This is a genomic window from Paraburkholderia sp. SIMBA_027 (assembly GCF_046535315.1).
GTDB classification, from domain to species: domain Bacteria; phylum Pseudomonadota; class Gammaproteobacteria; order Burkholderiales; family Burkholderiaceae; genus Paraburkholderia; species Paraburkholderia tropica.
The window spans coordinates 1-57344 of record NZ_JAWRWY010000029.1 but is presented as its reverse complement, the minus strand read 5'-3'; the positions used below and the strand labels follow the sequence as shown (position 1 = coordinate 57344).

General features: G+C 66.8%; 49 protein-coding genes and 2 pseudogenes (1 of these 51 running past the window's edge). 17 read left to right on the top strand and 34 right to left on the bottom strand.

The features are described from left to right. The 12 genes from SB764_RS35710 to SB764_RS35655 all read right to left on the bottom strand — a co-directional run. Positions 1 to 355: the start of a monovalent cation/H+ antiporter subunit D gene (locus tag SB764_RS35710; RefSeq protein WP_410866209.1), read on the bottom strand. The gene continues 1448 nt to the left of window position 1, outside the view; 355 of the gene's 1803 nt are visible here — the first part of the coding sequence; its start codon is at positions 353 to 355; the stop codon falls past the left edge of the window. Continuing rightward, positions 352 to 708: a Na+/H+ antiporter subunit C gene (locus tag SB764_RS35705; protein WP_410866208.1), complete on the bottom strand. Its 357-nt coding sequence runs from the start codon at positions 706 to 708 to the stop codon at positions 352 to 354. Before SB764_RS35705 ends, SB764_RS35710 begins: the two co-directional genes overlap by 4 nt. Then, positions 708 to 3509 (bottom strand): monovalent cation/H+ antiporter subunit A, encoded by a 2802-nt coding sequence (locus tag SB764_RS35700; RefSeq protein ID WP_321903539.1) that lies wholly within the window; start codon positions 3507 to 3509, stop codon positions 708 to 710. The genes SB764_RS35705 and SB764_RS35700 overlap by 1 nt, the downstream gene beginning before the upstream one ends. Before the next feature lie 137 nt (positions 3510 to 3646). Further along, complete coding sequence (locus SB764_RS35695; protein WP_410866207.1) at positions 3647 to 4774, bottom strand: ABC transporter permease; 1128 nt, start codon at positions 4772 to 4774, stop codon at positions 3647 to 3649. 1 nt (position 4775) lies between these two features. Further along, complete coding sequence (rbbA, locus tag SB764_RS35690) at positions 4776 to 7511, bottom strand: ribosome-associated ATPase/putative transporter RbbA (RefSeq protein WP_410866206.1); 2736 nt, start codon at positions 7509 to 7511, stop codon at positions 4776 to 4778. Then, positions 7511 to 8578: an HlyD family secretion protein gene (locus tag SB764_RS35685; RefSeq protein ID WP_065063371.1), complete on the bottom strand. Its 1068-nt coding sequence runs from the start codon at positions 8576 to 8578 to the stop codon at positions 7511 to 7513. The genes rbbA and SB764_RS35685 overlap by 1 nt, the downstream gene beginning before the upstream one ends. 16 nt (positions 8579 to 8594) lie before the next feature. Beyond that, positions 8595 to 10259: an efflux transporter outer membrane subunit gene (locus SB764_RS35680; RefSeq protein WP_080180675.1), complete on the bottom strand. Its 1665-nt coding sequence runs from the start codon at positions 10257 to 10259 to the stop codon at positions 8595 to 8597. A gap of 572 nt (positions 10260 to 10831) precedes the next feature. Then, positions 10832 to 11341 (bottom strand): carboxypeptidase regulatory-like domain-containing protein, encoded by a 510-nt coding sequence (locus SB764_RS35675; RefSeq protein WP_183717481.1) that lies wholly within the window; start codon positions 11339 to 11341, stop codon positions 10832 to 10834. Positions 11342 to 11557: 216 nt separating this feature from the next. Further along, positions 11558 to 13285, bottom strand: coding sequence for a lactate permease LctP family transporter (locus SB764_RS35670; protein WP_065063367.1), 1728 nt, complete (start codon positions 13283 to 13285; stop codon positions 11558 to 11560). A gap of 107 nt (positions 13286 to 13392) precedes the next feature. Continuing rightward, positions 13393 to 14853: a LutB/LldF family L-lactate oxidation iron-sulfur protein gene (locus tag SB764_RS35665; RefSeq protein ID WP_065063365.1), complete on the bottom strand. Its 1461-nt coding sequence runs from the start codon at positions 14851 to 14853 to the stop codon at positions 13393 to 13395. Then, the gene (locus tag SB764_RS35660) at positions 14850 to 15617 is read right to left on the bottom strand and encodes a LutC/YkgG family protein (RefSeq protein ID WP_410866205.1); all 768 of its coding nucleotides are present in this window, start codon (positions 15615 to 15617) and stop codon (positions 14850 to 14852) included. The genes SB764_RS35665 and SB764_RS35660 overlap by 4 nt, the downstream gene beginning before the upstream one ends. Next, complete coding sequence (locus SB764_RS35655; RefSeq protein ID WP_321858625.1) at positions 15614 to 16414, bottom strand: (Fe-S)-binding protein; 801 nt, start codon at positions 16412 to 16414, stop codon at positions 15614 to 15616. Before SB764_RS35655 ends, SB764_RS35660 begins: the two co-directional genes overlap by 4 nt. A gap of 164 nt (positions 16415 to 16578) precedes the next feature. Between SB764_RS35655 and SB764_RS35650 the strand changes: the two genes are divergently transcribed. The 3 genes from SB764_RS35650 to ppk2 all read left to right on the top strand — a co-directional run bounded on the left by SB764_RS35650 (position 16579) and on the right by ppk2 (position 19005). Continuing rightward, a complete protein-coding gene (locus SB764_RS35650) occupies positions 16579 to 17406 on the top strand; it encodes a FadR/GntR family transcriptional regulator (protein WP_110329664.1) in 828 nt (275 codons plus the stop codon). Positions 17407 to 17489: 83 nt separating this feature from the next. Continuing rightward, on the top strand, positions 17490 to 17891 hold the full coding sequence (locus SB764_RS35645) for a VOC family protein (RefSeq protein ID WP_065063359.1): 402 nt from the start codon (positions 17490 to 17492) through the stop codon (positions 17889 to 17891). A gap of 175 nt (positions 17892 to 18066) precedes the next feature. After that, complete coding sequence (ppk2, locus tag SB764_RS35640; RefSeq protein WP_065063357.1) at positions 18067 to 19005, top strand: polyphosphate kinase 2; 939 nt, start codon at positions 18067 to 18069, stop codon at positions 19003 to 19005. Positions 19006 to 19128: 123 nt separating this feature from the next. Here the strand turns inward: ppk2 and SB764_RS35635 are convergent, their stop codons facing one another. Further along, complete coding sequence (locus SB764_RS35635) at positions 19129 to 20727, bottom strand: inorganic phosphate transporter (protein ID WP_074987515.1); 1599 nt, start codon at positions 20725 to 20727, stop codon at positions 19129 to 19131. A gap of 177 nt (positions 20728 to 20904) precedes the next feature. On the opposite strand from SB764_RS35635, the gene SB764_RS35630 reads away from it, so the two are divergent. Next, positions 20905 to 22596, top strand: a complete 1692-nt coding sequence (locus SB764_RS35630) for a diguanylate cyclase (protein WP_410866204.1) — start codon at positions 20905 to 20907, stop codon at positions 22594 to 22596. 240 nt (positions 22597 to 22836) lie between these two features. Here the strand turns inward: SB764_RS35630 and SB764_RS35625 are convergent, their stop codons facing one another. Next, positions 22837 to 23241 (bottom strand): helix-turn-helix domain-containing protein, encoded by a 405-nt coding sequence (locus SB764_RS35625; RefSeq protein WP_065063351.1) that lies wholly within the window; start codon positions 23239 to 23241, stop codon positions 22837 to 22839. A gap of 638 nt (positions 23242 to 23879) precedes the next feature. On the opposite strand from SB764_RS35625, the gene SB764_RS35620 reads away from it, so the two are divergent. After that, positions 23880 to 24278 carry a hypothetical protein gene (locus SB764_RS35620; RefSeq protein WP_065063350.1) on the top strand — a complete coding sequence of 133 codons (399 nt, stop codon included), beginning with the start codon at positions 23880 to 23882 and terminating at the stop codon, positions 24276 to 24278. A 162-nt stretch (positions 24279 to 24440) separates the two neighbouring features. On the opposite strand, the gene SB764_RS35615 is transcribed toward SB764_RS35620, so the two are convergent. Next, positions 24441 to 24677 carry a DUF2964 family protein gene (locus SB764_RS35615; protein WP_065063348.1) on the bottom strand — a complete coding sequence of 79 codons (237 nt, stop codon included), beginning with the start codon at positions 24675 to 24677 and terminating at the stop codon, positions 24441 to 24443. Positions 24678 to 24874: 197 nt separating this feature from the next. Then, positions 24875 to 25108, bottom strand: coding sequence for a hypothetical protein (locus SB764_RS35610; protein ID WP_183717473.1), 234 nt, complete (start codon positions 25106 to 25108; stop codon positions 24875 to 24877). Positions 25109 to 25368: 260 nt separating this feature from the next. On the opposite strand from SB764_RS35610, the gene SB764_RS35605 reads away from it, so the two are divergent. Beyond that, entirely contained in the window at positions 25369 to 26406 is a 1038-nt protein-coding gene (locus SB764_RS35605) for a zinc-dependent alcohol dehydrogenase family protein (protein ID WP_065063346.1), read from the top strand. Between the two features lie 40 nt (positions 26407 to 26446). Here SB764_RS35605 and SB764_RS35600 read toward each other — a convergent pair whose 3' ends face one another. The 3 genes from SB764_RS35600 to SB764_RS35590 form a co-directional block, all read right to left on the bottom strand. Next, positions 26447 to 27040: an IMPACT family protein gene (locus tag SB764_RS35600; protein WP_065063345.1), complete on the bottom strand. Its 594-nt coding sequence runs from the start codon at positions 27038 to 27040 to the stop codon at positions 26447 to 26449. 979 nt (positions 27041 to 28019) lie between these two features. Then, a complete protein-coding gene (locus SB764_RS35595) occupies positions 28020 to 28331 on the bottom strand; it encodes a hypothetical protein (protein WP_183717471.1) in 312 nt (103 codons plus the stop codon). 318 nt (positions 28332 to 28649) lie between these two features. Continuing rightward, positions 28650 to 30311: an acyl-CoA synthetase gene (locus tag SB764_RS35590; RefSeq protein WP_080180673.1), complete on the bottom strand. Its 1662-nt coding sequence runs from the start codon at positions 30309 to 30311 to the stop codon at positions 28650 to 28652. A 166-nt stretch (positions 30312 to 30477) separates the two neighbouring features. Here SB764_RS35590 and SB764_RS35585 point away from each other — a divergent pair, with 166 nt between their 5' ends. Next, positions 30478 to 31254 carry a Crp/Fnr family transcriptional regulator gene (locus SB764_RS35585; RefSeq protein ID WP_110329661.1) on the top strand — a complete coding sequence of 259 codons (777 nt, stop codon included), beginning with the start codon at positions 30478 to 30480 and terminating at the stop codon, positions 31252 to 31254. A gap of 147 nt (positions 31255 to 31401) precedes the next feature. Further along, positions 31402 to 31782 (top strand): DUF4148 domain-containing protein, encoded by a 381-nt coding sequence (locus tag SB764_RS35580; protein ID WP_244144336.1) that lies wholly within the window; start codon positions 31402 to 31404, stop codon positions 31780 to 31782. Here SB764_RS35580 and SB764_RS35575 read toward each other — a convergent pair. Further along, positions 31779 to 33470, bottom strand: a complete 1692-nt coding sequence (locus SB764_RS35575) for a peptidoglycan D,D-transpeptidase FtsI family protein (RefSeq protein WP_373681716.1) — start codon at positions 33468 to 33470, stop codon at positions 31779 to 31781. The genes SB764_RS35580 and SB764_RS35575 overlap by 4 nt on opposite strands. 286 nt (positions 33471 to 33756) lie before the next feature. Continuing rightward, the gene (locus SB764_RS35570; protein WP_074987519.1) at positions 33757 to 35304 is read right to left on the bottom strand and encodes a methyl-accepting chemotaxis protein; all 1548 of its coding nucleotides are present in this window, start codon (positions 35302 to 35304) and stop codon (positions 33757 to 33759) included. A gap of 794 nt (positions 35305 to 36098) precedes the next feature. Here SB764_RS35570 and aepX point away from each other — a divergent pair. From aepX to SB764_RS35555, 3 genes are read left to right on the top strand one after another with little or no spacing between them, the layout of a single operon-like run. After that, a complete protein-coding gene (gene aepX, locus SB764_RS35565; protein ID WP_065063333.1) occupies positions 36099 to 37793 on the top strand; it encodes a phosphoenolpyruvate mutase in 1695 nt (564 codons plus the stop codon). Then, the gene (aepY, locus tag SB764_RS35560; protein ID WP_321867581.1) at positions 37790 to 38998 is read left to right on the top strand and encodes a phosphonopyruvate decarboxylase; all 1209 of its coding nucleotides are present in this window, start codon (positions 37790 to 37792) and stop codon (positions 38996 to 38998) included. Before aepX ends, aepY begins: the two co-directional genes overlap by 4 nt. A gap of 10 nt (positions 38999 to 39008) precedes the next feature. Continuing rightward, on the top strand, positions 39009 to 40076 hold the full coding sequence (locus SB764_RS35555; protein WP_065063329.1) for a 2-aminoethylphosphonate aminotransferase: 1068 nt from the start codon (positions 39009 to 39011) through the stop codon (positions 40074 to 40076). A gap of 128 nt (positions 40077 to 40204) precedes the next feature. Here SB764_RS35555 and SB764_RS35550 read toward each other — a convergent pair whose 3' ends face one another. Both SB764_RS35550 and SB764_RS35545 read right to left on the bottom strand, forming a co-directional pair. Then, the gene (locus SB764_RS35550; protein WP_065063327.1) at positions 40205 to 41425 is read right to left on the bottom strand and encodes a PepSY-associated TM helix domain-containing protein; all 1221 of its coding nucleotides are present in this window, start codon (positions 41423 to 41425) and stop codon (positions 40205 to 40207) included. A 296-nt stretch (positions 41426 to 41721) separates the two neighbouring features. Beyond that, a complete protein-coding gene (locus SB764_RS35545; RefSeq protein WP_176082002.1) occupies positions 41722 to 41871 on the bottom strand; it encodes a hypothetical protein in 150 nt (49 codons plus the stop codon). A gap of 357 nt (positions 41872 to 42228) precedes the next feature. On the opposite strand from SB764_RS35545, the gene SB764_RS35540 reads away from it, so the two are divergent. Further along, positions 42229 to 42468, top strand: a complete 240-nt coding sequence (locus SB764_RS35540; protein ID WP_410866203.1) for a hypothetical protein — start codon at positions 42229 to 42231, stop codon at positions 42466 to 42468. A 64-nt stretch (positions 42469 to 42532) separates the two neighbouring features. Here the strand turns inward: SB764_RS35540 and SB764_RS35535 are convergent, their stop codons facing one another. The 5 genes and pseudogenes from SB764_RS35535 to SB764_RS35515 form a co-directional block, all read right to left on the bottom strand. Further along, entirely contained in the window at positions 42533 to 43120 is a 588-nt protein-coding gene (locus SB764_RS35535) for an NTP transferase domain-containing protein (protein WP_410866202.1), read from the bottom strand. Positions 43121 to 43271: 151 nt separating this feature from the next. Further along, positions 43272 to 45548: a xanthine dehydrogenase family protein molybdopterin-binding subunit gene (locus SB764_RS35530; protein WP_410866201.1), complete on the bottom strand. Its 2277-nt coding sequence runs from the start codon at positions 45546 to 45548 to the stop codon at positions 43272 to 43274. Then, a pseudogene (locus tag SB764_RS35525) lies at positions 45545 to 46545 on the bottom strand (FAD binding domain-containing protein). Before SB764_RS35525 ends, SB764_RS35530 begins: the two are co-directional and overlap by 4 nt. Positions 46546 to 46560: 15 nt before the next feature. Beyond that, entirely contained in the window at positions 46561 to 47259 is a 699-nt protein-coding gene (locus SB764_RS35520; RefSeq protein ID WP_410866200.1) for a (2Fe-2S)-binding protein, read from the bottom strand. A gap of 398 nt (positions 47260 to 47657) precedes the next feature. Then, entirely contained in the window at positions 47658 to 48698 is a 1041-nt protein-coding gene (locus SB764_RS35515) for an alpha/beta fold hydrolase (RefSeq protein ID WP_343666959.1), read from the bottom strand. Positions 48699 to 48802: 104 nt separating this feature from the next. On the opposite strand from SB764_RS35515, the gene SB764_RS35510 reads away from it, so the two are divergent. Then, a complete protein-coding gene (locus tag SB764_RS35510) occupies positions 48803 to 49471 on the top strand; it encodes a glutathione S-transferase family protein (protein ID WP_410866199.1) in 669 nt (222 codons plus the stop codon). 152 nt (positions 49472 to 49623) lie between these two features. On the opposite strand, the gene SB764_RS35505 is transcribed toward SB764_RS35510, so the two are convergent. Then, a complete protein-coding gene (locus SB764_RS35505) occupies positions 49624 to 50916 on the bottom strand; it encodes an aspartate carbamoyltransferase (RefSeq protein ID WP_065063311.1) in 1293 nt (430 codons plus the stop codon). A gap of 298 nt (positions 50917 to 51214) precedes the next feature. Between SB764_RS35505 and SB764_RS35500 the strand changes: the two genes are divergently transcribed. The 4 genes from SB764_RS35500 (at position 51215) to dapA (ending at position 54347) form a co-directional block, all read left to right on the top strand. Beyond that, entirely contained in the window at positions 51215 to 52264 is a 1050-nt protein-coding gene (locus tag SB764_RS35500) for a M23 family metallopeptidase (RefSeq protein ID WP_410866198.1), read from the top strand. Further along, entirely contained in the window at positions 52257 to 52676 is a 420-nt protein-coding gene (locus SB764_RS35495) for a hypothetical protein (protein ID WP_176081996.1), read from the top strand. Before SB764_RS35500 ends, SB764_RS35495 begins: the two co-directional genes overlap by 8 nt. An 83-nt stretch (positions 52677 to 52759) precedes the next feature. Then, positions 52760 to 53200: a polymer-forming cytoskeletal protein gene (locus SB764_RS35490; RefSeq protein WP_110329675.1), complete on the top strand. Its 441-nt coding sequence runs from the start codon at positions 52760 to 52762 to the stop codon at positions 53198 to 53200. Positions 53201 to 53492: 292 nt separating this feature from the next. Continuing rightward, a complete protein-coding gene (gene dapA / locus SB764_RS35485) occupies positions 53493 to 54347 on the top strand; it encodes a 4-hydroxy-tetrahydrodipicolinate synthase (protein ID WP_110329653.1) in 855 nt (284 codons plus the stop codon). A gap of 231 nt (positions 54348 to 54578) precedes the next feature. Here the strand turns inward: dapA and SB764_RS35480 are convergent. From SB764_RS35480 to SB764_RS35460, 5 genes and pseudogenes are all read right to left on the bottom strand, one after another. Next, positions 54579 to 54788: pseudogene (locus tag SB764_RS35480) on the bottom strand (DUF2866 domain-containing protein); the annotation flags it as partial. 298 nt (positions 54789 to 55086) lie between these two features. Then, on the bottom strand, positions 55087 to 55287 hold the full coding sequence (locus tag SB764_RS35475; RefSeq protein ID WP_410866197.1) for a DUF3562 domain-containing protein: 201 nt from the start codon (positions 55285 to 55287) through the stop codon (positions 55087 to 55089). A 261-nt stretch (positions 55288 to 55548) separates the two neighbouring features. After that, the gene (locus SB764_RS35470) at positions 55549 to 56610 is read right to left on the bottom strand and encodes an alkene reductase (protein ID WP_410866196.1); all 1062 of its coding nucleotides are present in this window, start codon (positions 56608 to 56610) and stop codon (positions 55549 to 55551) included. Positions 56611 to 56695: 85 nt separating this feature from the next. Beyond that, complete coding sequence (locus SB764_RS35465; RefSeq protein WP_065063295.1) at positions 56696 to 57019, bottom strand: ArsR/SmtB family transcription factor; 324 nt, start codon at positions 57017 to 57019, stop codon at positions 56696 to 56698. Between the two features lie 40 nt (positions 57020 to 57059). Beyond that, on the bottom strand, positions 57060 to 57344 hold a 285-nt coding region (locus SB764_RS35460; protein ID WP_410866195.1), incomplete at its 5' end, for a hypothetical protein.

The following is a 57344-nucleotide window of genomic DNA, read 5'->3' as shown; positions in this document are numbered from 1 at the left end:
GGCCCATCAGCTCGAACTGGAACAGCGCGCGGAAATAGCGTCCGCGCCGCGCGTCGGCGCTCGACGTGCCGATCAGGCAGCACACCGCGAGCACGGCGGTGAGCAGCAGCATCAGCGCGCCGAGCCGGTCGAGTTGCAGCACGATGCCGAACGGCGCGCGCCACGCGCCGAGCGCATACGTGACGATCTCGCCTTGCGCCGCGCGCGCCATCAGCAGGCAGGCGAGCGGCAGCAGCGCGATCGTGGCGGCCGCGTTGAGCGCGCGTTGCAGCCGCTTGGCGCGCGGCGGCAGCGCGACGATCGCCGCCGCCGCGAACAGCGGAATCAGGATGGGGAGCAGGAGGGCGTGATTCATTCGTCGCGCAGCGCCTCGCCGGAGATGCGGTTGTCGCTCAGGCCGTCGACGTGATCGTTGCCCGTGATCGAGAGCGAGCGCAGCGCGAGCACGACCGTGAAGGCCGTCATGGCGAAGCCGATCACGATCGCGGTGAGCACGAGCGCCTGCGGCACCGGATCGGCATAGGCCGCGCTCGGCGCGATCACGGGCGGCTTGCCGGTCGAGAGCCGGCCCATGCCGAGCAGAAACAGATTGATCGCATACGAGAACAGCGTGATGCCGAGAATCACGGGCAGCACGCGCGCGCACAGCAGCAGGTAGATGCCGCAGGCGCAGAGCACACCGATTGCGGCGGCGAAGGCGGCTTCCATCAGCTTTTCTCCACGGATTGCATGTCCTTGTCGCGCACGCCGAGGTGCGAAACGATCGTCAGCGTGGTGCCGACCACCGCGCCCATCACGCCCAGATCGAACAGCATCGCCGTGCTCAATTCGATCTCGCCGATCAGCGGCAGATGGAAGTGTCCGAACGCGCTCGTCAGGAACGGATAACCGAACGCGAGACTGCCGAGCCCCGTGGCCGCCGCCACGAGCAGCCCGAGCCCGGCGAGCGCGCGATAGTTGATGCGGATGCGCGATTCGGTCCACAACACGCCGCTCGCCACGTATTGCAGCAGCAGCGCGACAGAGACGATCAGCGAGGCGATGAAGCCGCCGCCCGGCAGATTGTGGCCGCGCAGGAACACGAATACGGCGACCAGCACGGTGAGCGGCAGCATCAGCCGCGCGAGGATCGCGAGCAGCAGCGGATGCGATTGCGACGACCACGGCAAGCCGCCGGGACCGGTGCCGGGCGCTTTCAGACGCAGGCCGCGCAGCAGCGCCTTGACCGCGAGCCCGGCCACCACCAGCACGCTGATTTCGACCATCGTGTCGAAGCCGCGAAAGTCGACGAGGATCACGTTCACGACGTTGTGGCCGCCGCTGCCGGGCAGCGCGTTGGCGAGGAAGTACGGCGCGATGCCGGGTTCCGGCGGGCGTGTCATCACTTCGTAGGCGACGCTGCCGAGCAGGCCGCCACCCGCGAGCGCGAGCAGACCGTTGCGCAGGCGGGCGGGAATCGGCTCGATGGCGGTCTGCAGTTGCGGCAGGAAGTAGATCGCGAGCACCAGCAGCAGGATCGTGACCACTTCCACGGAGATCTGCGTGAGCGCGAGGTCGGGCGCGGAGAAGCGCGCGAACGCGAGCGTCACGAGCAGCCCGCAGGTGCTCAGCATCACGAGTGCGTAGAGCGTGTGCGCGCGCACGAGCACCACGCCGAGCGCGAGCAGCGCCATCAGCCCGAGACCGCAGAGCGTGAGCGGATCGGGCGGCATGCTCGCGTACGTGCCGCCGAATGCGTCCAGCGCGACGAACGACGCGCCTGGCACGATCAGCATCGCGGCGATCATCCACGAGAGATAGTGCGGCAGCGAGCGCGTTTCGAACACGCGCACGACCGCGCCCGCGCCTTTTTCGAGCCGCTGCACGAAGCGGTCGAAACCCTCGCTCGCGTTCATTTCCGTGAGCAGCGAGCGATGATGGCGGAACGCGTCGCGGCGCGCGAAGAACAGCACGCCGCCCGCGACGAACGAAACCACGCTCATGACGAGCGGCGTATTGATGCCGTGCCACAGGCTCAGGCTGTATTCGGGCAGCTTGCCGCCGAGCGTGAACCACGCCGCCGATTCGAGCAGACGGCCGATCGCCTGTTGCGGAAAGAGCCCGATCAGCAGACAGATCACCACGAGGATTTCCACCGGCAGCTTCATGAAGCGCGGCGGTTCGTGCGGCGGATAGTGCGGCAGATCGCGCGGCGTTTCGCCGTCGAAGAACACGCCCCAGACGAAGCGCAGCGAGTACGCCACCGAGAGCGCGGCGGCCACGATCGCGACGACCGGAATCGTCCAGTTCAACGGGCCGAACATGCCTTGCGCGAGCGTCTCGCCGAAGAACATTTCCTTCGAGAGGAAGCCGTTGAGGAGCGGCACGCCCGCCATCGCGAGCGACGCGACGCTGGCCAGCACGGCGGTGTGCGGCATGTATCTGCGCAAGCCGCGCAGGCGGCCCAGATCGCGCGTGCCGGTTTCGTGATCGATGATGCCCGCAGCCATGAACAGCGACGCCTTGAACACCGCATGGTTGACGGTGTGAAACAGCGCGGCGACGGTGGACAGCTGCGTGTCGAGACCGAACAGCAGCACGATCAGACCGAGATGGCTGATGGTGGAATAGGCGAGCAGGCCCTTGAGATCGCGCTGAAACAGCGCCATCGACGCGCCGCCCACGAGCGTGACGAGCCCGGCGAGCGTCGCCGTATAGGCCCACCAGTGCGTGCCTTCGAACACGGGATAAAGACGAGCGAGCAGGAATACGCCGGCCTTCACCATCGTCGCCGAATGCAGGTAGGCGGAGACGGGTGTGGGCGCGGACATCGCATGCGGCAGCCAGAACTGGAACGGGAACTGCGCCGACTTCGTGAAGGCCGCGAACAGCGTGAGCAGCAGAATGGCCGGATAGAGCGGATCGTGCTGGATCTTGTCGACCTGCGCGAGCACGTCGTTCAGTTCATAGCTGCCGCAGACGTGGCCGAGCAGCAGCACGGCGGCGAGCAGCGCGAGCCCGCCCGCGCCCGTGATGGTGAGCGCCATGCGCGCGCCGCGCCGCGCGTCGGGACGCGACGGCCAGAAGCCGATCAGCAGGAAGGAGACGAGGCTCGTCAGCTCCCAGAAGATCACGAGCAGCAGCAGATTGTTCGCGAGCACGACGCCGAGCATCGCGCCCATGAAGAGCAGAAGCAGCAGGTAGAGACGCGGCAGCGCTTCGCTGCCCGCGAGGTAGTAGCGCGCGTAGATGAACACCAGCAGGCCGATGGCGAGCACCAGCAGCGCGAACATGAACGACAGGCCGTCGAGCCGCAGCGAGAGCGCGAGGCCGATGTCGGGCACCCACTCGTGACGCCATTGCAGCACGCCGTGGGGCGACATGCCGACGCGTTCGCTGAGCAGCAGGCCGAGGCCGAACAGCGCCGCCGCGAACGCGATCCAGGTGGAGAGCGCGCTGGCGCGGCGCGCCGCGAGCGCCACCAGCGCCGCAGCCACGAACGGAAGTACGACGAGCCAGCCCAATACCATTCGATACTCTCCGGGAATCCCGCTGCACGCGGTGTGAACGGTGCGGGCCCGCCGGGCCGCATCCACGATCATAGCCGCAAACGGGGACGGAGTTCATGCGATCGGCATCCACGCCCGTGCGCCCGGCAGGACGCGGATCAGGCCATCTGGCTGAGCGTCTTGCGAAAGCGCGCGAGCGAGAACGCGAACAGCACCGAGCCGATCACGGCGAGCCAGAGGAACGGCTGCCAGACGACCGAGATGCCCGCGCCGCGAAACAGGATCGCCTGTCCCAGCTCGACGAAGTGCGTGGTGGGCGCGGCGAGCATGATGTGCTGCACGAACTCGGGCATGCTTTCGCGCGGCGTGCTGCCGCCCGAGAGCATCTGCAGCGGCAGCAGCACGAGCACGAGCAGCATGCCGAATTGCGGCATGCTGCGCGCGAGCGTCGCCATGAAGATGCCCATCGAGGTCGTGGCGAACAGATGCAGCGCCGCGCCCGCGAGAAACAGCGCGACCGATCCTTCGATCGGCACATGCAGCGCGCCGCGCACGATGAACGTGAGCGAGAGCGCGGCGGCCACCAGCACCACGATCCCCATTGACCAGACCTTCGCGACCATGATCTCGGTCGGCGTGACCGGCATCACCAGCAAATGCTCGATGGTGCCGTGCTCGCGCTCGCGTATCAGCGCCGCGCCCGTGAGAATGATGGAGAGCATCGTCACGTTGTTGATGATTTCCATCAGCGAGCCGAACCACGCCTGGGTGAGATTCGGATTGAAGCGCATACGCACGGCGAGATCGACGGGCAGTTCGGTCGGCGCGCGATAGCGGTTCACGAACTCCGTGGCTTCGTCGTTGATCATCTGCTGGATGTAGCTGCTGCCGGTGAACGCCTGGCTCATGCGCGTGGCGTCGACGTTGAGCTGCACTTCGGCCGCGCGTCCGGCGAGCACGTCGCGTTGCAGATTGGGCGGAATGTTCAGCACGAACGTGTAATTGCCCGCGTCCATGCCGCGATCGGCCTGCACGGGCGTGACCATCACGGGCGCAAGAAAGTGCGGCGGGAAGAACGCCTGGATCAGGCGCTGCGAGAGCGGCGAGACGTCGTTGTCGATCACGGCGATGGGCGCCATGTGCAGCGTTTCGGGCCGCGACGTGGCCGACGAATAGATCATCGCCGTGAACGAGAAGATGATGAGGATCAGCAGCATCGGGTCGCGCGCGAGGCTCCAGAGCTCCTTCACGCCGAGGCGGTAGATGTTGGCGAGATGGCGGCGCATGTCAGCTCTCCTGCTTCTTGAGCAGCGCGACGGTCACGCCGAGCACGATGGGCGTGGCGATCGCCAGCGGCCAGAACGAGTTCCACAGATCGCTGAAATGCAGCGCCTTGTTGAACACGCCCCGGCTGATGGTGAGCATGTGGCTCGCCGGATAGATCTGCCCGATGATGCGTCCCGCGCCTTCGAGCGACGAAACCGGCGTGATGAGCCCCGCGAACTGCACCGCGGGCACCATCGTGCCGATCATCGTGAAGAACAGCGCGGCGATCTGGCTCTTCGTGAACGTGGAGGCGAGCAGGCCGATGGCGGTCGCGCACAGGCAGTAAAGCATGCCCGCCGCGAACAAGGTCGGGAAGCTGCCTTTGATCGGCACGCCGAACAACGTAATGGCGAGGAACACCATCAGCAGGAAGTTGAGCATCGCGAGCAGCACGTACGGCGCCTGCTTGCCGAGCAGGAATTCGAGCCGCGTGACCGGCGTGACGTAGAGGTTGATGATCGAGCCGAGTTCCTTTTCGCGCACCACGGCGAGCGCGGTGAGCATGGCGGGCATCATCAGCAGCAACACGGGGATCACGGCGGGCACCATCGCGGGCAGGCTGCGCACGTCGGGGTTGTAGCGAAAGCGTGTTTCGACGGCTACGGCGGCATGCGCGTCGGCGCCCAGACGCAGCTTCGCCTGTTCGAGCAGCCAGCCCTGATGCATGCCCATGATGTAGCCGCGCACGGTTTCCGCGCGCTGCGGCATCGCGCCGTCGACCCACACGCCGATCTGCACCGCCTTGCCGCGCGCCACGTCGCGTGCGAAGCCGGGTGGAATCTCGACCGCGAGCGCGAGTTCGCCGCTGCGCATGCGCTTGTCCATGTCCGCGTAGCTCGCCAGCGGCGGCCGCTCGATGAAGTAGCGCGAGCCCGCGAGATTCAGCTCGTAGTTGTGCGAGAGCGCGGTGCGGTCGTGATCGAGCACCGCGAAGCGCAAATCCTCCACGTCCATGCTGATGCCGAAGCCCATCACGAACAGCAGCAACAGCGAGCCCGCGAGCGCGAGCGTCGCGCGCACGGGGTCGCGCCGCAGTTCGAGCGCCTCGCGCCACATATAGCTCCACGCGCGCTGCAGGCTGAAGCCGCGATGCTGTTGCGGATGCGCGGCGGCGTCGGGATTTTCGGCCAGCACGGAGAGTTCGTCGCCGGTGTTTTCCTCGGTGCCCGCGCCCGCATCCACGAGCCAGGCGATGAACGCTTCTTCGAGCGTGGCCGCGCCGCGATCGCGCGTGATGTTCGCGGGCGTGTCGCTCACCAGCACGCGGCCCGCGTGCATCAGCGAAATGCGGTCGCAGCGCCCGGCCTCGTTCATGAAGTGCGTGGAGATGAAGATCGTCACCTGATCTTCGCGCGCGAGCGTGATCAGCAGGCGCCAGAAGTTGTCGCGCGCGACCGGATCGACGCCCGAGGTCGGTTCGTCGAGGATCAGCAACTCGGGCTTGTGGACCATCGCCACCGCGAGCGAGAGCCGCTGGCGCACGCCGAGCGGCAGGCTGTCGGGCAGCGTGTCGAGCGCGTCGGCGAGGTCGAAGCGCTCGACCATTTCGTCGACGCGCGCCGGAATGTCGGCTTCGGGCACATGAAACAGACGCGCGTGCAGCACCAGATTCTGGCGCACCGTGAGTTCGCCATAGAGCGAAAACGCTTGCGACATGTAGCCCACGCGGCGGCGCGTGTCGAGGTCGCGCGGATCGACTTCGTGCCCGAACAGCCAGGCTTTGCCTTCGGTCGCGGGCAGCAGGCCCGTGAGCATTTTCATCGTCGTCGACTTGCCGCAGCCGTTCGAGCCGAGAAAGCCGAAAATCTCGCCGCGCTGAATGCGAAAGCTCACGTGATCGACGGCCACGAAGTCGCCGAAACGCATCGTCAGGCCTTTGGCCTCGATGGCGATTTCGGTGTGCTCGTCGACGTTGAGCGGCACGATCTCGACCGGCTGGTGGCCGCGCTTTTTCGCCTCGGGCAGCAGCGCGATGAAGGCTTCTTCGAGCGAGTCCGTGTGCGTGCGTTCGAGCAGTTCGGCGGGCTTGCCGGTCGCGAGCACCGCCCCGTCGTCCATCGCGATCAGCCAGTCGAAGCGCTGCGCCTCGTCCATGTACGCGGTCGCGACGATCACGCTCATCGACGGGCGTTCCTTGCGGATGCCGTTGATGAGGTCCCAGAACTGCGCGCGCGCGAGCGGGTCGACGCCCGTGGTCGGTTCGTCGAGGATCAGCAGGTCGGGGTCGTGGATCAGCGCGCAGCACAGGCCGAGCTTCTGCTTCATGCCGCCCGAGAGTTTGCCCGCGGGGCGCGCGAGAAACGGATCGAGGCCGGTGCTGCGCGTGAGCGCGTCGATGCGGCGGCGGCGCTCGTGTTCGTCGTGGCCGAACAGGCGGCCGAAGAACTGCAGATTCTCTTCGACCGAGAGCGTGGGATAGAGGTTCTTGCCGAGCCCTTGCGGCATGTAGGCGATGCGCGGGCAGACGTCGTCGCGATGCTTCTTGCTCGACATGTCGCCGCCGAGCACGCGCACGATCCCTTGCTGCACCTTGCGCGCGCCCGCGATCAGCGAAAGCAGGCTCGACTTGCCCACGCCGTCCGGGCCGATCATGCCGATCATCAGCCCGGCGGGGATGTCCTGGGTGACGTCGTGAAGCGCGACGATCTTGCCGTAGTGCAGGCCGACGTGCTCGAGGCGAACGACGGGTTCGCTCATCAGGGCACCTTGATCTTGAGTTTGTCGGGCCATTCCTCGTCGGGGTCGAGCTTGACCCAGGCGACGCCGGGCAGGCCGGTCTTCACGTACTTGAGATGCGCCTGAAGCAGCACGGGATCGATCTGCGCCTTCACGCGGAACATCAGCTTTTCGCGCTCGCTTTGCGTTTCCACCGTCTTGGGCGTGAACTGCGCGGTCGAGGACACGAACGTGACCTTGGCGGGAATCACCCATTCCGGCGCGGCGTCGAGAATGATGTGCACGTCCTGGCCGAGCGAGACGCGGCCCGCCGCGTTGGTCGGCAGGAAGAAGGTGAGGTAGACGTCGGCGAGGTCGATCATGTTGAGCACCTTGCCGCCCGCGCCGAGCACTTCGCCGGGCTGCGCGACGCGGTACTGCACGCGCCCCGCGCGCGGCGCTTTCAGATCGCTGTCCTGAATGTCGGCCTGCACGCGGTCGATGGTCGCCTGCGCCGCCGCGATCGCCGAGACCGCGCCCGTCTGCTGCGCCTTGGCCGCCGAGACGGCCGCCGCCGCGGCGGTGACCTGCGCCTTGGCGGCGGCCACGGCGGCTTGCGAGCTTCGCACGCGCGCGCGGTCGTCGTCGAGTTCCTGCATCGACGATGCGCCTTCCTTCGAGAGTTTTTCCGAGCGCGCGAGACGGCGGCGCGCGGCGTCCAGTTCGCTTTCGCGTTGCGCGACGACAGCCTCGGCGGCGCGCTGGTCGCTCTCGCGCAGGGCGATCGTCGCCTTCGCGCTCGCGTCGGTATTGACGGCCTGCTGATGCTGCGCGACCGCTTCGCTGCGCTGCGCCTGGAGCGTGTCGACCTGCATGTGCGCGAGCACCTGGCCCGCCTCGACGAAATCGCCTTCCTTGACCAGCACGTCCTGCACGCGGCCCGCGAGTTTGGTGGCCACGTCGATCTCGGTGGCTTCGATGCGGCCGTTGCCGTTCACGAAACCGGCGCCCGGACCGCGATCGGCGTAATAGCGCCAGCCGAAATAACCGCCCACCGCGAGCACGATCACGACGACGGCGGGAATCACTTTGCGGGCTGAAATCTGCATGGCGGCAACCTCGGAATCAGGGAGTGTGGGGCGCGGCGGCGGGCGCGCGCGACGCCTTCGGGGCCGGCTTCGCGCTCGGCGTGCCGGTGCCGGGCGCGGCGATCTCGGGCGAAATGGCGTGCGTTGCGCCGGGCGAAACGGTCGCGCCGTTTGTGTCGCTTTCCGAACCCATCACGCCGGGCGCGCTCGTGGCAAATCCGCCGCCGCCGAGCGCCGCATAGAGCGAGACGCGGCTCGACAGATACGCGCGCCGCGTTTGCACGAGCTGCTGCTGCACCGCGAGCAGGTCGCGCTGGGCGTCGAGCACTTCGAGGAACGGCGACGCGCCGTGGTCGTAGCGCAACTGCGCGAGGCGCGCGCGTTCGGCCTGGGCGGCTTCGGTCGCGCGCAACGTCTCGACCTGTTCGGCGAGCCATTCGCGCGCGGCCAGCGCGTCGGCCACGTCGCGGAACGCCGACTGCACCGCGCGTTCGTACGAAGTCACGGCCTGATCGCGCTGCGACTTCGCGACTTCGAGATTCGATTCGCGGCGGCCCATGTCGAAGATCGGCAGCGACACGCTCGGCCCGAAATTCCACGCGCGGCTCGGGCCGGTGAAGAGGTCGGAAAGCTGGGTGCTGGCGGTGCCGAATGCGCCGGTCAGCGTGATCTTCGGGAAGAATTCCGCGCGCGCCGCGCCGATGTTCGCATTCGCGCCGCGCAACTGGAATTCGGCGGCGACGATGTCGGGCCGATTGGTCAGCAGGTCGGACGGCAGGCCCGGCGGCAGGTCGCGCATCACGGCGTGGTCGTCGAGCTTGACGTCGATATGCGGCATGTCGATGGGCTTGCCCACGAGCAGTTGCAGCGCATTCACGCGCGTCGCGCGCTCCTGCTGGAGTTGCGCGCCGAGCGCCTCGGCCTGGCGCCAGAGCGTTTCGACCTGCTTGAGATCGAGCCGCGAGATCGCGCCGACTTCGTGACGCCGCGTGAAGATGCGGTACGACTCCTTGCGGCTCGCGATCGTCTGCTGCGTGAGGGTGATGCGTTCGTCGAGTTCGCGCAGGCTCAGATAGCTGTTGGCGACCTGCTCGACGACGGTGAGCGTGACGGCCTGGCGCGCGGCGTCGGTGGCGAGATAGTTCTGTAGCGCGGCTTCCTTGAGATTGGCCACGCGGCCCCAGAAGTCGAGTTCCCAGCTCGCGAGGCCGATGCCGACCTGATACTGGCTGGCCGTCACGGGCACGCCGTAACCCGAGAGCTGCGCGGGCACCCGCGCGCGGGCGAGATCGGCTTCCACGCCGATGGTCGGAAACTGGTCGGCGCGGCGAATGCCGTACATCGCGCGCGCTTCTTCCACGCGCTGGATCGCGAGTTGCAGATCCTTGTTGTAATCGAGCGCCTCGGCGATCAGACCTTGCAGCACGGGGTCGGTGAAGTAATCCTTCCAGCCCACCTGCACGGCGCTCAGCGTGTTCGCGCCGTTCGACGGCGTGCCGCTTTCGGGGAAGGTCTGCGGGACCGGCAAGGGCGGCTGCTCATACTCGGGCGCGAGCGAGACGCAGCCGGTGAAGGCCGTGGCGACGGCGGCGAAGGCGAGCGTCAGCGGCCAATGCCGGGCGTGGCGCGACGGAGCGGGCGTGCCGAACGTTCCGGACGAGCCGGTTGCGTCAAACGCGGCAACGACAGGGCGGCGGGTCATGGGTGACTTCTCCTCTCGCGCAGGCTGCGGTTCACACAGGGCGACGCGCGCGGCGCGCGTCATGCGCGCGAGGTCAGCGTCGGGCGTGGTGCGGGCGTCGAGTGAGGGGCGCAGCGGTGCGGCGGGCATCAATGCGCGCCGCCGTGCAAAGGCCGTGACCATCCGGCGTCCGGTGCTTCGATATGGGTGACGGCGCGCCGCATAACAAGCAACGCAAGGTGCGGCGCAGCGCCGCTCCGGCGCGGTGCGCGAACGACGAGGCGAGACGCGGGCGGGTGCACACGCGTCGCAAAGCGGCGATTCGATCGTTGAGTGGTCATCATCTTGCGGCGCGTGTGGCGGACGATGGCGACTCGCGGAATGCGGTGCGCATCGCGTCCGGGACGCGCGCGGCGCACGCGCGTCCCGATTCGCGAACGATCGTGACACAAAGCAAAAAGCCGTGACGGCGAGGTGCGCAGTCGAAACGCGTCGTCCGTTTCGACGCGGCGTGCGCCAATCGAGCGGCGGCGCGTGCCGCCGCCCGACGGGCGCGACTCGCGCGATGGCGGCTTACGCGGGCTTTCTTGCGCTTACATCGGCCAGACGAAAGCCTCGTGCGTGTGCGCGCGCTGGCCGATGTCGACGGTGCGGCGCACGGTCTTGCCGTCGTGGCTCGCAGTCACGATGTAATGTCCGTCGGGCAGCGTGACAAGCATGAACGGACCGTTCGTGCGCGTGGCGAGCAGTTGCTGGCCGTGCGCGTCGGCGATCTTCACCGGCACGTTGGCGAGATATTCATTGCCGCCCGCCGTCTGGCGCGCGAATTCGAGCGAGAGCGGATAACGCGGCATCGCGGCCTTGAATGCCGCCGACTGATCGCTGCCGATGCCGCCGGAGAGATACGCAATCGAGCCTGCGCGTTGCGGCGAAGGTAGCGCGCCGAGATTCGCTGCGGATGTGTCCGCGCTGGCGTTGGCGCTGGCGTTGGCATGATTCGCAAGCGCCGCCGCGAAAGCGCCTGGTGCGCCGAATGCGCCGAAGGTGAGCGCGAGCGACGCGGTCGTCGACAGCGCCATCCGTGTGAAAGTGCGTGCCTTCATGATCGACCTCCATCGATGTGAACGAGGTGAATCGAGCCTAGGCCGCATGACTTAAAAGTCCCTTAAAACAGGGCCGATTTGCCATTTTTCGATCGACACGCAAGTGCAAGCCATTTGAAAAAAAAGCCGCCGGTCGCGAGGCGAACGGCGGCTTGTGCTGGTGCCTTTGTGTGGCGTCGCCGCACGTACTGTGCGGCGCGCGGTCGAGCCATGCGCTTACTGCGGAATCATGCCCGTGAGCACATACGCCTGAATCAGCGTGACGATGCCGACGATGCCCGCGAAGAAGAGGCTATGGCGCACCGTGAAGCGGAACAGCGACGCTTCCTTGCCGACGAGACCCGTGGCCGCGCAGGCGACCGCGATCGATTGCGGCGAGATCATCTTGCCGCTCACGCCGCCCGAGGTGTTGGCCGCCACGAGCAGCGTGTCCGAGACGCCGATCTGGTGCGCCGTGGTGTGCTGGAGCGAGCAGAACAGCGCGTTCGACGAGGTGTCCGAACCGGTCAGGAACACGCCGAGCCAGCCGAGGAACGGCGAGAAGAACGGGAACGCCGCGCCCGTGCCGGCCAGCGCGAGCGCCAGCGTCGACGACATGCCCGAGTAGTTCGCCACGAACGCGAAGGCGAGCACGAGGCCGATCGACAGCACCGGACGGCGCAGGTCGCCGAGCGTTTCGAAGAACGCGGTCACGGCGGCGCGCGGCTTCATCTTCAGCACGATCACCGAGATGATGGCCGTGATCATGATCGCGGTGCCGACCGCCGAGAGCCAGTCGAGCTTGAACACGGCTTCGTAGGGCTTGGGCGAGGCGACGATCGGTGCGGTGCGCACCACGAGCTGATCGAGGCCCGGCACATGGAAGCTCAGCACGGTGCCCGCGAGCGCGCCCTTCGCGGCGAACAGCGCCTTGAACGGCTTCACGCTCCAGACCGTGACGATGGCGGTCAGCAGAATGAACGGCGACCAGGCACGCACGGTTTGCGCGAGCGAATACGGCGACGCCTGGCGGCTCGACGCTTTCGTGCCGTTGTTGCCATTGCCGCCGAACTGGCCGCCGCCGAAGCCGCCGAGCGTGGCCGCGCCGCCGCTCATGCGCGCATTTGCGCCGGCTGCTTGCATCGCGCGGCGCGGTTGCCACACGTTGAGGAAGGCCGCGAGCGCGACGAGGCTCACGAGCGCCGAGGTGATGTCCGGCAGTTCAGGCCCGATGTGATTCGACGTGAAGTACTGCGTGATCGCGAAGCTGCCGCCTGCGACCAGCGCGGCGGGCCACGTTTCCTTGAGGCCGCGCTTGCCGTCCATGATGAAGACGAGCCAGAACGGCACGAACAGCGACAGCAGCGGCAATTGACGACCCGCCATCGCGCCGATCAGAAACGGATCGATGCCCGTCACCTGGCCCGCGACGATGATCGGAATGCCCATCGCGCCGAACGCCACCGGCGCGGTGTTGGCGATCAGGCACAGGCCCGCGGCGTAGAGCGGCTCGAAGCCGAGCCCCACGAGCAGCGCCGAGGTGATGGCGACCGGCGCGCCGAAGCCCGCCGCGCCTTCGAGGAACGCGCCGAACGAGAAGCCGATCAGCAGCAGTTGCAGGCGTTGATCGTCGGTGATCGAGAGCACGGAGGCGCGAATCACTTCGAACTGCCCCGTCTTCACGACGATCTTGTAGAGGAACACGGCCGTCACGATGATCCACGCGATCGGCCAGATGCCGTAGGCGAAGCCGAAGCCCGCCGACACCAGCGCCTGCTTCACCGGCATGCCGTATTCGAAGATCGCCACGCCGAGCGCGAGCACGAGCGTGATCGCGGCAGCGACGTGACCCTTGAGGCGCAGGCCCGCGAGCGCGACGAAGAAGAACAGGATGGGCACGGCGGCCACGAGCGCGGACAGCCACAGACTGCCGAGCGGGGTATAGATCTGATGCCAGGGTTGCACTACGGTCTCCTCCGATGATGCGGATAAAAATGGCGATGCGGATCGTCAGGCCGGTTATGCAATGTAGTTCGGATGCCTGACGAGTTTGATTCGTAGCGAGTCGAACGCTATTGCGGCTGATCGCGCTCGCTGAGCAGATCGTGCAGGCTGCGCGGCGCGGGCTTGAGCGGCGTGCGATGCTGCGTCCAGCCCATCTGCTGCGAAGGCGCGAGCGCGCGCAGGCGCGTGGCGGCCCAGCGCAGCGCGCGATACGCACGCGGATGCGCGAATGCGCCGCTCCAGAAGCGCCAGACGAATTGCTCGCTCTTGCTGTGATTCGCGCCCTGGCCGCGCAGCGGATGCGCAACCGTTTCGTCGGGCGCGCGATTCGCTTCGGTGCGCAGACGCACGAGCAGTTGCGGAATCGGAATGCGCACGGGGCAGACTTCGCCGCAGGCGCCGCACAGGCTCGACGCGGTGGGCAGGTCGGCGGTCGCGTCTAGGCCGAGCAGATGCGGCGAAATGATCTTGCCGATCGGACCCGGATAGGTCGTGCCGTAAGCATGGCCGCCGATACGCGTGTACACCGGGCAATGATTCATGCACGCGCCGCAGCGGATGCATTGCAGCGTGGCGCGCAACTGCTCGTCGGCGTAGGCCTGGCTGCGGCCGTTGTCGAGCAGCACGAGATGCACTTCGCGCGGACCGTCTTGCTCGCCCGCGCGGCGCGGACTGCTGATCAGATTGAAATACGTGGTGATCGGCTGGCCGGTCGCCGAGCGCGTGAGCAGGCTCGAAAGCGGCACGATGTGTTCGAGCTTCGCGACCACTTTTTCCATGCCCATGATCGCGATATGCACGTCGGGGACCGTGGTCGACAGGCGGCCGTTGCCTTCGTTTTCGACGAGCCAGAGCGTGCCGGTATCGGCGGCGGCGAAGTTCACGCCCGAGAGACCGATCTGCGCGTCGATGAACGCGCGGCGCAGCGCGCGACGGCCCGTTTGAATCAGCGCGTCGACGTCTTCGGTATAAGGCGTGTCGGGAATGTGTTCCTCGAACAGATGCGCGATGTCGCCCTTCGTCTTGTGGATCGCGGGCATGACGATATGCGAGGGCTTTTCGCCCGCGAGCTGCACGATGTACTCGCCCATGTCCGACTCGATGCAGTCGATGCCGCGCTCGCCGAGGTAATGGTTGAGCTCGATTTCCTCGCTCGCCATCGACTTGCCCTTGATGACGCGCGTCGCGGCATGACGTTGCGCGATCTCGTGGACGATGCGATTGGCGTCGTCGGCGGTTTCGGCCCAATGCACGTGCACACCGTTCTCGCGCAGCTTCGCTTCGAGCTGTTCGAGCAGATCGGGCAGACGCGCGAGCGCGTGCTGGCGCACCGCTTCGCCGAGGTCGCGCAGTTGTTCGAGTTCGTCGGCTTCGGGAAACTGCGCGGCGCGCTTGCCTTGCAGGAAATCCATCGCGCCGCGAAAGCTCTTGCGCAATTGCGGGTCGTCGAGCGCGGTGCGCGCGCGAGTGCGGAACTCGGCGGTGGGCATGAAATGCAGCGTGTTTTCAGCGGTGCCGGCCGTGCTCATCGTGCGTCTCCCTGCGGGGCGGCGTTGTTATCGGCGCTGTCGTCGGCGTTGTCGTCGATGACGATCACCCACAGCGCACGCGGTCCGTGCGCGCCGTATGCCGTGGTCTGCTGGATGTCCGAGGTCTTCGAGGGACCGGAGATCATCACGAGATTGGTGGGCATGCCGTCGCGCCAGCGCTCCGCTTTGGCGGCGGCGTGCAGATCCGCGTGCAAGGTGTTGGCATACACGAGCGCGACGTGCAGCGGCGGCACCAGCGAAACCGTGCGCGGCGCTTGGGCGTCGGGGACGACGATCAGCGTGCCGGTGGCCGCGAGGCCCGAGCGCGCGACCGTGAAGCCCGCATCGATCGTGTCGAATAGTTCGGACTTCCAGGTTTCGATCGGCGCGTCGTAATGCTTCGCGGCAATCTGCGCAGGCAGCGCGGCGGCGAGTGCCGTGCCTTCGGCGCTCGACGGATCGAGCAGCAGACGCTTCACGCCCGCCTGCGCGAGACGGCCCGCGAGTTCGGCGGGCCAGGCTTGCGCGGTCGTGATCGTCACGTCGGCGTGCGCGGCTTCGAGCATGCGCTGGAATTGCGCGAGGCGCTCGGAATGCGTCAGGTTCGCGAGGGCGCGGCGAGCATCGAAATGCGCGTCGATGCGGGTATCTAGTGCGTCGATCTGCGTGGGCGCGGCGGCTGCGGTGGGCATGCTCGCACGCAGGCGTCCGAGCATGCGCGCGCGGGCGCCGGATGAGTCAGGTGTCTCGACTGCGTGCGTCATGCTGCGTCTCCGCCCGTGCGCCGCCACAGGAAGCTGGCGAGGTGTTCGACTTCGAGCGGCGCGCCTTTGCGCTCTGCCGCGTGGCCGATGTTCAGCAGACAGCCGCAATCGGCGGAAACGAGCCGGTTGCAGCCGGTCGCGCAGGCCGAGGCGATCTTGTCGGCGACCATCGCGCCCGAAATGTCGGGGTGCTTGAGCGAGAAGGTGCCGCCGAAGCCGCAGCATTCCGATTCGCGTTCGTGCTCGACGCGCGTAACGCCGGGCAGCGCATCGACGGCTTCGACGCCGTGTACGCGCGTGCCCATCTCGCGGCGCGCGCCGCACGAGGTGTGCAGCACGACGCGCTCGTCGGGCTGGGTGCGTGCGGCGTCGGCGTAAGCGCCCGCTGCGCCCAGATCGACATCGAGCACGCGCACGAGGAATTCGGTCAGTTCGTAGACGCGCGACGAGAGGTCGAGCGCGCGGGCTTCGTCAGCGGCTTCATCCGCGAACAGGGCGGGCCAGTGATGGCGCATCATGCCCGCGCACGAACCCGAGGGCACGATCACGGGCCACGGCTGCTCGAACAGGCCGAGCTGCGCGCGCGCCACCTCGCGCGCCTGGCGCGGGTTGCCGCTGCTGTACGCGGGCTGGCCGCAGCAGCTCTGGCCGCGCGGAAAGTGGACCGTGAGGCCTTCGCGTTCGAGCAGCTTGACCGCGTCGAGTCCGGCCTGCGGCACGAACAGGTCGACGAGGCAGGTGGCGAACAGGTAGACGTCGGTGGGACGCGGGCCGGTGGGGTAGAGCCGTGGCTTCATGTCTCGCTTTGGTATCGGGTGGCGCGTCGTCCGGCGCGGCGGTGCGCGGCAACGGCAGGTTTGTGGCGCATAATTGCCGCTTCGGGCGGCGCACACAAACTGGTTGGACCAGTGCGCATTCGCGCGCCGCCCGGATCACACGAAACACATCTCGGGGACGATCAATGAGGGACAGGGCGGGCGCACGCGGGCGCGTGGAAACGGTGATGAGGCGCATGGAAACGTCGCTGCTCGACGGCACGTGGGGCGCGGGCGCGAAGCTGCCGTCCGAGCGCGTGCTCGCGCAGGATTACGGCGTGGCGCGCAACACGGTGCGCGAGGCGACCCAGCGGCTCGCTGCGCGCGGACTCGTGGCGAGCCGCGCGGGCGCGGGCGTGTTTGTGACCGATCAGCTGCGCACGGGCTTCGCTTCGCCGTGGGGGCAACTGGTGGCCGACCATCCGGCCTTGCGCGACGACATCCTCGAATTCCGCCGCGTGCTGGAAGGCGCGACCGCGTATTTTGCGGCGCTGCGCGCGAGCGACGATGATCTTGCCCGCATCCGCGCGCAGATGGACGCGCTGGAGCGCACCCGCGAAGCCGACGACAAGACCGCCGAGGCCGACGCCGACGCAAAGCTGCACGAAGTCATCGCGCAGGCCTCGCACAACGCGATGTTCCTGCATCTGCACACGAGCGTGCTGGGCGTGCTGCGCGAGCACATCACGATCAACGGCACGGGGCTGCGCGAGCAGACCGCCGACGCCTCCGGGCTGTTGCTCCTGCAGCATCGCACGCTCTGCGACGCCATTCTGGCGCGGCGTCCCGAAGAGGCGCGCACGGCCATGCAGACGCATATCGACTTCGTGCGCGCGCGGGTCGGCGAGGAGAGCGGATTGTTCGAAACTGGTCCGACCAGTGGCGGTGAGCCCGGCGATCAAGCCGCTGGCAAGAAGGGCCGCCGATCCGCCGCGCCGAAGCTGGCGGGCAGGTCAAAGCGCGGGCGCGCCTGACGCCCCAGGCGGCGAAAGGCTGCTAAAGTCGGCGGACAGGGGCCGTGCGCGGCCCGCGACACCCATCACAAGGAGGCCAGGCCATGACCCCGCCCGCCGCGCGCAACGAAGCGCGTATCGAATCATTGAGCGCCGTGACCCTGACCGTGAGCGATCTCGCACGCTCGCTGCGTTTTTACGAGCCGCTTGGCTTCGCGCACAAACCGGGGCCGCGAATTGCGGGCTTCGCGTCGTTCGTGCTCGGCGGCGATGGCGGCGGCGAGTGCTACCTGAATCTGCTCGAAGGGCCGCATGACGCGGTGGCGGGCTGGGGACGCGTGATCCTCTACGTCTGCGGCGTCGACGCTTTTTACCAGCAGGCCGTGGCCGCCGGTTTCTCGCCCGAATTCGCGCCGCAGGACGCGCCGTGGGGCGAGCGCTATTTTCATCTGCGCGACCCGGACGGGCACGAACTCAGTTTTGCGCAACCGTTGCCGCGCACCTGAGCGCGCGCGGAGAATCGGTAAATCAGCGAATCGGCAATTCAGGCCATCGCGCGATGCATATGAAATACGCGTGACACCCGCCGCGCCGATAGTGGCGTGTGGCCGTGTCCATCGGCGCTTCGCTTGCGGGGCGCATCCGGCGCGGGGTGCCATTGATCGAAAAAGGAGAGTCGCCATGAACGAACTGGACCGCGAAGCGGCCATCGAGCAGGATCTGGAAGCGGAGCGTCATCGCCGCCGCCGTCTCGACGAAGAACTCATCGACGCCTACGACGAAGAGCTCGAAATGGAAGTCGACGACCGCCTGCAGGAAAGCGGTCTGCAGATCAGCGACGAAGCGCGCGCGCTGCGCCGCGTCTATTTCCGCGAGCTGATCCGTCTGCAGGGCGAACTCGTGAAGATGCAGGACTGGATCATCAGCACGGGGCATCGCCTCGTCGTGATCTTCGAGGGCCGCGACGCGGCGGGCAAGGGCGGCGTCATCAAGCGCATCACGCAGCGTCTGAATCCGCGCATGTGCCGCGTGGCCGCGCTGCCCGCGCCGAACAACCGCGAGCGCACGCAGTGGTATTTCCAGCGTTACGTGCAGCATCTGCCGGCGGGCGGCGAAATGGTGCTGTTCGACCGGAGCTGGTACAACCGCGCGGGCGTCGAGCGCGTGATGAACTTCTGCACCGACGACGAATACGAAGAGTTCTTCCGCTCGGTGCCCGAGTTCGAGAAGATGCTCGTGCGCAGCGGCGTGCAGATCGTCAAGTACTGGTTCTCGATCACCGACGACGAGCAGGAAGTGCGCTTCCAGAGCCGGATCGACGACCCGCTCAAGCAGTGGAAGCTCTCGCCGATGGACCTCGAAAGCCGCCGCCGCTGGGAAGCGTACACGCACGTGAAGGAAGTGATGCTGCAGCGCTCGCATATTCCCGAAGCGCCGTGGTGGGTCGTGCAGGGCGTGGACAAGAAACGCGCGCGTCTGAACTGCATTCACCATCTGCTGAGTCAGGTGCCGTATCACGAGGTCGAGCATCCGCAGGTGACGCTGCCCGCGCGCGTGCATCATCCCGACTATATCCGCCAGCCGGTGCCGGAAAACATGTTCGTGCCCGACGTGTATTGAGCGCCGCGTCCGGTTCTCAGCCGGCTCGAATAGAAAAAGCCGCGCCCCGAAAGGAGCGCGGCTTTTTTGCTGCGGTGCTGCTTTTGCTGGTGGTCCTTGCCGATAGCGATACGAATGCGGCGCTCAGAACAGGTGGCGGAACACCCAGTACAGGCCGCCCGCGAGCACGATCGACGCGGGCAAGGTGAGCACCCACGCGAGCACGAGGCTGCGCACCGTGTTCCATTGCAGGCCCGAGCCGTTGGCGGCCATCGCGCCCGCCACGCCCGAGGACAGCACGTGCGTGGTCGAGACCGGCAGGCCGTACACGTCGGCGGCGCCGATGGTGGCCATCGCCACGAGTTCGGCGCTCGCGCCCTGGCCGTAGGTCAGATGCTGCTTGCCGATACGCTCGCCCACCGTCACCACGATGCGCTTCCAGCCGACCATCGTGCCGAGACCCAGCGCGATCGCCACCGCCACCTTCACCCACGTCGGGATGAACTTGGTCGCGTGATCGATCTGGCTGCGGAAGTTGTCGATCGCCCGGGCGTCGTCGGCGGCGAAGGCGGGTTGCTTCGCCTTGTCGATCAGGCGGATCGCTTCCGAAATCACGTACATGTTGTTGCGCACGTTATCGACCACCGATTGCGGCACGTTGGCCATCGAGCCGTAGCCGGCCACCTGCTGGCCTACTTCCGCGGAGAGCGCGGAGAGCGCCGGAATCGTCTGCGGCGAGAGCGTGCGCGAGCTGATATAGCGCTCGACTTCGCTGCGCACGGCGGCGGCGTCGGTCGGCGTGGGCACGCCGTTCGCATACTTCCCGAAGGTGCGCGAGGCCTGTTCGGCGACCGCGACGAAGGTCTGCGATTCGCCCGTCGTCACGGCCTTGTTGAGCGCGTAAGCGGTCGGCACGGTGCCGATCAGGATCAGCATGATGAGGCCCATGCCCTTCTGGCCGTCGTTCGAACCGTGCGCGAACGAGACGCCCGTGCAGGTGAGAATCAGCAGCGCGCGGATCCAGAACGGCGGCGGTTCCTTGCCCTTCGGCTCGGCGTAGAGCGCGGGCACGCGCACGAGCGCCTTGAGCACGAGCAGCAGCAGCGCCGCGAGCAGGAAGCCGACGAGCGGCGAAAACAGCAGCGACTTGCCGACGCCCATTGCCTGGCTCCAGTCCACGCCGCTCGTGCCAGTCGAACCGTGCATCATCTGGTTCATCAGGCCCACGCCGATGATCGAGCCGATCAGCGTATGCGAACTCGACGACGGCAGACCGAAGTACCAGGTGCCCAGATTCCAGATGATCGCCGCGATCAGAAGTGCGAACACCATCGCGAAACCGGCGCTGCTGCCCACCTGCAGGATCAGCTCGACGGGCAACAGTTGCAGGATGCCGAACGCGACCGCGCCCGAGGACGTGAGCACGCCGAGGAAATTCCACGCGCCCGACCAGATCACCGCGAGGTTCGGCGAGAGCGAGTGCGTGTAGATGACGGTCGCCACGGCATTCGCGGTATCGTGGAAGCCGTTCACGAATTCGAAGCCCAGCGCGATCAGCAGCGCGATGCCGAGCAACAGCCAGGGCAACGCGGAGCTTTCGCGCACGGGAGACAGATCGTCGGCGAGATGCATGCCGACATAGACGGCGCCCGCGGCGATCACGAGCAGGAAGGCGAGCAGGCTCGCGCTGCGGCCGCGTGCGGGCGAGGCGCCAGGCTGCGGTGACAGGGAAAGGTCCGGCATGACGTGCTGGCTCCTGTGGCTGAATGGGCGATGAAAATGCGGCGAAAGTCGCGCTTCCGATCATCCGGAGCCAGCGTGTCGGATTGATGACATTTTCATGCGTACGGCTCGCCAGGCACGCAAGAAAAGGGCGTTTTTACGCGTGCTTTGCGTGTCAATCGTCGGAGGAATGGGCGCGTGGTCGAACGTGTTCAAGAGCCTGAACGCCATCCCGCCGTGGCGGAGGACGAGGCGAATCGCAGCGCTTCGCCCGAGCCGTGGCATCGCCGACCGCTGGCGCGGCGCGTGCTTTCGCCGACCCAGCGTCTGCGCCGCTGGCTGTTCGCGCAGGGCAGGCTCGCCACGCGCGCGATCGGCAATCATCCGTTTTTCGCCGGCCTCTCGGGCACGCTCGTTGCCACGGTGATGGCGACCGTCACCTATGTGGCGCTCTACGAAAGCCGCGCCGAAGAGATGCGGCACGCGGTCGAGAATTCGCAGAACATCTTGCGGCTCCTGAGCAGCGACATCGCGCGCAACGTCGAGCTATACGACCTCTCGCTGCGCGCCGTGGTTGCGAGCGCGCAGGAACGCGCGACGTGGACGCTGCCCGACGCGCTGCGCCAGCGCGTGCTGTTCGACCGCGCGACGGCGGCCTCGTATCTCGGCGGCGCTTATGTGCTCGACGCGCAAGGCCACGTGAAGGCGTCGCAGAGCGGCGAGGCCGCGCCGAATCTGTCGGTCGCCGACCGCGATTATTTCGTCGCGCAGCAGCGCGATCCGCAGCTCGGCCTGTTCATTTCGAAGCCTTATGCTTCGCGGCTGCGCAACGGCGTGCTGTCGATCGGGCTCACGCGCCGCATCAGCGCGCCCGATGGCGCGTTCGCGGGCGTTGCGCTGCTCGGCGTGCGGCTCGAGTATTTTCAGCAGTTGCTCGATCACATCGACGTGGGGCTGCGCGGCGTAGTCTTCATCATGATGGCGGATGGCACGCTGATCGCGAGCAAGCCGTTGATACCGAATGGCGTCGGCGCGAATTTCCGGCAGGGGGAAACCTTCAAGGTCGTGTCGAGCCGTCCCGCGGGCACCTTCGCGGCGCATTCGGGGACCGACGGCGTGGAGCGTCTCTACACGTGGGGCCGCGCGGGCACGACGCCGATCATCATCGGCGTGGCGCCCGCCGTCGCCGATATCCTCGCGGGCTGGCGGCGGCGCAGCATGGTCGCGCTCGTCATGACGACGGTGTTCGGCGGCGCGTGGGTGGCGGTGTCGTGGATTCTCGCCTTCGCGCTGCGCGACAAGCTGCTCGCCGAGGGCGCGTTGCTGCGTCTCGCGGTCACCGATCCGCTCACGGGACTCTCGAATCGGCGCGCGCTCGATCAGCGGCTCGTCGCCGAATGGCAGCGCGCGGTGCGCGAGCGCGCGCCGCTGGGCGTCCTGTTTCTCGACATCGACCACTTCAAGCTTTTCAACGACACCTATGGCCACGCCGCCGGCGACGAGGTGCTCGCGCTGGTGGCCGAGCGCATCGCGTCGGGCACGCGGCGCGCCGCCGATATGGTCGCGCGCTACGGCGGCGAGGAATTCGCGGTGGTGCTGCCCGGCGCGACGTTGGCGGGCGCGGAGAAGGTCGCGCAGAAGATCCGGCGGCGTATCGAGTCGGCGAATCTGGCGTTCACGGGTTCGCGCCACGGCTGCGTGACGGTGAGCGTGGGCTGCGCGAGTTGCGAGCCGCCGGTGGGCGGCAGCGGCGCGAAGCTGCTGGCCGCCGCCGACGTGCAACTCTACGAGGCGAAGAACGCCGGGCGCAACCAGGTGCGCGCGAAGGCGTGGACCGGCGCAGACGACATCATGCCGGGCCCGGCTGCGGCGACGGATATGACGAGCTGAAATTCGGGCTGAATGGCGAACTGAATGGCGGGCAGATTGGCGCGTTTGCGCGGCGAGCACTGAATGGGGCGCGCGTGATGAGTCTGCGCGAAACCGCCGCGGAGCCGCCCTCGTCGCGCGACACCCCGCACAACGCCTGCACCGAGCCGCGCGGGCGTCGTGAAGACGCCCGCGGCCAGGTGCAACCTGATTGCGACGTTTGCCCGGATCGCCGGACCTGCTCGCGTGAATCCGTTCGAATCAGCGTGCCGATTTCGAGAGGCGATGGCCGAGGCCAAGATTCGACACGATCTGCCACGTATAGACGCGCGAATAATGGACGCCGAACTGGCGGCCGATCAGTTCGCGCACGCGGCTGTTGGTCCACGCGTCGCTTGCAAAACCATGCTCTCGCGCCGAGCCGTGCAACGCATTGGCGATCCAGCCCAGCGCGGCGTGGTCGAGCACGGAAGGACGGCCGCCCACGCTCATCTGCTGGAGCGCGGCGAGCCCGCCGTCCTCCACGATGGACTTGTAGCGGCGCACCGTCTGGGCGGAGAGGTGCAGCGAATCGGCCACGGCATGCACCGTGGCGCCTTCCACGAGCATCTGTCCGGCGGCCATCCGGCGCGCGACGCTCGGCAAATTTTCGGTTCTGGTCAGCATGTGATCACTCGTCGACGAAAGATTCCGGTCATGCGGCTTGCGGATGCGCCGCTCCTTCAACCCAATTCCTGCATGCGGGTCTTGTCGTTTGCTGCGGCCTTGCGTCAACTCCTGCCCGACGCGCGGCCTCTTGCGGACGGCGAAACGTGACGCCCACTCGGGACGTCCACCTGGGACGCGTGCGGACTGCTCGGGCAGTCCGCAGCGGATATTAATAATTGTTTTTGTAGGGAATGTGTATAGCTGGCGGAAAAATAGTCTGCTTGACTTACGGATTTTCCTGGACTATCGGAAAAAATGAACGTATCCAATTCGATCAACAATACCGCGAGCCATTGCGCATTCGCGCCATCATGGACCGCCGATTCGCTCGAAGAAATGTTTGCAATCCTTTTTATCACGACCGCCCACGGGCAGATTACGAGAGCGATCCCGTAAATTTCGGCAGAATGCATTTCCGATTTCCATTGAATCGTTTTGCGAAATTCGAGGTGCCTGAATTCACGCGTTTGAATCGCTGAATGCGATTTGAATTGAATCGGACGGATCGAAAAGGCGGACCGGTTTCACGCTGCTGCGCGTCGCGGCGCGAATCCGTCGGGTCTCTTCCGCCTCGCATACTTTTACGGGCTACAGCAATGCATACTGAACTCGACGAAAAGGTGGGACGCCTGCTGCGGCGCGCAGCCAGCCGGCGCGGCCTCGTGCCGTATGGGGCTTTTCACGCGCTGTTCGCGCAGACCGTGCCGCTGCGCGAACGTTATGAGCAGCTCGAAGCGGCGGCGGCGGCGCTGTGCGAGCCGCAGGTGGCCGATTACGCGTCGCTGCTCGCGACCGATTCGGGGCTGCCGGGGCCGGACTTCTTCACGCGCTTCCGGCGGCTGCACGCTGAGCGCTATTACGCGACGCTCGGCGCGGACCGCCATCGGATGCTCAAGCTCACGGAAAAGCGCCAGCTCGCGAGCGAGGAGCGCGAACGTGTCTACGACCACTATCGCAGCGCCGAGCCTTGCGTGGCGCTCGGGCAGGACGCGTGAGTGCCACGTGAAGGGCGCGTGAAGGGCGCGCGAAGGACGCCGCGCGGTTGAATCGTGCAGGCGTGCTGAAGCGTCGTTGATTGCAGACGTGGCGCGCGTCGCGTGGCAGGCAGCGCGCGCCGCCTGCCTGATCCGCGCGGAGCGGATCGAGGGTGATCGACGCTAGTCGACGCGATTGCGGTCGCGCGCGAGAATCGAGACGTACACCGCCGTCGAGACGATGATCACGCCCACGCCGATCATCACTTTCTGGTTGTTGAACTGCACGAGCCCGAGCACGGCGATCGCGATGCCCGTGGCCGAACCGAGCGTCCCGATGGCCGCCACGAAGATGCGCAGCTTGCTCCAGACGCGGTGGCGCCGTTCGGGACCTGCGCCTTCCCTCAAACGATCGAACATCTTCTCGTCCCTTTCACGTGATGTGCGCGGCCTGATGACCCCGCGTGGCGGCGCATGCGCGGCCGCGCGCGCAGCCCTCTTTGTGACAAGATTAGACGATCGTGCGCTTCGTTGCTTTCGGAATGACTGCAATGCGGGCTGCGATGCGCTGTCATGAAGCCGCCGTAACGAAACTTTCTGCGGACTTTTCCATGGCTTTAAGTTTGCCTTAATTTTGCGTCGCCATGATGGGTGCGTCGGGTCGATTCGATAGTCGATTCGCGGTTGTTCTTCACGTCCCCTGTTAGCCGCCGATTTTCATCGGCGGCTTTTTTTTGTCGCGTGCGATTGCGATTTTCGTCTGGCGCCTGCATGGGCGTGACTTCGCCGTTTGTTTCGGTTTTGCCGCCGATTCTCATTGGCGCGGGCTGCGACGATTCGTCTGCGTCCATTAGTCCATTTGCGCAGTGCGGTGCGCGATTCCGGTGCTAAGCTCGATTGAGTGCGGATGCAATCCGTCATGACATCGGACGACGCGCAAAGGCAGCGTTGATTGGCGAAATCGGCGAAATACCGCATCCACCGTTGCGCAACAACGCACGCAATAACCCACGCAACAACGCGCGCACACGCAACGACACAGCGGCGAAGCGCGCGGCCATTGCACATCGTTTCTTTTCTTTTCCTCGCATCGTCTCACTGGAGGAGCAAGATGAAAGCGCTCGTATTCAATGGGCCCGGCCAGAAAGCGCTGGAAGACAAACCCGAACCGCAACTCGAGAAGCCGTCCGATGCCATCGTGCGCATCACGAAGACGACCATCTGCGGCACCGATCTGCATATCCTCAAGGGCGACGTGCCCGAGGTGAAGCCCGGCACGACGCTCGGTCACGAAGGCGTGGGCGTGGTGGAAGCGGTGGGCGAGGGCGTGTCCAATTTCAAGGTTGGCGACGCGGTGCTGATTTCCTGCATCAGCTCGTGCGGCAAGTGCGAATATTGCCGCCGCCAGATGTATTCGCACTGCACCACGGGCGGCTGGATTCTCGGTCATCTGATCGACGGCACGCAGGCGGAGAAGGTGCGCATTCCGCACGCCGACACGAGTCTCTATCACCTGCCGAAGGGCGCCGACGAAGAGGCGCTCGTGATGCTCAGCGACATTCTGCCGACCGGTTTCGAATGTGGCGTGCTCAACGGCAAGGTCAAGCCGGGGCAGTCGGTGGCGATCGTCGGCGCGGGGCCGGTCGGGCTGGCGGCGCTCATGACGGCGCAGTTCTACGCGCCGGGCCGCATCGTCATGGTCGACCTCGACGACAACCGGCTCGAAGTCGCGAAGCGCTTCGGCGCGACCGACGTCGTGAACAGCAAGAGCGGCGACGCCGTCGAGCGCGTGATGGCGCTCACGAACGGGCGCGGCGTGGACGTGGCGATCGAGGCCGTGGGCATTCCGGCGACCTTCTCGATCTGCGAATCTATCATAGGCGCGGGCGGCACGATTGCGAACGTGGGCGTGCACGGCACCAAGGTCGATCTGCATCTGGAGAAGCTCTGGGCGCACAACATCACGCTCACGACCGGACTCGTCGACACCTACACCACGCCGATGCTGCTCGCCACCGTCGAGTCGAAGCGGCTCGAACCTGGCAAGCTCGTCACGCACCGCTTCACGCTCGATCAGATCATGGACGCGTACGCCACTTTCGGCGAAGCGGCGCGCACGCAGGCGCTCAAGGTGATCATTTCGGCCTGAGCGCGCGCGTCGGAACGTCAGAGCGCGAGCGCTGCGTCGCTTAGTCGTATTCCGGAAAGCCCGCGCGACCTTGCGTGAGATCGCGCAGCGTGTCGCGCGCGGCTTCCACTTCGGTGGCCGGAAGCTGGACCGTCAGGCGCACGGTCATCGTGTAGCGGCTGTCGACGAGCGTGTGCTGACCTTGCTCGATCCAGTGGCGCACGCGCGTTTCGTCGGGATAGCCCACTTCCACCGTGAAGCGCGCCTGTGCGATGCGCTCGACGCGCGGCGCGTCCTTGAGCGCGTGTGCGATGGCGTCGGTGTAGGCGCGCACGAGGCCGCCCGCGCCGAGCTTCACGCCGCCGTAGTAGCGCACCACCGCGGCGAGCACGCCGTCGAGATCGTGATGGCGCAGCACTTCGAGGATCGGGCGGCCGGCCGTGCCCGAGGGTTCGCCGTCGTCGGACATGCCCGACTGGCCGCCTGCCAGCAGCGCCCAGCAGACGTGCGTGGCCGTGGGATGTTCTTCGCGCAGACGGCGCAGTTCGGCCATGGCGGCTTCGCGGTCGGCAACCGGAATCGCGAGGGCGATGAAGCGGCTCTTGCGGATCTCGAGTTCCGCGCCGACGGAGTTGGCAAGGGTATAGGTGGGCAAAACGGGCGGGGCCGGTAGCAAGGCCGGAGCGGCCAGGGCAAACCGTCATGTTAGCGGATGTGCCGGCGCGCGCGGCCGGCCGAACAGGCCGCGCCTGCTATCGAGCGATAGTGAGGCAAAAAACTGCGACGTCAGGCCGCGCTGCGGCATCTTGACAATTTCCGTAATGGATTCTTGCGCGTTGTGCTAATGACGCTTTGGGCGCGAGGCCCGATAATGCGTTCCATGACGGGTCTAGCTCTGGCTGGAGCGAATCCGAACTCCTCATTCGGTGATCCGTCATATACCGATTTCGTCGTGGCGCCGCAGCTCCTGCGCCGCGATCTCCCAGACGCTTCCTCTCTGCGGCAAGCACGCAGAAAAAATCCCCGGTCAGGATATGCTCCGATGACCGGGGGTCATAAGGCTCGCCTGTTCTCAAGAGGCGATTCCACCTTACGCCCATCAAAATTCCGCGGCAACGCAAAAAAATGTCGCAGGCCGTGCGCCGTCTGCGTGCGGGTCTGCTCGCGCGATGGCGTCTGAGCGATTTTTCGCGCGCAAAAAAAAGCCCCAACCGTAGCGGCCGGGGCAATGAGAATACACCGTGCGCTCCGGGGAACGAAACGCCCAACCACCTTAACCGCCAGCCCGGCCAGGATCAACGCGGGCGCATTACGCAGCATTACCTTCTGTGCGCTTGCGCACTTATCCGCCGTGCGTAAGCGCAGCGCCAGGCGCGTGTTTTTCCCTTCGTTCGCGTCGATTGTGATTCGGAGGCCAAATCAAGCGAAGGCGAGCGATAGTCGCAGTTAGCAGGATTCAGGTAAGGGAGTGAAATGCGCGCTGCGCCGCGCCGCCCGAAAATGGCGCGAAAGCGCCCCGGCGAGGGGAGAAATGCGCCGAGGCCGGTCTCTCTTTCGAAGAGACCGGCCTCGGCGGTCCGGCTAAGCGTAAGTCCGTCGCGCGGCGCTCGAAGGCAGCCGCGCGAGATCACGCATTAGTAGCGCGGCGGGGGCGGCGGACGATGGTCGTCGTGACCGCGCGGACCCGGATCATGCGGGTGACGGTGCATCCACTCGTCATGTTCCCAATAGCGGTGGCCGTCCCAGTAACGGTTGTCGTGCCAGCCGATCGACAGTTGCACGCCCACCGGCATCATGTGCGGCTGACCGTATTCGGGCGCCGAGTCGGCGCGCAGACCGTACGGTGCGGATTGAGCGAAGGCGCTCGAGGCGCCCATCAGCGCGCCGCCGGCCAGCAGTGCAGCCGCGAGGGCGCGTGCGGGGGTCTTCCAGCTCTTGGTGTTCATGTTCTTTCCTCCTCTTCGGGTTCATCGTCGCCGCGCATCGGTTGTTGCGCTGCGTTCGACCACGGAACCAAGCTTAGCGAGAGGAGCGCGGTGAAAACGTGACCACTTGTAAGCTTTCGTTTCACTCAAACTGTCATAAGAAATAGGCCCTTTTAACAGTCGAACCTTGATGCAAAAAGGATTACCGCGCCTTTCTGAAGATTGCGCGCGGTAATCAAAGGGCCAGGTTGTCAAGAGGCGTTACATTCGACGGCGACCCGACGCGGCTTCGACGCCGTCCGACGCCTCTCGCCGCGCCCTGTATCTTTCAAAAGCCCTTCATTTTGCGGGCTTTTCCGTCTTGCCGAAGTCGATTGCGTTCTGCGATCCCACCTTTGCGCGCAACTCGTACTTCTGGATCTTGCCGGTCGCGGTACGCGGCAACTCGCCGAATTTCACCACGCGCGGCACCTTGTAGCTGGCGAGAAACAGCCGGCAATGCGCGACGATCTCCTCGGCCGTCGCGCTTGTGCCCGGACGCAGCTCGACGAACGCGCACGGCACTTCGCCCCACTTCGGATCGGGCATCGCGACGACAGCGGCCAGCGCGACCGCCGGATGGCGATACAGCGTGTCCTCCACTTCGATGCTCGAAATGTTTTCGCCGCCCGAGATGATGATGTCCTTGCTGCGGTCGGTGATGCGCACGTAACCGTCGGGCGTCATCACGCCGAGATCGCCCGTATGGAACCAGCCGCCGCGAAACGCTTCTTCGGTGGCGCGCTCGTTCTTCAGATAGCCCTTCATGCAGATGTTGCCGCGGAACATGATCTCGCCGAGCGTTTCGCCGTCGTTGGGCACGGGTTCCATCGTCGTGGGGTTGAGCACGCTCACGCCCGCCTGCAGGTGATAGCGCACGCCCTGACGCGCGGCGAGGCGCGCCTGCTCGTCGTCGGGCAGCGACTTCCACGCGTCCTGCACGGCGCACACCGACGCGGGCCCATAGACCTCGGTGAGCCCGTAGACGTGCGTGAGTTCGATGCCGATCTGCTTCATCTTCGCGATGACGGCCGGCGGCGGCGGCGCGCCCGCCACCATCGTGCGCACCGTGTGCGCGATGCCTTCGCGATACTCGGCGGGCGCATCCGCGAGCGCGCCCTGCACGATGGGCGCGCCGCAATAATGCGTGACGCCTTCGGTGCGGATCAGGTCGAACACGAGTTTCGCGTCGAACTTGCGCAGACACACGTTCACGCCCGCGCGCGCCGCAATCGTCCACGCGAAACACCAGCCGTTGCAGTGAAAGAGCGGCAGCGTCCACAGATAGACGGCGTGCTTCGGCAAATCCCATTCGAGGATGTTGCTGAGCGCGTTCAGATACGCGCCGCGATGGTGATAGACCACGCCCTTCGGATCGCCCGTCGTGCCCGAGGTGTAGTTGAGCGCGATGGCGTCCCATTCGTTGGCGGGCAACTGCCACGCGAACTCGGGATCGCCCTGTTCGAGGAAGGTCTCGTAGTCGATCGCGCGCGGGAAATGCTCGGGGTCGGCGGGCGCCACGTCGGCGACCGTGATGATTTTCAGCTCGGGAAATGCGAGCGCCGCGCGTTGCGCGAGCGCGGCGTATTCCGTATCGACGATCAGCGCCTTGGCCTCGCCGTGACGCAGCATGAACAGCATGGTCGCGACGTCGAGCCGCGTGTTGAGCGTGTTGAGCACCGCGCCCAGCATCGGCACGCCGAAGTGGGCTTCGACCATCGCGGGAATGTTGGGCAGCAGCACGGCAACGGTGTCGCCGCGGCCGATGCCCGCGCGCTGGAGCGCGCTCGCGAGGCGGCGCGTGCGTGCGTAAGTGTCGCGCCAGTTGCGGCGCACGCTGCCGTGGACCATCGCGAGCCGGTCGCCGTAGACCTCGGCGGCGCGCGCGATGAAATCGATCGGCGTGAGCGGGACGTAATTGGCTTCGCGCGGCGCGAGGCCGTCTTCGTACGGATGCAACATGGCGCTGTCTCCTGTCTGCGCGCGGGTCGACGTGCTGTGCAAAGCGACGTGCATGGCGACGGCCTGTCGGCCCGTGCGGATTGACGGTTTATCGGTATGATTCGCGCTAACGTAGCAGGACCGCGCGCGCGAGTCTGTCGCTGGCGCGACAGAGCGGCCGCGCGCAATGATCTATTTCAAGGTGAGCGCCATGACGCAGCCCATTATGCCTCCGGACCAAGCCGCTGCCGCCGCCGCGGGCCGCATCGATGCGCGCGACGCCGCGCGGCTCGCGGCGCTGTTCGAGCGCTTCGCGTGGTTCCGTTCGCTCGACGCCGAACACCGCGCGTGGGTGCTCGACACCTCGCACGCGCAGAGCTGGGCGGCGGGCGCGACCGTGGCCGCGCGCGAGGCGCCTTCGGCGTACTGGCTGGGCGTGAGCAGCGGGCTCGTGAAGCTCGCCATCTTCAACGCCTCGGGTCGCGGTTGCACGTTTTCGGGCGTGCCGCACGGCGGCTGGTTCGGCGAGGGCAGCGTGATCAAGCGCGAGCCGCGCAAATACGACGTCATCGCGCTGCAGCCGGCGCTCGTCATGGCGGTGCCCGCCGACACGTTTCATCGCCTCATGGACAGCAGCCTGCCGTTCAACCGCTTCGTCATCCATCAGTTGAATAACCGCATGGGCGAATTTATCGGGCTGATCCAGAACAGCCGCTTGCTCGATGTCGATGCGCGGATCGCCCAGGCGCTCGCGCAGATGTTCAATCCCGATCTCTATCCGGAGACGGGCCGCGCGCTGGAAATCTCGCAGGAAGAGATCGGCATGCTGGCGGGCGCGTCGCGTCAGCGCGTCAATCAGGCTTTGCAGACGCTCGAACGCGCGGGGCTCGTCACGCTGGCGTACAACCGCGTCGACGTGGTGAATCTCGACGCCTTGCGCGCGTTCGGGCGCGATCAGATCTGACGACGCAGCGTGCGCGCCGTTCGCGCCCCCACGCCGGAAATTCTCTCCAGTCTTTCGCGGACTGGAACAGTCCTCCCCTGTGCGGTGCGTTTTTACGCGGGCGCTTGCTGCGTAGACTGGGCGCATCGATTGACACAGGAGAGCAAGGTGAAGAACGCAATGCTACGCACGGCGCTGGTTTCGATGATGGCGATTGCGCCGGCGATCGCGTTCGCGCAGTCCATCCAGAACGGTCCGGTGACGCGCGCGCAAGTGCTGCAGGAACTGAAGGACCTGGAATCGGTGGGCTATAACCCGTCGCAGGCCAGCAACGCGAATTACCCGAACGATATCGAAGCCGCGATGGTCCGCCTCGAAGCGAAGCGTGCCGAAGAGGCGCGTGTTGCGCAGGCGCAGCCGCGGGTGCAGAGCGTGGCCGAAGTGGATTCAGCGGATCGAGCCGCTCAAGCGGGCTATGGCGCGGAACCGGCGCAGGCCGGACAGACGGGCACGCGCGTGGCGGCGCCCGCCGCTTCCGCGCAACACTAACGTGACTGCGGCGACTGTGTCGCCGGCGCTGCCTGCAAATCCGGCGGCACGCCCATCAGTTGCAGCGTGCCCTGCGTGACGCCCGCGAACACCGGGCCCGCGACGGTGCCGCCATAGTACGAGCGGCCCGCCGGATCGTCGATCATCACGGCGACGATCACGCGCGGCGCGCTCATCGGCGCCATGCCGACGAACAGCGCGCGATAGCGGTTCTTCGCGTAGCCGGCGCCGATCTGCTTGCGCGCGGTGCCGGTCTTGCCGCCGACGCGATAGCCCTCGACGTTCGCGGCGCGGCCCGTGCCGCCTTCCGTCGTCGCCATTTCCAGCATCTTGCGCAGCGCCGCCGCCGTGGCCGGCGTGGTGACCGCGCGCGGCGCGTTGGTGGCGGTCACGGGCGCGCCGCGCAGCAGCTTCGCGGGATACATCGTGCCGTCGCCCGCATAGGCCGTGTAGACCTGCGCGATCTGCAGCAGCGATGCCGAGAGGCCATAGCCATAGGCCATCGTCGCCTGCTCGATCGGACGCCAGCGCGCCCACGGCCGCACACGTCCGGCCGCCGCGCCCGGAAACGTCACTTCGGGCCGCACGCCAAGCTCGTATTCCTGATACTTGTTCCAGATGGTCTGCGCGGGCAGGTTCAGCGCGATCTTCGCGAGCGCGATGTTGCTCGACTTCTGGATCGCCTCGGCCACCGTCATGCGGCCGTGATTCGAGGTGTCGTGAATCACGGCGGGCCCGATGCGATACGTGCCCGGCGAGGTGTCGACGATGGTGTTGGCGTTGACCTTGCGCAGATCCATCGAGAGCGCGGCGACCACGGGCTTGATCGTCGAACCCGGCTCGAAGGTGTCGATCACGGCGCGGTTGCGCAACTGCTTGCCGGTGAGGCGCGCGCGGTTGTTCGGATCGAACGACGGCCAGTTCGCGAGCGCGAGAATCTCGCCGTTCTGCGCGTCGAGCACCACGACGCTGCCCGCTTCCGCGTGATTTTTCGCCACGGCCGCCTTGAGCTGCGTGTAGGCGAGCTGCTGCACGCGGCGGTCCACCGTGAGCTGCACCGTCTCGCCGTTCTTCGGCTGCACGCGTTCGCTCGGCTCGGAAATCACGCGCCCGAGCCGGTCGCGGATCACTTCGCGCTGGCCCGGCGTGCCGCGCAGACGCGCTTCGGCGGCGAGTTCCACGCCTTCCTGGCCCGCGTCTTCCACGTCCGTGAAGCCGACCACGTGCGCGGCCGATTCGCCCTCGGGGTAGTAGCGCTTCGAGTCGGCGATGAGCGTGATGCCGCCGGTGGCCATTTCGTCGATATGCGCGGCGGTGTCGGCGTCGACCTGGCGCTTGAGCAGCACGAACGAGCGGTCGCCGGCGAGCCGGCGGCGCAGTTCCGCGAGCGGCATGTCGAGCAGTTTCGCGAGCGGCGACCAGGCGGCTGCGTCGAGGATTTTCGGATTCGCCCAGATCTCGAAGGTTTCGAGGCTGACGGCGAGAATCGCGCCGTTGCGGTCGACGATGCGCCCGCGCATGGCGTCGAGTTCGAGCGTGCGCTGATAGCGCTTTTGCCCCTGCTTGACGTAGAAATCGTGATTGACGACCTGTACCCAGAGCGCGCGGCCCGCGAGCGCCGCGAACGCGGAAAACGTGATGAACACGATGAGCTTCGAACGCCAGGCGGGCAGCTTCGACGCCAGCATCGGATGGCGGGTCGCGGTGGCGTGCGGGTCGCGCGGCGGTCTTCTCGAGCGGATCATCGGAGGGCGAGGTGCGTCTGTCGGGGAGTCAGTCGAATGGCATTGTAAACTGTGTGTAATTTAATTGAAATTTTCGTGCCAGTGCGCGGACGCGCGGGGTGTGATGCGGCGCAGGGAAAGTGCGCGCGAAGGCGGGGGCGGAGGCGGGGACCGGAGGCGGGGGGCGCCGATGTCCGCGTGGCGCGAGGCGCGCCCGGGCATCGGCGATCACACGGTCAGACGGAGACGCTCAAGCCGCCACCGGCAACCTGAAACTCGCAATCGCCTCGCGCAGCCCCGTCACCTGATCCTTGAGCGAATGCGCGGCGGCGGCGGCCTCTTCGACCAGCGCGGCGTTCTGCTGCGTCACCTGATCCATTTCGCCCACCGCGCGGTTGACCTGCTCGATGCCGGCGCTCTGCTCGCGCGACGCGTGGCTGATCTCTTCGAGAATCTCGTGCACGCGCCGCACCGACTGCACGATCTCGCCCATCGTCGTGCCCGCGCTGGTCACGAGTTGCTGGCCTTCGGCGACCGTGCCCGTCGATTGCTCGATCAGCGTCTTGATCTCCTTCGCGGCCGCGGCCGAGCGCTGCGCAAGGCTGCGCACTTCCGACGCGACCACCGCGAACCCGCGGCCCTGTTCGCCCGCGCGCGCCGCTTCGACGGCGGCGTTCAGCGCGAGAATATTGGTCTGGAACGCGATGCCGTCGATCACGCCGATGATGTCGCCGATCTGCTGCGAGCTGGTCGTGATCGCGCCCATCGTGCGCACCACGTCGTCGACGACGCTGCTGCCGCGCGTCGCCACTTCGGCGGCTTCGCTCGCGAGCGTGGCGGCGTGCTGCGCGCTGTCCGCGTTCTGACGCACGTTGGACGTCATCTCGTCCATGCTCGACGCGGTCTGCACGAGCGCGGCGGCCTGTTGTTCGGTCCGCTGCGAGAGATCGGTGTTGCCCGCGGCGATCTCGTTCGCGCCCACGTTGATGTTCTCCGCGCCGCTGCGCACGCGCGCCACGGTCTGCACGAGCGCGCCCTGCATGGTCGCGAGCGCGCGCATCAGGCTCTGTGCGTGGGTGCCGTGCGTTTCGACGCGCGAAGTCAGGTCGCCCTGCGCGATGCGGTTGGCCGTCTCCACGGCCGTTTCGAGTTCGCCGCCGATGCTGCCGCGCACGCTGCGCACGACGAACACCATCACCACGGTCGCGATGCCGCCGAGCAGGAAGGTCACGAGCAGCCAGCGCACGAGGCTGCCGTAGAACGCGGCGCTCACGTCGTCCATATACATGCCGGTCACGATCACCCAGTCCCACGGCGCGAAGCGGTTGCCGTAGCTGAGTTTCGGCACGGGCTCGCTATGGCCGGGCTTGGCCCAGAGGTAATCGACGAAACCGCCGCCGGGCTGATTCGCCGCTTCGGACAGCGCGGTGAACACGTGCTTGCCCGCGGGATCGGCGAAACCGGAAAGCAGCTTGCCGTTGAGTTCGGGCTTGATCGGATGCATCAGCATCACGGCCTGCGAGTTGTTGATGCTCAGATAGCCGTCGCTGCCGTAGCGGATCGAGCCGATCACGGCGAGCGCCTGTTTTTGCGCCTCGGCTTCGGGCATCGCGTTGCGTTGCGAGAGGCCGTAGTAGTAGTTCGCGATGCTGCTCGCTTCGTCGACGAGCGTCGTCAGTTGCGCGCGCCGTTCGCGGATCATGGAGTCGCGGCTTTGCCATGCGCCGAAGGCCACGATCAGCAGCAGGCCGATCCAGAGGATCGTGATCATCGAGCGGAGTTTGGTGTTGAGCGTCATCGTCTGTCGGATGGTTCGGGGGCTTGGCACGGTGCAATGAATCGAGTGTTGCTTAGGGCGTCGCGCGCGTCGTTGCGAGCGCTCTGCCTGTGCGTGTTAACGGCGTTTTCGAACGTGCGGGCGAGTCAGGGCGAACCCTCAGTCGAGCCGTTTCCTCATACAAAACAAGGCGTTGATGCGCACAGTGATGGGCGCCGCGACGTGCATATGCACACGCGCTGTAGACGCCTGGCGAGGGCTATCCCCATGAGTGCAAAAAACGCCGTAATTCGCGCTTAAAAGCCACAAATTTCACAGCAACTCCATGATTTGCCACTTCTGGCGGGATTCGAGGGCAAGCAATAATCATTTCCGTTATAGTCGCGGCTTCGGCTCAAGGCTGCCCTTGTCATGCGGGTGTCGCGCCGTTGTCGTAGGGGCTGCGAACGAGTGCGTTCCGGTGTGTGTCCCGAGTCTGTTACCGCGACGGTTGCGGTTCATATTCGCGGGTTCAGGATCGATTCTTATTCGCGCTTCGCTTCCGGAATAGCGGGCGATTCGCAAGCGGCACGTCGGTGTTTAGCAAGCGAAAAGCAAGTCGCCCGCAAGCGAAGCAGTACGGCAATCCGCAACGCACCGAGCACCGCGCGAAGCAACGCAAAGCGCACGCAGGCAAGCACGCGACAAGCATGCAAAGCAGCACGCAAGCAGCACGCGACAAGCGGCGCCCAGGCCAGAAAAGTCATTTCCCAACGATGCGACGCGCGCGGCGCGGGCCAACCCGGCGCCCACGCGACGTCCACTGGAGTCACACGATGAACGCACGCGAACCCGCACTGGTTCCGGCATCGCGCAGCGCACGGCTGCGTCAGATGCTGGTCAGCAACGAACTCGAATTCCTGATGGAAGCGCACAACGGCCTGTCCGCACGCATCGCGCGCGAAGCAGGCTTCAAGGCGATCTGGGGCTCGGGCCTCTCGATCTCCGCGCAGTTCGGCGTGCGCGACAACAACGAGGCGAGCTGGACCCAGGTGGTCGACAACCTCGAGTTCATGGCCGACGCGAGCGACCTGCCGATCCTGCTGGACGGCGACACCGGCTACGGCAACTTCAACAACGTGCGCCGCCTCGTGCGCAAGCTCGAACAGCGCGGCATCGCCGGCGTCTGTATCGAAGACAAGGTGTTCCCGAAGACCAACAGCTTCATCGGCGGCGAAGCGCAACCGCTCGCCGACATCGACGAATTCTGCGGCAAGATCAAGGCCGGCAAGGACTCGCAGACCGACGAGAACTTCTCGATCGTGGCGCGCGTCGAGGCGCTGATCGCAGGCTGGGGCATGGACGAAGCGCTCAAGCGCGCCGAAGCGTATCGCCTCGCGGGCGCGGACGCGATCCTCATCCACAGCAAGCTCTCGAAACCTGACGAGATCCTCACGTTCGCGCGCGAATGGGCCGGCCGCGGTCCGCTCGTAATCGTGCCGACCAAGTACTACAGCACGCCGACCGACGTGTTCCGCAAGGCGGGCATCAGCACGGTGATCTGGGCGAACCATCAGATCCGCGCGGCGGTTTCGGCGATGCAGGCCGTCACCCGCACGATCTACGAAACGCAGACGCTCGTCGACGTGGAAGACCGCATCGCGACCGTCAACGAGATCTTCCGTCTGCAGGACGCCGACGAATACTCGGAAGCCGAAAACCGCTATCTCTCGACCACGCGTTCGGCCGGTTCGGCGATCGTGCTGGCGGCGAGCCGCGGATCGGGTCTCGACGCCGTGACCGAAGACAAGCCGAAGGTCATGCTGCCGGTCGCGGGCAAGCCGCTGCTGCGCTGGCTCGTCGACGCCTTCAAGAAGGAAGCGGTCAACGACATCACGGTCGTGGGCGGCTACAAGGCCGAGGCGATCGACACGGCGGGCATCAAGCTCGCGCGCAACGAGCGCTACGCGCAGACCAACGAGCTGGCCTCGCTCGCGTGCGCCGTCGACGCGCTCAAGAACGACACCGTGATCTCGTATGGCGACCTGCTCTTCCGCAGCTACATCCTGCGCGACCTCGTCGAAAGCGAAGCCGAATTCAGCGTGGTGATCGACTCGTCGCCGGAAACGGAAAACGCGAGCGTGCGCGATTTCGCGTGGTGCTCGTCGGGCGACGACCGTGGCCTGTTCGGCAACAAGACGTATCTGCAACGTGTGTCGTCGGATCAGGCATCGCAGGGCGTGGCGCCCGCGGGCCGCTGGATCGGTCTGATGAACGTGCGCGGCGCGGGCCGTGAGAAGCTCAAGAACAAGCTCGCGCAACTGCAGACGCAAGCCGACTTCGACACGCTCGACATGCCGGCGCTGCTCAACGCGCTGATCGCCGACGGCGAGAAGATCGAAGTGCAATACGTGCGCGGCCACTGGCGCGGCGTGAACGACCTCGAAGATTTCCGCCGCGCGGGCGACTTCGCGCACGCGCAGACGCCGATCGGCAGCGACGCGGGCTCGTCGCCGGAGGCGAAGGCATGATCGAAGCGGCACAGTTCGTCGAAGCGGCGCGCGCGCGCGGCTTCGAATGGTATGCGGGCGTGCCGTGCTCGTTCCTCACGCCGTTCATCAATTACGTGCTGCAGGACGAGTCGCTGCATTACGTGAGCTCGGCCAACGAGGGCGACGCCGTGGCCCTGATCGCGGGCGTCGCGCTCGCGGGCAAGCGCGGCATCGCCATGATGCAGAACTCGGGTCTCGGCAACGCGGTGAGCCCGCTCACCTCGCTCACGTGGACCTTCCGTCTGCCGCAACTGCTGATCGTGACGTGGCGCGGCCAGCCCGGCGTGTCCGACGAACCGCAGCACGCGCTGATGGGTCCGGTCACGCCGCAGATGCTCGACACGATGGACGTGCCCTGGGAGCTGTTCCCGACCGAGGCCGACCAGATCGCGCCCGTGCTCGAACGCGCCATCCGCCACATGGACGAAACGGGCCGCCCGTACGCGCTCGTGATGCAAAAGGGCAGCGTCGCGCCGTTTGAACTGAAGGGCGGCGGCTCGATGCCGGCGAAGCACGCGCTGCCGGTGGCGCAGTCGAAATTCGCGGGCGTGGGCTACGACGATCTGCCGACGCGCCAGCAGGCGCTCGAACGCGTGATCGCGGCCACGCCTGCCGAATCGACGGTGGTGGTGGCGTCGACGGGCTTCTGCGGCCGCGAACTCTACGCGATCGACGACCGCTCGAACCAGTTGTACATGGTCGGCTCGATGGGTTGCGTCAGCTCGTTCGCGCTCGGCCTCGCACTGGCGCGTCCGGATCTGAACGTGGTCGCGCTCGACGGTGACGGCGCCGCGCTCATGCGCATGGGCAACTTCGCGACGCTCGGCGCCTACGGTCCGTCGAACCTCACGCACGTGCTGCTCGACAACGGCGCGCACGATTCGACGGGCGGCCAGGCCACCGTCGCGCAACAGGTGTCGTTCGCGAACGTGGCGGCCGCGTGCGGTTACGCCGACGCCGTGGAAGGCGACGAACTCGCCACGCTCGACGCCGTGCTGCAAGCGGCGCGCGAACGCGCGACGGGTGCGAACGGCGTCGCCGGCGCACGCTTCGTACGCCTGACGATCAAGCGCGGCACGCCCGACGGCCTGCCGCGCCCGACCATCACGCCGCCCGACGTCAAGTCGCGTCTCATGCGCCATATCGGCGCCGAGGCTGCGGCTGCCGTCAACGCCGCTCAATAAGGAATTGCCGATGCTGTTGCTCAATCCCGGCCCGGTCACGCTCACCGAACGCGTGCGCCGCAGCCTGCTGCAGGAAGATCTGTGCCATCGCGAAAGCGAGTTCTTCGACGTGCAGGAAGAGGCGCGCACGCGTCTCGTCGGCGTCTACGATCTCGATCCCGCGCAATGGCAGGCGGTGCTCATGACCGGCTCCGGCACGGCCGCGGTCGAGAGCATGATCGCCTCGCTCGTGCCCGCGAACGGCAAGCTGCTGATCGTCGAAAACGGCGTGTACGGCGAGCGTATCACCGCGATCGCCACGCAGTACGGCATCGCGCACGAAGTCGTGAAGCACGAGTGGATGCAGGCGCCCGATCTCGCGCGCATCACCGCCGCGCTCGACGCCGACCAGTCGTTCACGCACGTCGCGATCATTCATCACGAGACCACCACGGGCCGTCTGAACGATCTGCGCGCGCTGGGCGAAGCGTGCCGCGCGCGCGGCGTGCAGATGCTCGTCGACGGCGTCAGCAGCTTCGGTTCCGAAGCGATCGATTTCGACGACACGAGCATCGCCGCCGTGGCCGCGACCGCGAACAAGTGCCTGCACGGCGTGCCCGGCGCGGCCTTCGTGATCGTGCGCCGCGCGGCGCTCGGCACGGCCGCGAGCCGCACGTACTACCTCGATCTCAAGCGTCTCGCGACGCTCCAGGATCAGCGCAACACGCCGTTCACGCCGTCGGTGCACGCGTATTACGCGCTGGTCGAGGCGCTGCGCGAGCTGGCGGACGAAGGCGGCTGGAAGGCGCGTCACGCGCGTTACGCGGCGCTTTCGGAGCAGGTGCGCGCCGGTCTCGCCGCGCGCGGCATGGACTGCGTGCTGCCGAAGGACGAGTCGTCGGTGGTGCTGCGCGCGTTCCGTCTGCCGGCAGGCATCGACTATCCGAAGCTGCACGACGCGCTCAAGGCGCGCGGCTTCGTGATCTACGCGGGGCAGGGCGGTCTGTCGAAGGAACTGTTCCGCATTTCGACGATGGGCGACATTCATGCCGCCGACGTCGAGCGTCTGCTCGCGTCGTTCGACGCGCTCGCGCAATAAGGCTTGACGACCGTTTAGCGATTCGTTTTAGCCCGTAAAAAAAGGCCTTGCAGCGTGAAAGCGCTGCAAGGCCTTTTTGTTTCCGGCGCGCGCCGCGATCGACGCGATCGACGCAATCGACGCGGCGATCAGCTCGCCGTGCGTTCGCGCGTGCGCACGGGCACGCTCTGTTTCGACGATTTGCGGCGCGCACGCGCTTTCTTCAGCCAGATCAGCACGCCGGTCACGCTGAGCATCGCCACGACGATGCCCGTGAAGCTGATCGCGATGCGTCCGGGCAAACCGGCGATACGGCCCGAGTGCAGCGGAAACTGCGCCTGAATGAAGATGTCGCCCGCGCTGCCGCGACCGGGAATCTGGCTGCCGAGAATCGCGTCGTTGTGGCCGTCGATCACGAGCCACGGATTGCCGAGCCCGGCGTCGCCGTGATCGTTGCCCGCTGCGTAGTAGCCCACGCCGTAGGCGCCGAACTCCGGCATCGCGAACAGTCCGCCCGGCGGCGCGGTGATGCCTTCGCGCCGGCCGATGGCGGCCGCTTCGGCGACGATGCGCGTGCGCGCGGCGTCGGCCTGGGCGGGCGTCAGCGCGCCGGCGGGCGAGGGCGAGCGGAACGGGTCCGGCGCGAGCGTCGAGAAGACCGAAACCACGGGGCGCACGATCTGCGTGCCGAGATTCATCGAAATCGACGTGACGGCGACCACGATCAGCAGACCCCAGAGCCACACGCCGCCCGAGCGGTGCAGATCGAACGTGAGCGCGTAGCCGCCGCGCTTGAGGCGGAACGCGAGCGACTTGCGCCAGCTCTTGAGATTCGGAAACGCGAGCACGATGGCGATGAAGCCGTCGAGCAGCCACACCATGCCCACCACGCCCATCGTCCAGACGCTGAAGTCGATGCCCATCTTCGTCGGCATGAACAGCGTGTAGTGGAGCTGGTAGAGGAAGGGAATCAGGTTCTCGCGCGCGAGCGACGGCGCGCCCCACATGCGGCGGCCCTGTTCGGCGCCGGTGACGGGATCGAGCGCGATCTGGTTGTAGTCGAGCGGATACGGTGCGCCGGTCTTCGGATCGGTGCGCGGACTCACGCGCGCCATGAAGGTGGTGCCGGGCTCGATCGAGAGCGGCATGAAGGTGACTTCGGCGTGCGGCTCGGCGGCCTCGAAGCGCTTCGCGAGTTCGAGCGGCGACAGCGGCGTGCCCGGCGTGTGAGCGTGATAGAAGGACGGGTTGAGCGCGGAATCCAGTTCGTGGTCCCACGCGATCACCGCGCCGGTCAGCCCGGCGATGAACAGGAATGCCGCCGTGCCGAGGCCGAACCAGCGGTGCAGGCGAACCAGCAGCGGTCTCATGCGGCGGCGCGGCGCGTCCGGCGGAGTGCGGGAACGGGCTCGGTCAGAAAGTGGGTCACGATGCGTTGGTGGTTCGGCTAAACGGCTGAAGAGAGCGGACATGCAATATTACCCGCTACTTGACTGCAAATACGAATCGTTTGCATTTTAAGGAGCGTGGCGCCTGAGTGCAAGCTTGGTGAAAGCTAAGGCGAGGGATAAAAGCGGGAAAGCACGCGGATCGGGGCGATCGTGCGCGTTGGTGGAGGCTGATCGATTGGGTTCGGGCGCACGCGCAGCGGCGCGGCGTGCGCCGTTCAGACCGGGTCCTTGTTTGGCGGACCGTCGGGGCGTTGCGGTTCTTCGCCGTGATGGCCCGGCGGCGGGGGCGTGAGCGGGTCGCGGTCGGGATCGCGCGTCGGGTCGGCGAGCGGTTCGGGAAGCGGGTTCGTGTGCGAGCAGATCATCGCGGCTACCTCGTGCGCGGCCGGGGCCGGGCGGTGGACGGAACGCGGAGCGCGTACTCATAGCCTAGCTGATCGCGGCGCGGCGTGCCGTGGAGATTCGGGCGTGCCTTCAGGCGGGGTTTCGGGGCGCGGCGATTTGCATGCGCGAGTGTGGCGTCGAGACGATCGGCAGGCGATTGTTCGTCAAACCGGCCATATTGAGTGCGATACAGGCCGTTTTGAGTGTCGATTATTGCTGTCAGGTCAACACTGTTTATATGCTGCCGGCATTTTTCAAAAACTTACCCGGTCGTAAACTTCAGCCTTCCTCAAAACGGGAGCGCCAGCGCGCTCCCTCAGTATCGGCAAGGTGATGGTATGGGTGCGGCGGTAGTGGCGGTGGTGTTCGTTCTGGGTTTGCTCGGCGTGCCGACGTTGTTTGGTCATGCGTCGCACGCGAAAGCCGAGCAGGTCGCCTCGGTGCACACGCCGCCCGCAGTCTCGGAGAGGTCCGGTGGCGATGCGAATGCCAAGGCGGACGCTGCGGCGTCCGACACGGTCGCGACCCCAGTTGCCGATACCACGACGGACGCAGCGACGGACGCCAGCCGTCCCTGAGCCGCTTGCCGAGCTTCTTGCGTTTCCTCAACGCGCGGCCCGGCGCGAAATCGGCGCCTGACGTTTAAAGCCCGTGCAGATCGGCGGGCGTGTCCACGTCGCGCAGAATGCCGGGGTCGTCGACGTCGATCCGTTTGATCGGCTGCGTGCTGAGCAACGCGCGCGCGCCCGTGTCGCCGTCGAGCGCGATCAGTGCCGCGCGATGTTCGAGGCCGAATCCCACCGGATGTCCGCGCCGGCCGTCATGGAACGGCGCGACGAGCGGCGCGCCCGCGTCCAGTTCGCGCGCGACCGCTTCGATCGTGGGCACGGCGATACGCGGCATGTCCGCGAGCGCGACGATCCAGCTTTCGCCTTCCGTATCGGCTTCGACGGCCGCCGCCAGACTCGCGCCCATGCCGCGCACGGCGTCGGGCGCGAACACCACGTCGCAGCCTGCCTCGTTGAGCGCGTGCGCGAGCGTTTCCGCGCCGGGACGCACGACGGCGATCACCTTGGGCACGACGAGCAGCAGACGATGCGCGGCTTCGTGCGCGACGCACGCGCCGCCAGGCAGCGGTTCGAGCAGCTTGTTGCGCAGACCTTGGGGATCGAAACGCGATCCCGTGCCGGCGGCGAGCAGGACGCCGGTGGCGAGCGATGCATAAGCCATGGGGTCTACCGCGGGGCGAGCCGCGCGAGAAGGGAATGGGCCGATTGTGCGGCGCAATGGCGCGCGGGGCAAGCGCGGATTGCCCGCGCGCGCGTGAGGTGCGGCGAGCGAATCGACGCTGAATCAACGCCAGATCGACGATGCCGCCGCTTCACGCGAACGCGTGCTGCGGCAGCATCAGCTTGTCGAGCGTGATCGGCAAATCGCGCACGCGCACGCCCGTCGCGTGATACACGGCGTTCGCGATGGCGGCGGGCACGCCCGTAATGCCGATCTCGCCGATGCCGCGCACGCCGACCGCATTGAAGCGCAGATCCGGCTGGCCCACGAACAACACATCCAGCTCGCCGATGTCGGCGTTCACCGGCACGTGGTACTGCGCGAAATTGCCGTTCGCGAAGCGGCCCGTGCGCGTGTCGAGCAGACCGTCTTCGTGCAGCGCCGTGCTCACGCCCCACACCATGCCGCCCATCAACTGGCTGCGCGCGGTCTTCTCGTTGAGCACCTGCCCCACGTCATAAGCGCCGACGATGCGCGTCACGCGCACCGTGCCCAGATCCGCGTCCACGTGCACTTCGGCAAAGACCGCGCCGAACGAGTGGAACGCGTACTGCCTGCGCTCGTCGCCCGGTTTAGCCGTGGCCTGCGCGTCGATTGGCTGGCCGCCCGCGCGCGCCACGATGGCGGCGGCGGGATCGCGGCGCGACGGGTCGCTGCGCAACACGACCCAGCCGTCGCTGACGGTGACCTCGGCGGGCGCGGCGCCGTACACGGGCGAGGCGCGGTCGGCCACGGCCAGCGCGATCAGTTTGTCGCGCGCGGCGCGCGCCGCGGCCTGCACGGCCGGCGACACGCTCGCCGCCGACTGCGAGCCGCCCGAGCCGGGCGCGCGCGGCAGCGTCGAATCGCCGAGCGCGAACGCGATGCGATCGGGCGGAAAGCCGAGCGCATCGGCGGCCACCTGCGTCATCACGGTATAGGTGCCGGTGCCGAGGTCCTGCGTGCCGGAGGCGACCATCGCCGTGCCGTCGGGCAGGATGCGCGCGAGCGCGGACGCTTCGCCGCGGTTCGCGGGATAGGTCGCGCTCGCCATGCCCCAGCCGATCAGCGTATTGCCCTCGCGCATCGCGCGCGGCGCGTTCACGCGCTGTGCCCAGCCGAAGCGATCCGCGCCTGCCGCGTAGCATTCGCGCAGTGCCTTCGACGACCACGGCTTGCCCTCCTGCGGCTCGGCTTCGGCGTAATTCTTCAGACGCAGTGCGACGGGATCGAGCTTGAGCCGCCACGCGAGTTCGTCCATCGCCGATTCGAGCGCGAACGAGCCGGTGGTTTCGCCGGGCGCGCGCGTGAAGGTCGGCGTGCCCACGTTCAGCGGCACGACGCGATGACTCGTGCTCAGGTTCGGCACCGCGTACATCATGCGCGTGACGAGTCCGGACAATTCGCTCCAGTCCTCGAACGTCGAGGTGTGCGAAAAGGTGTCGTGACGCAGGCCGGTCAACGTGCCGTCTTTGCGCGCCGCGATCGACAGATGCTGCTCGGTGTGCGGGCGCGAGCCGACCGGGCCGAACATCTGCGGACGCGCGAGCGCGAGACGCACGGGGCGTCCGGTCTGCTTCGCGGCCATCGCGCACAGACTCACATGCGACCACGACGAACCCTTGCAGCCGAAGCCGCCGCCGATGAACGGCGAGATCACGCGCACGTTCGCGGCGGGCACGCCGAACACGGCGGCGACGGCGGTGCTCGCGCCGGAGACGCCTTGCGTCGAGTCGTAAAGCGTGAGTTCGGGGCCGTCCCAGCGCGCCATCGTCGCGTGCGGTTCCATCGGATTGTGGAATTGCACCGGCGTCGTGTAGATGGCGTCGATGCGCACCGCGCCTTCGCGCAGCCCCGCTTCCGGATCGCCGCGCGACGAATCGGCGGGGCGGCCCGGCGGCGAGGGCGGCGTGTGCGCCTCGCTTTTCGCGCGCGCGAAATCGAGCGTGCCGGGCGTGGCGGCGTAGACCGGCTTGACGTGCTGCGCGGCGTCGATGGCGCGCTCCAGCGTGTCGGCGACCACGACCGCGACCGGCTCGTTGCTGTAGCGCACGATGTTGTCTTGCAGCAGCGTGAGGCGGCGGCCCGCGGGCGGCGCGAGCGGCGTCTGGCCGTTGTTGGGCAGTCGCATCGCGTTTTGCCACGTCATCACCAGCAGCACGCCGGGCATCGCCTGCGCGCGGCGCGTGTCGATCGACGTGATCGTGCCGCTCGATAGGGTGCTCGTCACGATCACCGCGTGCGCGAGCCGCGCCTCGGGAAAGTCCGACGCATAGCTCGCACTGCCCGTGACTTTGAGCATGCCGTCGATGCGATCGACGGGCTGGCCGATCAGCCGCTTCGTGTCGTGATTCGTGTCGTGATTCGCGTCCTGGTTCGTGTCGCTCATGCGAAGTCTCCCGTGGCGCCCGCCGCCAGCAAAGTCGCGCGGACGATCGCGCGCTGCGCCAGTTCGACCTTGAACGCATTGCCCGGCGCGGCCGCGCCTGCGCGAGTTCGGCGGCGGCGGCCGCGCGTAACGTTGCGGTGTCGAGCGGGCGTCCGGTGAGATGCTGCTCGGCGACACTCGCGCGCCACGGCTTGTGCGCGACGCCGCCCAGCGCGAGGCGCACGCTGCGCACGGTCCGGCCGTCGAGTTGCAGCGCCGCTGCCACGGAGACGAGCGCGAACGCATAGCTCGCGCGGTCGCGCAGCTTCAGGTAATGCGCGTGATCGCTGAAGGCGGGCGGCGGCAGATCGACCGACGTGATCAGTTCGCCAGGCGCGAGCGTGGTGTCGAGATCGGGACGCTCGCCGGGCAGTCGATGAAACTGCGCGAAGGCAATCGCGCGCGCGCCGTTCGGACCGCGCACCTGCACGACGGCGTCGAGCGCCGCGAGCGCCACGCTCATATCGGACGGATTCACGGCCACGCATTGCGTGCTCGCGCCGAGGATCGCGTGCAGCCGGTTGAAGCCGCCGAGCGCCGCGCAGCCGCTACCGGGCGCGCGCTTGTTGCATTGCGCGAACGCAGTGTCGTAGAAGTAATCGCAGCGCGTGCCTTGCAGCAGATTGCCGCCGACCGTCGCCATGTTGCGCAATTGCGGCGACGCGCCCGCGAGCAGCGCTTGCGAGAGCAGCGGATAACGCGTGCGCACGAGCGTGTGATTGGCGGCGTCGCTGTTACGCACGAGCGCGCCGATGCGCAGGCCGCCATCGGGCAAGGCGTCGATCTGATCGAGCGGCGCGAGGCGCGTGATGTCGATCAGCGTGACGGGATGCGCGAGGCCGCCTTTCATCAGATCGAGCAGATTCGTGCCGCCGCCGATGAAGGCCGCGCCCGGTTGCTGCGCGGCGGCGATGGCGGCGTCGATGCTGGCGGCGCGCTGGTAGGAGAGAGCGTCCATGAGCGGCTCCGTGCGTCACGCGCCGGCGCTGTGCGCGTCGCGCACGGCGGCCACGATGTTCACGTACGCGCCACAGCGGCACAGATTGCCGCTCATGCGCTCGCGGATTTCGGCGTCGCTCAGTTGCGCGGGGCGCGTGCGCACGTCGGCGGTCGCGGCGCTCGCGGTGCCCGCTGCGAATTCGCTGAGACACGCCGTCGCCGAACACAACTGCCCCGGCGTACAGAAGCCGCACTGCAACGCGTCGCGCTCGACGAAGGCGCGCTGGATCGGGCTCGGTTGCGTCGCGCTCGCGAGACCTTCGACCGTGGTGATGCGCTGGCCTTCGTGCATCACCGCGAGCGTCAGGCACGCGTTGATGCGGCGGCCTTCGACGAGCACGGTGCACGCGCCGCACTGGCCGCGATCGCAGCCTTTCTTCGTGCCGGTGAGACCGGCGTAATCGCGCAGGGCGTCGAGCAGCGTCACGCGCGGTTCGATATGCAGCGCGTACTCGCGGCCATTGATGTTGAGTTGCACCGGCTGCGCGGGCACGACGGGCGGCGCGCTTGCGGTGTCGTTCGCGGCGTCGCTCGCGGGCGCGTTTGGCTGGGCGTGCAGATGCGGCGTCGCGCCGAGCGCGGCGGCTGCGGCGGCCGATTGCAGGAAGCGTCGGCGCGAGGTGTCGGCGGGCGGGGTGGACGCGGGCGCGTCGTGAGAGCGATCGTGTGACATGGCGTTCGGCGGGCTCCATCAAGGATGGCAAGCGCACGCGAATCGCGATGCCGCGTGAGACGTCGCGCAGCGTGCGGACCTCGGTCTACGAAACAACGGCGGGAGCAAATTCAGTGCCGCGCGTGCGGCGGCGACACGGTGTCCAACCCGGCGGCCAACCTGGCGCACCGGCGGGATCAGACCTGCACGTTGCACGCGAGCGCGACGAAAGTAAAGCGCGGAAAAGCGAAAAACGCGTGACGATCCGGCTTCTGGCGCGGACCTGTCGTGCGGCTGACATCGGGCCGTCGCGAAGCTGGCGGCGCGGACAGCCGTCATCGAATTTGCCTTCCGCCCGATGCTTTTCGCGCGATGTCTTTCGCGCGATGTCTTTCGCGCGATGTCTTTCGCGCGATGCGTCAGACCACGCTGGCCGCGCCGGCCGCGACGCGCTGCGTGTCGCCGTCGTCCGGTTGGGCGGCGAGCCATGCCGCCACGGCGGCGATCGCCGGCTCGCGCGTGAACACGCCGAAGTGATTGATATCGGGAAGGATAGCGAAGTAAGTTTCAGGCGAAGCGCGCGCGACGAGTTCGCCGAGCAAGGGCGCATCGACGGCTTCGTCGTTCGCGCCGACCAGCACCGCCGATTGCGCGCCGAGCTTCGCCACATCGCGGTCGAAACGCGCGCGCGGATGGTACGCGCTATTGAGCCGATACGAATACGCGAGCGTTTCGCTGCCGTCGCGAAACCGCGCGGGCTTGTTGAAGGCGATCACCGGCAACGCATCGAAGCCGTGCACGCCGAACAGGTTCAGCAGCGCGAGCCCGATGATCCGCCGCAAATGCAGGCTTGCCCAGCCGCTATTGGCCTTGAGCGAACGCGAGCGCGCGATGGCCGGACTCAGCGCAAGAAAGCGCGCGACCAGCGCGGCATGCGCGCCGCCCGCGAAACGAATCACGAGACCGCCGCCGCTCGAATGCCCGCCGAGCACGATCGATCCGGACTCGCCGCGATTGCGCAGGTGCGTGACGAGATCGGCGAGATCGTCCTCGAACTGGCCGATATAGTCGATGTCGCCGCGCCGCGTGCCGGAAAGATAGTGACCGCGCAGATTCGGCAGCACGACGCGCGCGATGCCGCGCTGGCTCAGATGCGCCGCGAGCGCGTGATACGACGCGCCGTGATACGACGAGCCGTGCACGAAGATCAGCACCTGCGAGGCCGTGCTGTCGTAGAAGCGGAACGCGAGCGGCTCGCCGTCGCGCGCCGCGTAGCGCTGCACGGGCGGCAAGCTCGCGGCCGGCGGCGCGTCGAGCGATTCGAATCCGAATACATCCTCGGATTGCGCCGCCCTGGGCCCGGCGGACGCTACCATCACGAGCGCGGCGACGAGCGTCGCCAGTGCGATCGCCGCGACGATCGCCACGCCATCGATCAGCGTGAAAAGAACGGCATGCACGGTAGTCTCCTGTTCTGTTTTCCGTGCATGCTAGCAGTTAATCGAAATGATTCATTTCGCATACAAGGCGATGACGTTTCGCCGACAAAACTGGAGGAGTCCTGATGCTGACGGTTCACCACCTCGACAATTCGCGTTCGCAGCGCGTGCTCTGGATGCTCGAAGAACTGGGCGTCGAGTACGACATCGTGAAGTATCAGCGCGACAAGGAGACAATGCTCGCGCCGCCCGCGTTGCGCGCGGTGCATCCGCTCGGGAAATCGCCGGTCGTGACGGATGGCGAACACACGCTGGCCGAGTCGGGTGCGATCCTCGAATATCTGGTGGAGCAATATGGCGATGGCCGCTTCGTGCCCGCGCGCGGCACGCCGGCGCATTTGCGCTACCGTTACTGGATGCACTACGCCGAAGGGTCGGCGATGCCGCCGTTGCTGCTCTCGCTGGTCGCGCAGCGCATCGCGGGCGCGAAGGTGCCGTTCTTCGTGAAACCGGTCGTGCGCAAGGTGGCGGGCTCGCTGGAGAGCGGCTTCGTCGGGCCGCAGCTTGCGCTGCACTTCGGCTATATCGCGAAGGAACTCGACGCGACGGGCTGGTTCGCCGGCGACGCCTTCTCGGCCGCCGACGTGCAGATGAGCTTTCCGCTCGAAGCCGGTGCGAAGCGCGCGGGCGCGCAAAAGCATCCGTCGATTCGCGCGTTTCTGGAGCGCATTCACGCGCGGCCCGCGTATCAGCGCGCGCTCGCGCGGGGCGGCGAGTACACGTTGTTTGGCTGAATCCGCGATTGAAGCGTGCGGCCGTGCGGCGTGGTGTGCATCGACGGATCATCGACTGATTTCGCCGTCGAACTCTCCACGCGCAAAAAAAGCCGGGAAGCGGCACGCTTCCCGGCTTTTTTCATGAGTCGCTGACGGCGCGACGCGCGCCTTCAGTCGATGCCGTGAAACGTGGCGTCGTCCGGGCCGAGGTATGCAGGCGGACGCCACACGGCGTCGCGCATCGAATGCTGCACGAGATTCTCGACGCCCAGCAGCACCGCGAAGATCGCCATGCGCACGGGAATGCCGTTGTCGGTCTGGCGGAAGATCGCGAGACGCGGATCGTGGTTCAGGTCGGTCGAGAGATCGTTCGCGCCCGGACGGCTGTCGCGCGGCAGCGGGTGCATCACGAGCGTTTCGGGGGTGCAGAAAGCGTCGAGCAGCGCCAGATTGATCTGGAAATCGGGCGTGTAGCCTTCGAAGGACTCGTCGGTGAAACGCTCCTTCTGGATGCGCGTGGCGTACACCACGTCCGCGCCGCGCAGACCTTCCTTAAGGTCGGTCGTCTGCTCGACCACGTGGCCGTTGGTCGAGATCTTGTCGACGATGTACTGCGGCATTTCGAGCATCGGCGGCGAAATGAGCGTGAACTTGATGCCGCGATAGAGCGCGAGCAGCTTCACGAGCGAGTGCACCGTGCGGCCGTATTTCAGGTCGCCGACGAGCGCGATGTGCGCGCCGTCGACGATCTTGCCCAGACGCGAGAACTCGCGCTGGATCGTGTAGAGGTCGAGCAGCGCCTGACTCGGGTGCTCGCCGGGACCGTCGCCGCCGTTGATCACGGGGATGTTCACGGCGCGCGCGAATTCGGCCACCGAGCCCTGGTCGGGGTGGCGGATCACCATCGCGTCGACGTAGCCGGCCATCACGCGACTCGTGTCGTAGATCGATTCGCCCTTGGCCATCGACGAGAACGTGAAGCCGGTCGTATCGCAGACCGAACCACCCAGGCGGCAGAACGCGGCGCCGAAGCTCACGCGGGTGCGCGTGCTGGCCTCGAAGAACAGGTTGCCGAGCACCGCGCCTTCGAGCACGCGCGAGATTTTCCGGCGGCGCGCGATGGGCTGCATGATGTCGGCGACGCGGAACAGCGCTTCGACGGAGTCGCGCGAGAACTGGTCGACGGACAGCAGTTGCGGCTTGCCCTCGAATTGCATCTGGCTGGCCAGCGAGCGCGGATCTACGCTTTGCGTATAGCTTTCACGCGGCTCGCCGCCACCGACGATTTCCGAGACGAAACGCTCGACGATCTCGGGCATGGCACGCGATTCTTGCGATTCCTCGGGCAGCAACCACGTGTCGAGCGCGCGGCGCGTGACGCCGATGCGGCTCGCGAAGGCGTCGCGGGTCATGTTCAGGCGACGCATGGCGTCGCGGAGGAAGGCTTGTTGCGGAACGCTCATGCTGGCACCCGTGTTGGCTGGTTTATGTACGCGGTGCGTATATTAGTTCGGCGGGGCGAGAAGTCAAGCGATTTTCGCGGGGCAGGGCGTCGCGATTGTCGCGGCGACGTTCGGTTTGCCTGTTCAGGCTGACTTTTTATCGGGATGGGTATTTTTCAGACGCCACGATAATCGCCGTTTCGTTTTCAGGAAGGGCGGGCGCAGGCCGGCCCCGGCAGACTGAGATGGCTATTCGGATCGTGTTCATCGGCGTGAGGGCTTCACCTTTGTGGGCGAAATTGCGCTTGCGGGGGCGATCATGAAATTGCCGTGGTCCAGCTCCAACGACGAGCTTTCCCGTGGCGGCACCCGCTTCGTCACGCAGCGCGCCGCGCGCCGTACGCTGATCGCGACCGCCGGCGCCGCGGCGCTGGTCTCGCTGGCGGGCGGCATCGCCATCGGCCGGTTTAGCGGCGCCGCCGGGGCGGCCGCGCCGGGCCAGACGGGTGCCGTGCAGCATCACTATGTGGTGGGCGAGATCGGCCGGATGAACGCGTCGATCGCCTTGCTCGATCCGCGTATCGAGCGCCTCGCCGCGCAGCTCGCGCAGTTGCGCCAGTTCGACGAGCGTCTGCGCGCGCAGGCGCCGCGCGGCACGGCCACGGCGCCCGCCGCCGCGCACGAGCATTCCGGCGACGACGATGACGACGGCGAGGGCGGTCCCGCGCTCGCGCCGCGTCGCTGTGCGGAGTCGTCGGCGGCGCGCGCCAACACGCACGCGGTGGCCGGCGAGGTCGATTGCATGAGCGCGACGCTGAGCGCGCTCGAACACGCGGTCGCGCTTCACGAGGTCGCCTTGCAGGCGTATCCGGGCCGCAGGCCGACTGACGGCGGCCGCATGGGCTCGCCGTTCGGCAATCGCATCGATCCGTTCTCGAAACGGCTCAGCTTCCATCCGGGCGTCGATCTCGTCGCGCCCACCGGCACGCCGATTCTCGCCGCCGCGGGCGGCCGCGTGATTTTCGCGGGGCAGAAGGCGGGCTACGGCAACGCCGTGGAGATCGATCACGGCAACGGCTTCATCACGCGCTACGGCCACGCTTCGAAACTCGACGTGAAGGCGGGCGACGTCGTGCTGCCGGGCGAGCATATCGCCGACGTCGGTTCGACGGGGCGCTCGACCGGCCCGCATCTGCATTTCGAAGTCATCGTGCGCGGCGCGCAGGTCAATCCGTCCGATTACCTCGCGCTGTTCGGCGCCTATCGCGTGGGCGCGGCCAACGGCGCGGGTCAAAGTGCCAGCGCCGAGCGAGCCAATGCTGCCAATGGTGCCGAGGGCGCCGATCACGGCGGGCGGGCGAATGGCTGACGCGCGTCCCTCCGCGCGTGTGCGCACGGACGCGAAGCGCGCGTTCGAACTCCAGCCGGTGCGCTCGCGCGCGTCGCGCTGGGCGATAGCGATTGCGTGGACGGCGCTCGCGGGCGGCGCGGGCGCGGCGGCGTCGGCGTGGGCGCTGCGTGGCGGCGCGCCGGCCTGTCCCGTGATCGAGCCCGATGTGCTGCAAACCCAGCTCACGACCGCCCAGCTCGCGCTTGAGCAGGAGCGCGCGGCGCGGGTGGCTTTGCAGCAATCGGCGGACGCCGCGCAGGCGCAGGCGGCGAAAGTGCAGGCCGAACTGCTGTTTCTGCGCAGCCACGGCGCGGTTGGCGGCGCCAACGGCAACGGTAGCGGCAACGCCGGCAACCGCGCCAACGCCAACGGCGGCAGTCCCGCGCAGTAAGCGCTTGCGCCGGTTTCCCGAGTTTCGTGCCGTGAGCCGAGCCACGGCATCTTTTCAGCAACACAAACGCAACGGTGGTGTTCATGTTCAACAAGAAGAAGCCCCAGCCGGGCATCCAGCAGACCAAGCTCGCGACGCTGATCGCCGAGGATGTGCGCATCACGGGCAACCTCGAATTCGCCGACGGCTTGCGCCTCGACGGCCAGGTGACCGGCAACCTCAGCGGCAAGACGGGCGCGCAGACGCTGCTCGTGCTGAGCGAGCGCAGCGCGGTGCAGGGCAACGTGCATGGCTACGACATCGTCGTGAACGGGCGCATTGTCGGCGACGTCATCGCGGATCATTTCATCGAGCTGCAATCGAATGCGCACGTGGTCGGCAACATCTACTACCAGCAGTTGCAGATGGATTGCGGCGCGAGCGTGGACGGCAAGCTCACGAGGCGCGATCCGGCCGATGCACCGAATCTGCTGCTCGACTCGCCGATTGTCGATGTGGAAGTGCACGGCGAGGCGCGCCGCTAGATTGGCGGCGCGCGGGCGGACGATCTCGGTTACACTTCAGGCCATGTCACGTCAGCCGAATACCTTCGCCCAGCCTATCGCCGCCGCTACGCGCGCGGTGTCGGCGCGCGCGCAGGCCGCGTCGGTCAGCGTGAAAGCCAAAGCCAAAAAACAGCCGCTCATCTGACCGGAGCTTGCTGTTCCGTCGGATGTTGCGATGGAACAGCTTGCCGCCCCCGCCTTTCTCCAGGCCAGCCCGACTTCCCCGCACCGCTCGACGGACCTTCCACTCGGTCGCGTTCAAGGGAAAGTCATGTCTTCGTTTTCGGGTATCTGGATTCCGCTCGTCACGCCGTTCAACCAGGGAGCGGTCGATCACGAGGCGCTCGACGCGCTGGTGCGCCACTACGCGCATGCGGGCGTGGCGGGCTTCGTCGCGCTCGGCACGACCGGCGAGCCTGCCGCGCTCGACGATCGCGAGCAGGACGCCGTGCTCGCCACGGTGCTGGCCGCCGCCGGGATGCTGCCAGTCGTGGCGGGCGTGAGCGGCAATCACACGGCCTCGGTGCGCGAGCGCATCGAGGCGCTCAACGACGCGCCCATCGCGGGCGTGCTGGCGGCGGCGCCGTATTACATTCGGCCGTCGCAGGCAGGGGTGATCGGCCATTTCGCGGCGCTCGCCGACGCGAGCCGCAAGCCGGTGATCCTTTACGACATTCCCGCGCGCACCGGCGTGCGCCTCGAACTCGCGACGCTGCTCGAACTGGCGGGGCACGAGCGCATCGTCGCGGTGAAGGATTGCGGCGGCTCGCTCGACAAGACGCTCGCGCTGATTCTCGACGGCCGCCTGCAGGTGCTCTGCGGCGAGGACATCGAGATGTTCGGCGCACTCTGCGCGGGCGCGAGCGGGGCGATCGCGGCGTCGGCGCATCTGCTGCCGGCGCGTTTCGTGGCGATGGCGCAAGCCGTGCGCGAAGAACGTCTCGGCGATGCACGCGCACTCTGGCACGGCCTCGTGCCGCTCGTGCGCGCTGCGTTCGCGGAACCGAATCCGGGGCCGGTGAAGGCCGCGCTCGCGCAACGCGGATTGATCCGCAACGAACTGCGCGCGCCGATGACGGTCGTCAGCGCCGAACTGGAAGCGATGTTGGGAAGGATGGTGGCGTAACGCGTCGGCGGCTGGCGCGTCGCGCGATGGGTTCTGCGTGTGGGTTGTGCGTGTGCGTTTTGCGTGCGTGGAACGCGGGCGCAACGAAAAGCGGCGCGCCCCGGCTGGCGGGACGCGCGGTTTCGTCAGGCAGTATCAGCTCACCGCGCGTGCGCTCGCGCGGCTGCTGCGCGAGCGTCGGCGCGTGCGCGGACGCTCTGTATCGACGGGTTCGCCGTTGAGCAGAATGCGGCGACCCGGCACGTGTTCGGCGACCAGACGCGCGATTTCGAAGGCCGAGCTTTCCGCCGGCACGACCTGGCGGCGCGCGCCGTCGTCGAGCGGCGTGGTCCACTCGACGAGGCGGTAAGCGCGGCCCCAGGGATGCTGCAGCGGCGTGGAGACGCGGCAAGAGGCGACGCGTCCGGGCGAGCCGTCGCGCAGCAGGGATTGCAGGTGCATCAGCACGTCGTCGTCTTCAACCATGACTTCGCTCCTCCTCGGCTTGCCGCATAAAAAAACGCCGCCGATGTTCCGGCGGCTCAACAGGGGTGAGCATATGGTTACAGTGAAGAATTAAACGAACCTTAAGAGTCAACGCGGAATAACGGCGGAGGCGCGGCGCGTAAAAAACGCGAGGCGAATGCGGCGATGTAAAAACGGTGCGCGAGCGAATACGCGCGGCGCCGCTTGAAAAGCGGTACTCGCGCGTACTTTTTCGGCGACGGCGGAAAGGGAAGCGGCGTGGGGTTGAAGTCGGCTAGCAACCCGGCTTTGCGCTGTTTTGCCGCAGGGTCGCACGAACCTTGCGCGCGGCGAAGAGCGGCAGGTAGTCCTGAATACGGGCGTCGATGCGGTATTCGGCGAGCGCGTCGGCGTAAATGCGCGCGACGGTTTCCTCGGGCGTGTGGGTTTCCTCGGCAATGCTATGAACGATTTGCTCGGCGTCCACTTGGGGCATGACGAATCTCCGATCGGCGGTTGCGGTTGGATGGGCAGACAGGATTCGAATTCAAGGACAGTCTCGCGCGCGATGCCAATTGAAACGCGCTATCGGCGGCGATGCGCGGCGAATGGGGCGCGCGCCTGGTTCAGTTCTATCTTCAGTTTTATCGCGCGATGTTAATCGTCGATGAAAAAACCCCGGAAAGGCGGTGTGCCTTTGCCGGGGCTTTTTTTCGTGCGCCGTTTTTGTGCGCGCGGGTTGCGTGCCGGAGCGCGCTTAAGCGACGTTATCGAGCGACGGATAGTCCGTGTAGCCCGTTTCGCCGCGCGCATAGAACGTGGACGGAACCGGCGCATTGAGCGGCGCATTCGTCGCGAAGCGGCGCGGCAGATCCGGATTGGCGATGAAGAGCTGGCCCCACGCGATGGCGTCGGCCTCGCCAGCCGCAAGCACCTGTTGCGCCGATTCCAGCGTGAACTTCTCGTTCGCGATGAACGGGCCGCCGAATTCGGCCTTCAATTGCGGGCCGAGGCGGTTCTCGCCGAGCGATTCGCGCGCGAACAGGAACGCGAGCTTGCGCTTGCCCAACTCACGCGCGACATAGCCGAAGGTGGCCGCCGGGTCCGAATCGCCCATCGTGTGGGCGTCGCCGCGCGGCGCGATGTGCATGCCCACGCGGTCGGCGCCCCAGATTTCGATGCACGCGTCGGTGACTTCGAGCAGCAGGCGCGCGCGGTTCTCGATCGAGCCGCCGTAGGCGTCGGTGCGCTGGTTGGTGCTGTCCTGCAGGAACTGGTCGAGCAGATAGCCGTTCGCGCCGTGAATCTCGACGCCGTCGAAGCCCGCGGCCTTCGCGTTGATCGCGCCCTGGCGGAACGCAGCAACTACGCCGGGGATCTCGTCGATACTGAGTGCGCGCGGCGTCACGAACGGCCGCGGCGGGCGCACGAGGCTCACGTTGCCCTGCGCGGCGATGGCGCTGGGCGCGACGGGGAGGGCGCCGTCGAGGAACATCGGATCGGAGATGCGGCCGACGTGCCACAGTTGCAGGAAGATGCGCCCGCCCGCGGCGTGCACGGCCTCGGTCACGATCTTCCAGCCCTCGACCTGCTCCTGCGACCAGATGCCGGGCGTTTCGGCGTAACCGACGCCCTGCGGCGTCACCGAGGTCGCCTCGCTGATGATGAGGCCGGCCGAAGCGCGTTCGGCGTAGTACTTCGCCATCAATGCGTTCGGCAGGCGCACGTCGTTAGCGCGAGCGCGCGTGAGCGGCGCCATGATGATGCGGTTGGGCAGAGTGAGATCGCCGATCTGGATGGGGTCGAAAAGCGTTGCCATAGGTTCACCTCGTACCGCGAGCCAAAAAGCTGAGCGGATTAGCGGAAATATCGGAAATGAAACGGACGATTGCGCTGACGCGCCGTCACAACTGCTGGCTCATGTGGGCGAGGAACGCCTCGATGACCGGCTCGTTGCGCTTGAAGAACACCCATTGACCGACTTTCTTCGACGTCACGAGGCCGGCCTTCTGAAGCGCGGCCAGATGCGCCGAGACGGTCGACTGCGAGAGCGCGCAGTGCGCGTCGATCTTGCCCGCGCAGACGCCGTGATCGAGCGGAAGCTCCTGATCGGCGAAATGCACGTGCGGCTCCCGCAGGCACGCGAGGATCTCGCGACGTACGGGATTGGCCAGCGCCTTGTAGATGGCGTCGAGATCGAGCTGCGGGGTCGGTTGAGATTTCTTCATGGAAATTGCATCGTCACTATGCGAATCTTATATCGCATTTCTACGATATAGGCGAAGCCTGCGTTTGCAATAGGGTGACGGGCTTTTCTTTTTGCGGGGAGAGATGTGTGAGGAATGGCTGCGCAGACGCGCAGATCGTGCGGGCCGGTTGGGCTGTGCGCGCGTCGCGTTCGCGGTTCACAAAATGGGTATTTTCCGGCCCGAAAACTTTTTTCGCAAAAGCGCTTGACGGCATCCGGAATGACCCGCATAATTCGCCTCCTTCGCTGATCGCTGCGAACGAAAACGAAGCGATTGAGACGAAATTGTTCTTTAAAAATTTACA

Bases quoted from the DNA above. Each gene is read 5' to 3' on its own strand.
- SB764_RS35705 (WP_410866208.1), bottom strand. From the start codon at position 708: ATGGAAGCCGCCTTCGCCGCCGCAATCGGTGTGCTCTGCGCCTGCGGC.
- SB764_RS35700 (WP_321903539.1), bottom strand. From the start codon at position 3,509: ATGGTATTGGGCTGGCTCGTCGTACTTCCGTTCGTGGCTGCGGCGCTG.
- SB764_RS35695 (WP_410866207.1), bottom strand. From the start codon at position 4,774: ATGCGCCGCCATCTCGCCAACATCTACCGCCTCGGCGTGAAGGAGCTC.
- rbbA (WP_410866206.1), bottom strand. From the start codon at position 7,511: ATGAGCGAACCCGTCGTTCGCCTCGAGCACGTCGGCCTGCACTACGGC.
- SB764_RS35685 (WP_065063371.1), bottom strand. From the start codon at position 8,578: ATGCAGATTTCAGCCCGCAAAGTGATTCCCGCCGTCGTCGTGATCGTG.
- SB764_RS35680 (WP_080180675.1), bottom strand. From the start codon at position 10,259: ATGACCCGCCGCCCTGTCGTTGCCGCGTTTGACGCAACCGGCTCGTCC.
- SB764_RS35675 (WP_183717481.1), bottom strand. From the start codon at position 11,341: ATGAAGGCACGCACTTTCACACGGATGGCGCTGTCGACGACCGCGTCG.
- SB764_RS35665 (WP_065063365.1), bottom strand. From the start codon at position 14,853: ATGAGCACGGCCGGCACCGCTGAAAACACGCTGCATTTCATGCCCACC.
- SB764_RS35660 (WP_410866205.1), bottom strand. From the start codon at position 15,617: ATGACGCACGCAGTCGAGACACCTGACTCATCCGGCGCCCGCGCGCGC.
- SB764_RS35655 (WP_321858625.1), bottom strand. From the start codon at position 16,414: ATGAAGCCACGGCTCTACCCCACCGGCCCGCGTCCCACCGACGTCTAC.
- SB764_RS35650 (WP_110329664.1), top strand. From the start codon at position 16,579: ATGAGGGACAGGGCGGGCGCACGCGGGCGCGTGGAAACGGTGATGAGG.
- SB764_RS35645 (WP_065063359.1), top strand. From the start codon at position 17,490: ATGACCCCGCCCGCCGCGCGCAACGAAGCGCGTATCGAATCATTGAGC.
- ppk2 (WP_065063357.1), top strand. From the start codon at position 18,067: ATGAACGAACTGGACCGCGAAGCGGCCATCGAGCAGGATCTGGAAGCG.
- SB764_RS35635 (WP_074987515.1), bottom strand. From the start codon at position 20,727: ATGCCGGACCTTTCCCTGTCACCGCAGCCTGGCGCCTCGCCCGCACGC.
- SB764_RS35625 (WP_065063351.1), bottom strand. From the start codon at position 23,241: ATGCTGACCAGAACCGAAAATTTGCCGAGCGTCGCGCGCCGGATGGCC.
- SB764_RS35620 (WP_065063350.1), top strand. From the start codon at position 23,880: ATGCATACTGAACTCGACGAAAAGGTGGGACGCCTGCTGCGGCGCGCA.
- SB764_RS35615 (WP_065063348.1), bottom strand. From the start codon at position 24,677: ATGTTCGATCGTTTGAGGGAAGGCGCAGGTCCCGAACGGCGCCACCGC.
- SB764_RS35610 (WP_183717473.1), bottom strand. From the start codon at position 25,108: ATGGACGCAGACGAATCGTCGCAGCCCGCGCCAATGAGAATCGGCGGC.
- SB764_RS35605 (WP_065063346.1), top strand. From the start codon at position 25,369: ATGAAAGCGCTCGTATTCAATGGGCCCGGCCAGAAAGCGCTGGAAGAC.
- SB764_RS35595 (WP_183717471.1), bottom strand. From the start codon at position 28,331: ATGAACACCAAGAGCTGGAAGACCCCCGCACGCGCCCTCGCGGCTGCA.
- SB764_RS35590 (WP_080180673.1), bottom strand. From the start codon at position 30,311: ATGTTGCATCCGTACGAAGACGGCCTCGCGCCGCGCGAAGCCAATTAC.
- SB764_RS35585 (WP_110329661.1), top strand. From the start codon at position 30,478: ATGATCTATTTCAAGGTGAGCGCCATGACGCAGCCCATTATGCCTCCG.
- SB764_RS35575 (WP_373681716.1), bottom strand. From the start codon at position 33,470: ATGCTGGCGTCGAAGCTGCCCGCCTGGCGTTCGAAGCTCATCGTGTTC.
- SB764_RS35570 (WP_074987519.1), bottom strand. From the start codon at position 35,304: ATGACGCTCAACACCAAACTCCGCTCGATGATCACGATCCTCTGGATC.
- aepX (WP_065063333.1), top strand. From the start codon at position 36,099: ATGAACGCACGCGAACCCGCACTGGTTCCGGCATCGCGCAGCGCACGG.
- aepY (WP_321867581.1), top strand. From the start codon at position 37,790: ATGATCGAAGCGGCACAGTTCGTCGAAGCGGCGCGCGCGCGCGGCTTC.
- SB764_RS35555 (WP_065063329.1), top strand. From the start codon at position 39,009: ATGCTGTTGCTCAATCCCGGCCCGGTCACGCTCACCGAACGCGTGCGC.
- SB764_RS35550 (WP_065063327.1), bottom strand. From the start codon at position 41,425: ATGAGACCGCTGCTGGTTCGCCTGCACCGCTGGTTCGGCCTCGGCACG.
- SB764_RS35545 (WP_176082002.1), bottom strand. From the start codon at position 41,871: ATGATCTGCTCGCACACGAACCCGCTTCCCGAACCGCTCGCCGACCCG.
- SB764_RS35540 (WP_410866203.1), top strand. From the start codon at position 42,229: ATGGGTGCGGCGGTAGTGGCGGTGGTGTTCGTTCTGGGTTTGCTCGGC.
- SB764_RS35535 (WP_410866202.1), bottom strand. From the start codon at position 43,120: ATGGCTTATGCATCGCTCGCCACCGGCGTCCTGCTCGCCGCCGGCACG.
- SB764_RS35530 (WP_410866201.1), bottom strand. From the start codon at position 45,548: ATGAGCGACACGAACCAGGACGCGAATCACGACACGAATCACGACACG.
- SB764_RS35520 (WP_410866200.1), bottom strand. From the start codon at position 47,259: ATGTCACACGATCGCTCTCACGACGCGCCCGCGTCCACCCCGCCCGCC.
- SB764_RS35510 (WP_410866199.1), top strand. From the start codon at position 48,803: ATGCTGACGGTTCACCACCTCGACAATTCGCGTTCGCAGCGCGTGCTC.
- SB764_RS35505 (WP_065063311.1), bottom strand. From the start codon at position 50,916: ATGAGCGTTCCGCAACAAGCCTTCCTCCGCGACGCCATGCGTCGCCTG.
- SB764_RS35500 (WP_410866198.1), top strand. From the start codon at position 51,215: ATGAAATTGCCGTGGTCCAGCTCCAACGACGAGCTTTCCCGTGGCGGC.
- SB764_RS35495 (WP_176081996.1), top strand. From the start codon at position 52,257: ATGGCTGACGCGCGTCCCTCCGCGCGTGTGCGCACGGACGCGAAGCGC.
- SB764_RS35490 (WP_110329675.1), top strand. From the start codon at position 52,760: ATGTTCAACAAGAAGAAGCCCCAGCCGGGCATCCAGCAGACCAAGCTC.
- dapA (WP_110329653.1), top strand. From the start codon at position 53,493: ATGTCTTCGTTTTCGGGTATCTGGATTCCGCTCGTCACGCCGTTCAAC.
- SB764_RS35475 (WP_410866197.1), bottom strand. From the start codon at position 55,287: ATGCCCCAAGTGGACGCCGAGCAAATCGTTCATAGCATTGCCGAGGAA.
- SB764_RS35470 (WP_410866196.1), bottom strand. From the start codon at position 56,610: ATGGCAACGCTTTTCGACCCCATCCAGATCGGCGATCTCACTCTGCCC.
- SB764_RS35465 (WP_065063295.1), bottom strand. From the start codon at position 57,019: ATGAAGAAATCTCAACCGACCCCGCAGCTCGATCTCGACGCCATCTAC.